Source organism: Rhizobium deserti, from assembly GCF_004358025.1.
GTDB lineage: Bacteria > Pseudomonadota > Alphaproteobacteria > Rhizobiales > Rhizobiaceae > Neorhizobium > Neorhizobium deserti.
Window position 1 is genome coordinate 449,003 of record NZ_SMTL01000003.1, and the last position, 54,546, is coordinate 503,548.

Here is a 54,546-nt window from a genome sequence, read left to right on the forward strand (position 1 = left end):
CGGGCAATGCCATCGCCGGTCCAGGCCATGCCGCAAAAGCCGGATGCCGTTTGAAAGAGCTGATAAACATGCGCCGCCACCGGAAAATCCTCCATCATCTGGTCGCAGCATCGTCCTTGCTCACCGGCAATTCAACCCGTTTCTCGACCGCCTGTCTCTATTCAGAGAATAGACGTGTTCATTATATGTTCTTTACAGCACGGCGGCACGGGAGTATTCTTCAGACGATTCAAGTGGCGGGGTTTCAGGTGGGCAGCAGGCGGCAGATGCAGGCAAATCGTGGCCAGCTTTTGCTATCCGGCAGCGATGATTGGCCGGCGCAGCGCGGCGGTTCCAGCCGCTCGGCAAGTACCTTGATGTTCGTGTTGAGGCCGCCAAAGGACTTGAGGCTGCGCATGCATCAGGAAGCGGAGCGTCATGGGCAAGATCAGGCGGCAGGATCGGCCTGTCCGGCGCATCTCCTCCACCTGTCGCTGCTAAGTCTCGGCCGGTTCGATGCGCCACCCAAGGCGATTATTGCACGGGCAAAGGCGGCGGCCGCCAGTATTGAGGCCAGGCCTATTCCCATCACGCTCGACAGCAGCGGTTTTTTGGGTGGCAAACGGCAGTTGGCGCTTTACCCGGCCAAGGGCAATCAGCGGATCGTTCAGTTCGGAGAAATTCTCGGCCGCAGCCTGCGCCATCACAATCTGCCGGGCCTGGTCGAGAAACAGCCGACGCCGCATGTCACGGTCATCCATGACAGCGGCACGGGCGATCCGATGAGCATCGAGCGGAATTATGCCTGGATCGCCGGAGAATTCACTCTCGTCTTCAGCCATCACGAGGAGGCGCGGCAAGAGGAAATCGGGCGTTGGAGCCTTGATCCCAAGGCGCCGCCTTATGCAGCGCCAGCAGAACAGTTGAGGATGGCGGTTTAGCGCTTGACGACTCTATCGGCCGAGAAGCGGGTAGACGTTTGCAACCATAGGCGCCAGAGGTGACGGAGGTCACCTCTCCTCTGGTTTGAGCCGGTATCAGCCGAGCCGGTCGAAGGACTGCGGGTCGATGCCGAGAGCACGCAGATCGGTGTTCTTCGGGCGGCGACCGCCTTCAACAGCTGCCGAAACCGAGATCGCGGCGCCAAAAACGGCCAGAGCACGGCTGAAGCGGCTACGGCGGGTGTTGTTTTGTACGGACATGTCATCTCTCCTTTTCGTCTTGCTAAAATATGAGGCTGGACAGCCGTTTTCGCAATGCACAAGGAAACAGGGGAGGCATGCAACCATGACATGCCGGCGACCTTCCCCGCGTTGAGCTTTCGCAGGGTGCTTGCGGAGCGCCGGCTGCCCTTGGTATCCATGCCCTCAAAGCACGAGAGACAAGCATGACAATCACCATCTACGGCATCAAGAACTGCGACACGATGAAAAAGGCCCGCGCCTGGCTGGACAATAAGGGCCTCGCCTACAGTTTCCACGACTACAAGGCAGACGGCATCGACCCCAGCCATCTGGAGCGTTGGACGGCGCTTGCCGGATGGGAGACTGTGCTCAACCGCGCCGGCACGACGTTCAAGAAGCTGGACGAGGCGGACAAGCAGGATCTCGACCAGAAAAAGGCGATCGCCCTGATGCTGGCCCAGCCCTCGATGATCAAGCGGCCGGTGCTGGAGATCGACGAAAAGCTGCTTGTCGGCTTCCAGCCGGACGTTTACGCGCAGACCTTTTCCTGAACCGAAGCGCGGGACGAACACAATGTCGAAGACCACACGAGCGACCCAGGCGCTGCAGAAGGCCGCCGTGAGCTTTACCACCGTCACCTATGACTATGATCCCAATGCCGACCGGATCGGATTGCAGGCGGCAGAGGCGATCGGAGAAGAGCCGCGACGCGTGCTGAAAACATTGATGGCGGAAGTTGACGGCAAGCCCGTCTGCGTCGTGGTGCCGTCGGACCGGGAAGTCTCGATGAAAAAACTCGCTGCGGCCTTTGGCGGCAAGACGGCCAGCATGATGAAGCCTGCCGATGCGGAAAGGGCGACCGGCTACCATGTCGGCGGCATCAGCCCCTTCGGCCAGAAAAAGCAGGTGCCGACGGCGATCGAGATCCTGGCGCTCGACGAGCCGCATGTCTTCATCAATGGCGGGCAGCGCGGCCTGCAGATGAAGCTCGACCCCAAGGCCGCCCGCGATGCGCTGGAAGCCGTCGCTGCACCGCTTATTGCCTGAAGGACGCCCATGCCAACGACAACCGAAACGCTCCGCATCCTTGAGCCGCATCCGGCTGTTTTCGCCTATTACGACGGCCGCATTCACGGTAAGCGGCTGCATTCCAGCGCCGACAACTGGCTGGATGACGGCGCTTATGCGCTGGGCGTCGCCTCCTACGCGATCGTGGACGGCACTGAAGCGCTGGTCTACGACACGCATATTTCGCTCGAGCATGCCAAGGCCATCCGCGCGCATCTAGAGAGCCTTGGAGTTCAGCATATCCGCGTTGTTCTCAGCCATTGGCACAAGGACCATGTCGCCGGAAATGGCGCCTTTGCCGATTGCGAGATCCTGTCGCTCAAGCTCACCGCGGAACGGTTGCTGCAGAACCGCCAGAAGATCGAGCAAGCCGATCCGCCGATCTCTCCGCTGGTCATGCCGAACGCGACGTTCGAAGACAGCCTGCACCTCACCATCGGCAGGCGGCGGGTGGAACTGCATCATTTCGCCATCCACAGCGCCGATGGCAATGTCGTCTTCTTGCCGGAGCAAGGCCTGCTTCTGGCCGGCGATACGCTGGAAGACACTGTCACTTTTATTTCGGAGGCCTTGGAGATCGGCACCCATGTCCGTGAACTGGAGCGGATGAAAACCTTTCCTATCGCCAAGATCCTGCCCGCACATGGCGATCACGCCCGCATCGCCGCCGGCGGCTACAGCCCAACGCTCATTCACGCCAACCAGTCTTACCTGCAGCGTCTCCGAAACGCGCTCGCCATGGAGGAAGACGTCGATTCCTCGCTCGAGCGCTTCGTTGCGCCTGAGATTGCTTCAGGCGCCGTCCTTTACTTTGTGCCCTACGAGGCGGTGCATCGGAGCAATATCGCTGCCGTGAAGGACGTCATGCCCATACTGTCCCGCGACAGCTGACAAGAACGCTTCCATTCGCGCCCAAGAGGCCTAGATTCGCAGTCCATTCAGAAAGCAGAGGTTCCCATGACAATCGTGCCGAATTTCCAGACCGCCATCGATCTCGAAAAGCTTGAAAAGCTGGGCGAAGTCGCCGTCAGGGTGGGGCTTGGGCTCGAAAAAGGCCAGGATCTCGTCATCACTGCGCCGCTTGCCGCCGTGCCTCTGGTGCGATTCATCACCAAGCATGCCTATATGGCCGGTGCGGGTATCGTCTCAGCCTTCTACGCCGATGAGGAAACCACTCTGGCCCGCTACCAACACGCACCGGATGCCAGCTTCGACAAGGCGTCCGACTGGCTTTACGAGGGAATGGCCAAGGCCTATGCCAACGGCGCCGCCCGTCTGGCGGTTTCCGGCGACAATCCGATGATGCTGGCGGAACAGGATCCCGCCAAGGTCGCCCGGGCCAACAAGGCGAATTCCATGGCCTACAAGCCGGCGCTGGAAAAGATCGCCAATTTCGACATCAACTGGAACATCGTCTCTTATCCTAACCCTGCCTGGGCACGGCAGGTCTTTCCGGACGTGCCGGAAGAGGTCGCCGTGCGCAAGCTGGCGGACGCGATCTTTGCAGCGTCGCGCGTCGATGTGGCCGATCCGGTCGCCGCCTGGGCGGAGCACAATGGCAATCTCAAGAAGCGCTCCAGCTGGCTGAACGGCGAACGCTTCTCCGCACTGCATTTCACCGGGCCCGGAACCGATCTCACCGTCGGCCTGGCCGACGGCCACGAATGGCATGGCGGCGCCTCGACAGCCAAGAACGGCATTACCTGCAATCCCAATATCCCGACCGAGGAAGTCTTCACGACGCCGCATGCCCTGAAGGTCGAGGGTTATGTGTCGAGCACCAAGCCGCTGTCCCACCAGGGCACGCTGATCGACAATATCCAGGTCAGGTTCGAAGGGGGCCGCATCGTCGAGGCCAAGGCTTCGCGCGGCGAAGAAGTGCTCAACAAGGTGCTGGACACGGACAAAGGCGCACGACGTCTGGGCGAAGTGGCGCTCGTCCCGCATTCCTCGCCGATTTCCGCGAGCGGCATCCTCTTCTACAACACCCTGTTCGACGAGAACGCGTCCTGCCATATCGCGCTCGGCCAGTGCTATTCGAAATGCTTCCTCGGCGGCGCATCCCTCAGCCAGGAGCAGATCAAGGCGCAGGGCGGCAATTCCAGCCTCATCCATATCGACTGGATGATCGGCTCCGATCAGGTCGATATCGACGGCATCGGCGCCGACGGCACCAAGGTTCCGGTCATGCGCAAGGGCGAATGGGCCTGAGTGATCCGGCGGCAGATGCGACCGACATCTGCCGCCGCGACGTTTATTTTAGGAAAATCTAACCTTCTTCGCTGCCGCAGCAAGCGCCGCACAAGCTTACTGGTCAAGCATCGCGTCATCATCACGCTCGAAGCAGACAAGACCAGCCCAACGCATGGCTTCTCTCCGTGATGGATAACCGAACCGGAGAAATTATGCCTGTCATTACATTCGCAAATACCAAGGGCGGCGCTGGTAAGACTACCATGGCGCTTGTCGTTGCAGGAGAACTGGCTCGCCGCGGGCACAAAGTGGCCCTGCTGGATGCCGACCCGCAGCAGTGGGTTTCTCGCTGGATGACACGGACCGCCGAGCTTCCAAGCCTGTCGATCGTTTCCGATATCACGGCCGACAATGTCGAGCAGACGATCAAGGACCTCGGCAAGCAGGCCGACTATATCCTGCTCGATCTGCCGGGCGGCCTGACGCCATTGCTCGCCAAGGGTCTCGGCCTGTCGAGCCACGTCTTCGTGCCGGTCCAGGGCTGTGCGCTGGATGCCGCTGGAGGTGCCCAGGTGCTTGATATCCTCAAGCAGCTGTCCGAGGTATCGGGCATCAAGATCGCCCATTCGGTTGCGCTGACCCGCGTCAACTCGATCATCACTACCCGCGCCCTGCAGGCCGTCAAGGCCATGCTGGCGCGCCAGCATGTGCATGTGCTGGATACGCCCTTGGTTGAACGGGCCGCCTTCCGTGACATGTTCGACGCCGGCACCATGCTGAGCGGCATGAAGCCGGAAGCGGTCAGCAATCTTGACCGGGCACGCGACAATGCGCGGGCGCTGGCGGAGGAAATCCTCTCCCTCGTGCCGCTCAAGCTCGCTCGCCCGAAGGCAGCTGCACCGCGCAAGGCGGTGACGAAGCGCGCCGCCTGATACGGCATGAAAAAGGGCGTGCGCCCGCATGCCCTTTTCCTTTCAAATCTTTGCTTGAGGAACTCCCCTAGAAAAGGCTGCCCTGTTTCGGCGCCGCTTCCATTGCCTCCGGCTTGAGAACGCGCTTCTTTGCCGGCTGCGGCGCAACCCCTGGCCGCTCCGCCGTCTCCACCGCACCGCCCGTCATGGCCGCAATCCGTCCGTCGGCAAATTCCAGCGATACTGCCCGTCCGGGTCCAAGCTCGGCGGCGCGGGTTACGGGATGGTCATCCTCACCCCGCACCACGGCAAATCCGCGTTTCAACACGTTCTTGTAGGACAGCGATTGCAGCACGCGGTCCTGCGCCGTGACGGCAGAGCGGCTGCGCCCAAGCCGATGGGTGATTGCCGTATCCGCGTGCCGGCCGAGCGAGGTCAGATGCTGACGCTCGCGCTGCAGCTGTCCGAGCAGCCGCGCCGGAAGGGCGGCGAGCGAGGCTGCCGCCTTGCCAAGGCGATTATGCTCCTTCAGCATGTGCCGTTCCAGGCAGCGCTCGCCGCGCATGATCCGGTCGGCCAGCATTTGCCGCTGCTGCGCCAGCCGGTTGCTTAGAAGTTCCAGCCTGAGGCCGCCGGCAGCCCGCTCGAAGCTGCGGCGCTTGACGACAGTGGTGCGTTCAAGGCCACGTCCAAGACCTGCTGCCGCCTCATCGAACCTACGACGCGGCAGAGCCAGAAGCTGATCGAGCGATGGCAGAGCTCGCACCAGGGCGCGCACTTCCTGCCGGTGGCGATCCATTTGCCGGCTGGCGCAACCGCGCAATCTCGCCGTCAGATTGGCGAGCTGCGCGTCGAGTTCGGCCTTGACCGGCACCGCCATCTCCGCCGCACCGGTCGGCGTCGGCGCGCGCACATCCGCCGCATGATCGATCAGCGTCCAGTCGGTCTCATGCCCGACAGCGGAGATCAGCGGAATTTGACTGTCGGCGGCGGCGCGCACCACCGCCTCGTCGTTGAAGCCCCAGAGATCTTCAAGGCTGCCGCCGCCGCGCGCGACGATCAGCACGTCGGGCCGCTTGATGGGTCCGCCCGGGCCCATCGCGTTGAAGCCGCGAATGGCAGAAGCGACCTCGTCGCCCGAACCCTCGCCCTGCACCTTGACCGGCCAGACCAGGACATGCACCGGGAAGCGGTCCGAGATGCGATGCAGGATGTCGCGGATAACGGCGCCGGTCGGCGAGGTCACAACGCCGATCACCTGCGGCAGGAAAGGCAAGGTGTGCTTGCGGCTCTGGTCGAACAATCCTTCCGCCGCCAGCCGCCGCCGCCGTTCCTCGAGCAGCGCCATCAGCGCGCCGGCGCCGGCAGGCTCTAGGTTTTCGATGACGATCTGATATTTTGACGATCCGGGGAAAGTGGTGACCTTGCCGGTGGCGATCACCTCCATGCCCTCTTCCGGGCGGAACTTGATGCGCGGAAACGTGCCCTTCCAGATCACCGCATCGATGCGGGCGCGATCATCCTTGAGGCAGAAATAGGCATGACCGGAGGAATGCTGGCCGCGATAACCGGAAATCTCGCCGCGAACCCGTACATGATCGAAGGCAGTCTCAACCGTCCGCTTGATCGAGCCGGACAGTTCCGAGACGGAAAACTCGGTGAGGTTCGTCTGAGAATCATTGGCGAGCAGGCTGTTCATCCTGTCCTTCTAGAACATTCACGGCCGGAATTCATCAGTCTGCTCTCCGGTGAGGCAGACAATCCAGGACATATATAAGTACGGGTGCGCTCGAGGAACAGCAGCCTTGCAAAAGGCCGCCGCGTCTCCAGACGCCGGCGCATAGGCGAAACGGCCGAATTCGAAGGCTGCGCGTTGCCGGATGAACTGCTGGCGATCTCGTCGCTGAGCGATAGCCTGAAGCCTGCTCGTCCGGCGCCTCGTTAGGGGCGGTCCGGCAGCACGCGGAAGATCCGAAAGCCCTCCACCGGCCCACCGACCGGCTGCAGATAATCGGGCACCTCATTGCGCTGAAGCGCTGCATACAAGCCGTCCGGCTTTATCCGGACCAGGGCCGTCGTCTGCGGATCCGTGCTGCAGAAGGTGACAATGGTGACGCCGGCGCCGCGGATGAAGGCTTCGGCCTCCTTCGGATTGGCAAGGCCGATATGCAGTTCGGTCAGCATGCCGGCCTGATTGCGGTGATAGGGTGCGGAAATGGCACGATGCGGCGTGAACCGGATAATGTCGGCGCCGCTGTTCGACGGAGACGAAACGACGCCGGGGGGCAAGCCGTTCAGGACCTGCATGGTTGCCGGACCGCCGCATTCTCCAGATTCCGCAGTGTCCGAGGCAGATAGGCCTTCAAGAGTGACCGCGCCCCAACCTTCCTTCAGGACAATGCCCGACACGCCCCAGACCGCCGGCACCGAGGCGAGGACGCCGAGGATATAGGCAAGCGCCACGCTGGCATTGTTCGGCTCCAGCTGGGACGCCCGCCGCAGATCGGTGATCAGCAGCGACAACGGCAGGATGCTCAGCAGATTGGCCAGAAAGGCGCCGCGAACCTGGATCAGCGTGATCGCCCAGGCAGCGCCGATAAGCGCGAAAAGAAGCAGGTGCAGTTCCAGATCTTTCCTTTGCAGGATGCGGAACAGGCAAACGCCCATGGCAAAGAGGCCGACCGCATAGAAGGCACCAGCGGTTTCCGGCCGGTTCTTCAGTTCGGCCACCACGGACCGTGCTTCCGATACGCCGTTCAGCCAAAGCTCGGTGAGCATGGGATCGAGATTGCCCAGCGGATCGCCGAGGCATTGCGGCGCGATCACCCGCGCGGCCAGCAGAAGCAGTCCTCCGGCCGCAGCCAGCAGCGCCAGCCGGACGGGTCTCGTCGCCTTGCCGGAGAAGCTTGCAAGCAGAAACAGCCCGGCTCCGCCGAGTGCCGAGAGCGAATAGAAGCCGAAGGAAAGATTGTCGCAGGTAACGACCGCATAGGCATGCGGTGGTACGGTCAACACGAAGGCTGCGGTGATCGCCAGCGTCAGCGACAGGCCGAAGCCGCGAGCGGCCTCAGCAAATCTGGCGCCCTGCCAGGCCCATTGCACGGCCACGCAAAGGCAGGCGACCGCAACGAGCGGCACGGTTTCCGCACCCACGGCGATGGCGAGCGCGCAGGCGATACCGGCTGTCAGGTAACTTCCGGCTCTTCGGACCGGATCCACCAGCATGGCAACGATCCACATGGCGAGAGCCAGCTGGACATTGTGATGGTCGATCGCGCCAGGATCGAACTTGCCGCAGGTAAATATGAACAGGGCACCCAGGCCCAGCGCGATATGCATGGTCTGGACGCCGCCGATGCGCCGGCCGGCGATCGCCAGGGGCAGCAGGAGCAGGCCGGAGGTGATCAGCGGCCAGATGATGGCAGCCGCACCTTCCGCCGCTGGCTGGCGCATGAACAAGCCGAAGAAACGGATCAGCAGGGCGATCGGCAGGTCGACCAGGCGCGACCAGTGCATCAATGTGCCGCCGGCAAGGCCAAGGCGGTACTGCATCAGGTCGAACCAGCCTTGCCCGGCCAGCAGGTCGCGCACTTCCACGAGCCGCATGGCGTCGTCATTGTCGGGACCGATCAGATCCTTCGCGCCGGGCACAGACAGCGCCACAGCCAGCAGCGCCGTCACCAGCCAATAGGCGGCAACGGTCGGCAAAAGCCTTGCATACCAGGGCGGATGTTCATGGGCAGCCGTCATCCCGAATTCCGATCCACCATGCCGTCCGCCAATAATTCCAGTTTTCACGCGCATTCCAATGCGCAGAAACCTAGCCTTAACCTTCCCAAGAAATAGTAAAGCGGATGGCTCGGGCACGACCTGCGCCGGATTTTCCGTGTAGCGAGTGAAAATCATGATCGATGCGCCGAGCGGCGATTTCAAGATCGCCGTGCTCTTGCCCTGTTACAACGAGGCATCCACCATCGGCGCTGTCGTCAGCGGCTTTCGCGAGGCGTTGCCCGATGCCCGCATCTATGTCTACGACAACAATTCCACCGACGGTACGGCGCTGACCGCCATGCTGGCCGGTGCCGACGTGATGCGTGAAAGACGTCAGGGAAAGGGCCATGTGGTGCGCCGCATGTTTGCCGACATCGATGCCGACATCTATGTCATGGCGGACGGAGACGGCACCTATTCGCCCAGCGATGCCGAGGAACTGATCCGCACGCTGCTGACCGAACGGGCCGACATGGTCGTCGGCACACGGCGCGGCGTGCATGCGGATGCCGGGCGCCAGGGTCACGCAGCCGGCAACCGGCTGTTCAACATGCTCTACCGGATGATTTTCGGGCGGGATTTCACCGATATTTTTTCCGGCTATCGCGCCTTCTCGCGCCGCTTCGTCAAGAGCTTCCCGGCCGTGTCCGCCGGGTTCGAGATCGAAACGGAAATGTCGGTGCATGCCTCACGGCTGAAATTGCCGGTCAGCGAGATCGAACTGGACTACGGGCGCCGGCCGAAGGGATCGCATTCGAAACTTTCGACCTTCAGGGACGGCGCCAGGATCCTGTGGATGTTCGCCATGCTGATGAAGGAAACCCGGCCCTTCGCCTTTTTCGGTGCGATCAGCGGCGCCTTCATGGCGGCCAGCCTGATCTTCATGGCGCCGGTTCTGGTTTCCTATTTCGCCACCGGCCTTGTCGAGCGCATGCCGACCTGGGTCTTCTCGCTGGTGCTGATGCTGATCTCCTTCCTGATCTTCACCGCCGGCCTGATCCTCGATTCGCTGTCCCGCGCCCGCGCCGAACAGCTTCGCATCCATTACATGAACCTGCCGCAGCGCAGCCAGCAGCCCGTGTTCCGCGATATTGACCTCGAAAGCGCGAGCCGTTCAGGCACTAAGAGCGCGGCATGAGCCGGATCTTCTGGTTCCTTCTGGCCGGTGGTGGAGGCTTCCTCGTTGATGCCGGATTGACGCATGTCCTGATCACGGTGGCGGGCCTCAGCCCGCTTGCTGCGCGCGTACCCGCCATCATGGCTGCCATGGCTTTCACCTGGCTCATCAATCGAAGCCGGACGTTCGGCCCGTCGCGCCGTTCACTGGCCGTCGAAGGTTTCCGCTACTGGGCGGTCGGCATCACGTCGGCGGCCTTGAACTATGCCATCTATTCGTCGCTGATCTTCATCACGCCGCTGCTGCAGCCGATCGTCGCGATCATCCTGTCTTCGCTCGCGGCGACCTTCTACAGCTTCTTCGGCTATTCCCGTTTCGTCTTCCGTCACTAACGGAAGGCGCTAAACGTTCTCCCAGCCACCGTGTTCGCCGGCGCGGTAGATCGCATCGATGAACCTCTGGTTCAGCAGCGAGCTTTCCAGCGTCACCACGTCCGCGGCTTGGCCAAAGGCCGCGCCCGCAAAGGCTTCCGCCTGCCTGCGGTACTGGCGGCTGTCGGGAAAACGGAAGACCTGCGACACATTGTGCTTCTGATTGGTCAGCTCGACCTCTTCGGCGCCCCAGCGGTCGGCATTGAAGGGCGACTTCACCTCGATGAAGCCCTCGGTGCCGTGGAAGACCATCAGCTGGCGGCTCGCCATCTGCGTCGCCACATAGAAGCTCAATTCGAAAGAGCCGAAATCCGCCCTGACGCTCGCATAGATATCGGTCCCGAATTCCGGATCGCGCTCGACAGTCGCCTGCACGCGCTGCGGTTCCTTGCCCGTGGCGAACCGCGTCGCAATGGTCGGGTAAACGCCGATATCGGGAAGCGCACCGCCACCGAGTTCGGGAATGTTGCGCATGTTGGAAGGATCGCGGTTGAAATAGCTGAACGCGCCCTGCACATGCTTCAGCTCACCGATTGCCCCCTCGCCCAGGAGTTCGCGAACCTTCCACCAGACCGGCGCATAGGTGATCATGAAGGCTTCGGCAACCAGGACCTTGTTGCGGTCGCGCGCTTCGATCAGCGCGAGGATTTCGCTCGCCTTCAATGCCAGCGGCTTTTCCACCAGCACATGTTTTCCCGCCTCGACCGCCTTCAGCGACCATTCCACATGCTGGCTTGTCGGCAGCGGGATGTAGACGGCGTCGATCACGTCCGATCGCAGCATTTCCTCATAGGAGCCAAAGGCATGCAGCACGCTGAAGCGATCGGCCAGCGCGCGCGCCTTGGCCAGGTCGCGGCTGGCAACGGCGGTCACCACACAGTTCTCGGCATCCTGAATTGCCGGTATGACAGCATCACGGGCAATCTTGGCGGTCGACAAAATTCCAAAGCGCAGCATCAAACTCTCCCATATGATATCGCGATCGGACCTTATGGAGGAGACCGGGCCGGTGCAACGCATGGCAATGCGTGCCGCTTGAAAAAGTGGGAAACGGCGCAAGATAACAGCATGCCGCCGGCAAATGCCGACGATTCAAGATTCTTTCTGAAGCCATAGGCTCACCTCACAAAATCCGGAGATCATCATGGAGCTGCGCGCACTCGGCCGGACCGGCCTTTCCATCTCGCCTGTCGTTTTCGGCGGCAATGTTTTCGGCTGGACGGCCGACGAGAAGACCTCCTTCGATCTTCTCGACCGCTTCTTCGATGCCGGTTTTAACACGATCGACACCGCCGACGCCTATAGCCGCTGGGTACCCGGCCATGAGGGGGGCGAATCCGAGACGATCATCGGCAAATGGATGAAGAGCCGCGGTTTGGCCCGCGACAAGGCCGTGATCGTTACCAAGGTCGGGTCCGATATGGGACAGGGCAAGAAGGATCTGTCAGCCAAGTGGATCCTGGAAGAAGTGGACAATTCGCTGCGCCGCCTGCAGACCGATCATATCGATCTTTACCTCGCCCATTGGCCGGATCCGACGGTCGGCCATGAGGAAACGCTCGGCGCTTTCGCCAAGCTGAAGGAACAGGGCAAGATCCGGTCGATCGGCTGCTCCAATTATGATGCCAGGATGATGCAGGATTCCTTTGAGGTCTCGGCCAGGAACAGCCTGCCTCGCTATGATGTGCTGCAGCCGCCCTACAATCTTTACGACCGGAGCGAGTTCGAAGGCGACCTCTCGGAGCTCTGCATTCGCGAAGACATCGGCGTCATCAACTATTACGGCCTCGCTTCGGGCTTCCTGACCGGCAAATACCGCGACAAGGCCGATACGGAAGGCAAGGCTCGCGGTGCCAAGGCGCTGTCCTATCTGAACGACAAGGGCCTGCGCATCCTAGCGGCACTGGATGAGATTTCGGTGGAGACCAATGCCGAACCGGCGGCGATTGCCCTGGCATGGCTGCGTCAGCGGCCGGGCGTCAGCGCGCCGATTGCCAGCGCCACCAGCACGAGCCAGCTCGAAGCGATCATCGCCTCGGGCAATCTCACCTTGTCGGCCGACCAGATGGAACTTCTCAACCAGGCAGGCGCCTGATTGCTTCCCCCGCAGGCGCCTTAGCACCTGATCTCTCTTCCGGCAGGTGCTGCAGCGCCTACCGCTCTCATCCCTCAAGGAGGCTCACATGAAAATGCGCAAACTCGGAGACGTCTTGACCGTCTCCTCCGTCGGTCTCGGCTGCATGGGCATGAGCCACGGCTATGGTGGCCAGGACGAACAGGACGCGATCCGCACCCTGCATCGGGCGGTCGACCTCGGCGTCAACTTCTTCGACACGGCAGAAGTCTACGGGCCTTTCAAGAACGAAGAATTGATCGGCAAAGGCCTGAAGCCGTTCCGCGACAAGGTCGTCATCGCCACCAAGTTCGGCTTTAGGATCGACCCCAATGCCGCTGACGCAAAGGCCATGTCGGGGCTCGACAGCCGCCCGGAACATGTCCGCGAAGTCGCGGAAGCTTCGCTGAAGCGCCTTGGCGTCGAAGTCATCGACCTCTTCTACCAGCACCGGGTCGATCCGAATGTGCCGATCGAGGATACGGTCGGCGCCATGGCCGATCTTGTCGCACAGGGCAAGGTGCGGGCTCTCGGCCTGTCGGAAGCCGGTGCGGACGTCATCCGTAGGGCGCATGCCGTGCATCCGATCACCGCGCTTCAGAGCGAATATTCTCTGTGGACCCGCGATCCGGAAGGCGAGATCCTCGATACCTGCCGTGAACTCAATATCGGTTTCGTGCCGTTCAGCCCGCTCGGGCGCGGCTTCCTCACCGGCAAGATCCAGAAGCCGGACGACTTTGGGCCCGACGATTTCCGCAACACGCTGCCGCGCTTCAGCGCCGAAAACATGGCCGCCAATGCGTCGCTGGTGACGTTGCTGGAAGGAATGGCAGCCGACAAGGGCGTTACCGCAGCGCAGCTGGCGCTTGCCTGGGTGCTGGCCCAGGGCGATTTTATCGTTCCCATTCCGGGAGCGCGCAAGATTCCGCATTTGGAGCAGAATGTCGCCGCCAGTGATATCGAGCTTTCCAGCGAGGAACTGAAAACGCTGGGCGACCTGCTGGCACCGGAGAAGTTTTCCGGCACACGCTATGCCGCTCAGGCCATGGCTTGGACCAATCGCTAGAAACTGCACCGGAACTCATCCGCGGACGGAACGTTAGAAGAACAAACCACCGAGTGAGGCCCATGATGAGCGACCAGCACAATCCCAAGATCGACCCGGATCCTTCCTCCAATACGGAAAAGGATCCGGATGACTGGGTTACCGGCGACGAGCCGATGACCGGCGCCCAGAAATCCTACCTGAAGACCTTGTCCGAGCAGGTGCATCAGCCGGACGCTTTCGCGGAAGACCTGTCGAAGGCCGAAGCATCGAAGCGCATCGACGCCCTGAAAAGCGGGCAAAAGCAGTAAGCAGTCGTATCGTGGAAGGCGCCGCTCTTGCAGTGGCGCCTTTTGTTATGCGCGTAGCACACCGCCGGTCGTCTTTTCGACATTGGCGACGATCTTTGCCGTCAGCGCCTCGAAATCCTCGTCCGTCAGCGTCTTGTCGACCGGCTGGATCAGCACTTCGATGGCCACCGACTTCCTGGCCTCGCCCAGCGAGGCGCCTTCGAACACGTCGAAGACATTGACGCCGGAGATCAGCTTGCGATCGGCACTGGTTGCAGCCTTGACGATGGCACCGGCCTCCACCTCGCTTGCAACAACGAAGGCGAAATCGCGCTTCACCACCTGAAAGGCCGAGAGTTCGAGCGGAGGCTTGGTGCGGGTCGCCTTCTTTTTCGGCTCCGGCATGGCATCGAGGAAGACTTCGAAACCGCACAGCGCGCCTGAAACGTCGAGGGCGCCAAGCGTCTTGGGGTGGAATTCGCCGAAACTGCCGAGCACCACCTTGGGGCCCATCTTGATCGTGCCGGAACGGCCCGGATGATACCAGCCGGGAGCCCCCTTTTCGATCTGGACATTGGCCATGGGCAGACCGCAGGCCTCGATCACCGCCAGCGCATCGGCCTTGGCATCGAAGACGTCGACCGACTTGCCGCCGCCTTTGGCCGTGTTGGACCACAGGCGGCCGGAGCCGTTGATGGATGCCGTGCCGCGGCGGATGCCGCCGGCAACGCGCCGCTGGCCTTCCGGCGTGTCGGCTTCATAGATCCCCGACACTTCGAAGATCGCCACATCGCCGAAACCCTTGTCGGCATTGCGCTGCGCCGCCGTCAGCAGACCGGGCAGCAGCGATGGCCGCATGTCCGACATGTCGGCGGCAATCGGGTTTGCGAGCTTGAGAGATGGCGAACCGCCGCCGAACAGCCGCGCCTGATCTTCCGAGATGAAGGACCAGGTCACCGCCTCCAGCATGCCGCGCGAGGCAAGCGCCCGCTTGGCGGTGCGGGTGCGCACCTGCAATGTCGTCAGGATTTTCGCGTTGACGCTCGAAAGCTTGTCGATCGGTTCCGGCTTGATCTGGTCGACGCCGTGGATGCGCATGACCTCTTCCACCAGATCGGCCTTGCCATCGACGTCCGGGCGCCAGGAGGGAACGGTGACGGAAACCCGCTCTCCTTCCCCTTCCACAGCAAAGCCGAGGCGGGTGAGGATATGCCGGCTTTCCTCGGTCGACACCTCGAGGCCGGTCAGCCGCCTGACCTCGGCGAAGGGGAAATCGACGCGTTTCGGCGGATGAGGCTTGTAACCGACCACCTTTGCCTCCGCGGCCGTGCCGCCGCAAAGCTCCAGAACCAGTTCGGTGGTGCGATCAAGGCCGGGGACCATATAATCCGGGTCGATGCCGCGCTCGAAGCGGTAGCGTGCATCGGTGATGATGCCGAGCGCGCGGCCGGATTTGGCAATGTTGATCGGGTCCCAGAGCGCAGATTCGATCAGGACATCCACCGTATTCTCATCGCAGCCGGAATGTTCGCCGCCCATGATGCCGCCGATCGATTCCACGCCGTTGTCGTCGGCGATGACGACATTGCTCGGCCCCAGCTTGTATTGCCGCTGATCGAGCGCCAGCACCGTCTCGCCGTCCTTGGCACGCCGAACGGTGAGATTGCCCTTCACCTTGGCGGCGTCGAAGACATGCATGGGGCGGCCGCGGTCGAAGGTCATGTAATTGGTGATGTCGACCAGGGCGTTGATCGGGCGAAGGCCGATCGCCTTCAGGCGCGCCTGCATCCAGGCGGGGCTCGACCCGTTCTTGACTCCCCGCACGAGGCGAAGGCCGAAACCGGGGCAGAGCCGCGGATCATCGAGATCGATGGTCAGGCCGATCGAAGTTTCGCCTTGTGTCTCGAAAGCGGGCTTCGGCTGCGGCTTCAACGTGCCGAGGCCGGATGCGGCGAGATCGCGGGCAATGCCGTGGATGGAGGTGCAGTCGGGACGATTGGGCGTCAGGTTGATCTCGATGACCGGATCGTCCAGCCCCGCATAGGACGCGAAGGCCGTGCCCACCGGCGCATCCTCCGGAAGGTCGATAATGCCGTCGTGACTGTCGGACATGTCGAGTTCCTTTTCGGAACACATCATGCCGTGGCTTTCCACACCACGGATATTGCCGACCGACAGCGTCACGTCGATCCCCGGCACATAGGTTCCCGGCTGCGCCAAGGCTCCAATCAGGCCGGCGCGGGCATTCGGAGCGCCGCAGACGACCTGCAGCGGCTTGCCGCCGTTCACCTGCGGGCCGGCGTCGACCATCAGCACCTTGAGGCGGTCCGCCTGCGGATGCGGTTCGGCCGACAGCACCTTGGCGATCACGAAGGGCTTGTAGGCCGCCTTGTCGTCGACATCCTCGACTTCGAGGCCGATTGCCGTCAGGCGCTCACAGATTTCGGTCAGCGTCGCGTCGGTCTCGAGGTGGTCCTTGAGCCAGGAGAGGGTGAATTTCATGATCTGTCTCCTTGAGGTCTCGCGACGGTATTGGCCTCCATCCGGGGCAGTCCGTCGTCGAGATGGAAAAACGGCAATTCCTCGCCGACATAGCCATGCATGCGAGGCGGATAGTTCTCCGGCGCATCCATGGCGCCGAGCATGAAAAAAATCTGGTCGCTCAGCCGCTCGTCCAAATAGGCGATCGGCGCGCCACAGGTGCCGCAGAAGCTGCGCTTCACCGGGGCCTTGCCATAGACCGAGCCTGTGTCACCGTCAAAGCGAACATCGGCCGCCTGGAAACCAACAAAGGCTGCAACCGGCGCACCGCTCGCTCGCCGGCAATCGCCGCAATGGCAATAGCTGGCATAGAAAGGTTCGGCGCTCGCTTCGAATCGGATCGCACCGCAACGGCAACCGCCGGTGTGTTGGGTCATGACCTCACGCCGCCTTCTCCGGAGCCTTGGCGCCTGGAGCCTTCCAACCGGCAAGCATGCCTCTTACGGACAGGTCTTCATCGACATCCGGCCAGTGAACGCCGGCCAGCATGAGCTTGACATTGTTTCGTTGCGATGGGGTTGCATTGAGTAGACGTGGATACCACCAGAGCGGCGTCGACACGTGGCGGCCGTCTGCAAGACGAACGTGCAGATCATGCAGATCGCACCACGCTTCCGTAGGGCGCTCGCCCTCAGGGTAGGTATCATGCGAAATAGTCATGCCATGCCTCCATCATCTGCTGCCGATGTTCTGCAACGACCTCCACTATGCGTTTGAGGTCCCTTTGGCTAAAGCCCCCGGCCTCAGCCACGCGAAGGTCTGTCAACCATACTTTGGCTTCGTTTCCGTCGCCGTCAACATGGATATGCGGCGGCTCGTATCTGTCGCCGGAATAGAAGTGAAAACGGTATCCATATTTTATGAGGACCGTCGGCATCTCACTACTGGCTCAAGCCGCCGAACAGCGTCGGCATGTCGAGCGGGCGGAAACCGTAATGGTTCATCCAGCGGACGTCGGCGTTGAAGAAGTCGCGCAGGTCCGGCATGCCGTATTTCAACATGGCGATGCGGTCGAGCCCCATGCCCCAGGCAAAGCCCTGGTACTCGTCCGGATCGAGCCCGCCGGAGCGCAGCACGTTCGGATGGACCATGCCGCAGCCGAGGATCTCCATCCAGTCCGTGCCTTCGCCGAACTTGACGATCGGGCCGGAGCGGTCGCACTGGATGTCCACCTCGAAGCTCGGCTCGGTAAAGGGAAAGAAGGACGGCCGGAAGCGCATGGTGACGCTGTCCACCTCGAAGAAGGTCTTGCAGAATTCTTCCAGGATCCAGCGCATGTTGCCGACATGCGATTTCTTGTCGACAACCAGGCCCTCGACCTGGTGGAACATCGGCGAATGGGTCGCGTCACTGTCCTGCCGGTAGGTCTTGCCCGGAATGATGATGCGGATCGGCGGCTCCTGCGCCTCCATCGTGCGCACTTGCACCGGCGAGGTATGAGTGCGCAGCACCTTGCGCTCGCCCTTGTCGTCGGCGCCGAAGAAGAAGGTGTCGTGCATTTCACGGGCCGGATGGCCTTCCGGGAAGTTCAGGGCCGTGAAGTTATAGTAGTCCGTCTCGATATCCGGGCCTTCCGCAATCGAAAAACCCATATCGCCGAAGATCGCGGTGATCTCGTCGATGATCTGGCTGATCGGATGGATACGGCCGCGCTCGGCCGGCGAGGACCGCACCGGCAGCGAAACGTCCACGGTTTCCGCCTGCAGCCGCGCCTCGATGGCTGCGTCCTTGAGCACCGACTTGCGCATATTGATCGCTTCGGTGATCTCGCTCTTCAGCGCATTGATCGCCGCGCCGCGGGTCTGCCGCTCCTCCGCGGACATGGAGCCCAGCGTCTTCAGGAGCTCGGAAACGGAGCCCTTCTTGCCGAGCGCTGCGACGCGCACGGCTTCGATCGCTGCCTCGTCGCCGGCTGCGGCAATGTCGCCCAGAAGGTTGGTTTTCAGGTTTTCCAGATCGGACATGATGTCTTCCGTTGATGCTCGGCTCGTTCTAGCGTCACGCCGTGACGGGCAAAAGAAAACCCGCGCCAGTTTGAACCAGCGCGGGTTTCCCAAAAATCAATCAGCTCGGCGAGCCTGGGGAAGCGCTGGTCTTAGCGAACCGCGCTTTCAAACTCGTTGGTGGTGCCGGCGTCCTTGAGATATTCAAGCGCCTTCTTGGCAGCAGCAACCAGGGCGCCGAATGCTTCCGGCTCATGGATTGCCATGTCGGACAGAACCTTGCGGTCGACTTCGATGCCAGCCTTGTTGAGGCCGTCGATGAAGCGGCCATAGGTCAGGCCGGAATCGCGCACGGCGGCGTTGATACGCTGGATCCAGAGTGCGCGGAAATTGCGCTTCTTGACGCGGCGGTCGCGGGTTGCGAACTGCCTGGAGCGATCAACCGCTGCCTTTGCGGCGCGGATGGTGTTCTTGCGGCGGCCGTAGAAGCCCTTGGCTGCCTTCAAAGTCTTGGTGTGCTTGGCGCGGGAAGTTACGCCACGTTTTACGCGTGCCATGTCATGATCTCCTTAACTGATCCAAAAGTGACGAGGGGTCTCAGAGACCGTTCGGCAGGTAGTTCTTGATAACCTTCTTGCCATCGGGTTCGGCAAGGATCATCGTTCCGCGTGCATCGCGGATGAACTTGTTGGACCGCTTGATCATGCCGTGGCGCTTGCCGGCGGCAGCTGCAACGACTTTGCCGGTCGCGGTGATCTTGAACCGCTTCTTGGCCGCGGATTTCGTCTTCATCTTGGGCATTTTGCTACTCCAATCTTTTAAGAGAAGCCGACAGACGAGGCTGGCTTCAAGCATTTAGAACGGCCACGGCATGCCCTGCCGGACCGTTCGGACGCGCGCTTATAACCGCAGCCGGTTAAAAGCGCAATGGGCAAGAAAATGATTATGAAAGCCAGTGAATGGCGGCAGGATCGCCTGATGTATCAAGCGGTGCGGCGCTTATTTCGGCGCCAGCACCATCATCATCTGACGGCCTTCCAGCTTCGGCTCGGCTTCCACCTTGGCGATTTCCGTTGTGTCGTCCTTGACCTGAAGCAGCAGCTTCATGCCGAGTTCCTGGTGGGCCATTTCACGGCCACGGAACTTCAGGGTCACCTTGACCTTGTCGCCTTCTTCGAAGAAGCGGTTCATCGCCTTCATCTTCACCTCATAGTCATGGGTGTCGATGTTCGGACGCATCTTGATTTCTTTGATTTCGACGATCTTCTGCTTCTTGCGAGCTTCGGCCGCCTTTTTCTGGTTCGCGTATTTCAGCTTGCCCAGATCGAGGATCTTGCATACCGGCGGATCGTTGTTCGGCGAAATTTCAACGAGATCGAGCCCGGCCTCTTCAGCCATCTTGAGAGCGTCTTCGGTCGCGACGGCACCGAGGTTTGCACCTTCGGCGTCGATCAGCTGGACCTTGGGAACGCGAATTTCCCGGTTGGAGCGTGGCCCGTCCTTAACTGGGGCATCGGTTTTGAATGGTCTGCGGATGGTCGTATTCTCCTAGATTGTTTCCCAGCAGCAACGACTTTCAGAGCGTCTGGCTTGCGGCAGACGGCAATGTCGTCATCACTTCGACGAAGTCAATAGCACAGCTCGGCAGAAAAATCACCTCCCGTCATTGCCCCGAAATATGATTTATAGCCGCCTTTCTTCAAGGAGAACGCCATGACCACCAGCCCCCTTAATCAACCTGCCATGCTGACCGTCGGCAAAGGTGACCAGTCGCGTGACATCGCAATTCTGGCGAGATCCGCAGGCAGGCGTGGTCAGGGCACGACCCTGTTATGGCTCGGCGGCTACCGCTCCGACATGACGGGCACCAAGGCGGCCGAACTAGATGCGCTGGCGGGCGAACTCGGCATTGCGGCGATCCGTTTCGATTATTCCGGTCACGGTATTTCCGGCGGCGCCTTCCGAGACGGAACGATTTCGCGCTGGCTGGAAGAGGCGCTGGCGGTTGTCGATCACGTCAAGCCGAAGCGGGTGCTGCTGGTGGGCTCGTCCATGGGCTGCTGGATTGCGCTTCGGCTCGTCCAGGAACTGAAAAAGCGCAAGAAGGCGCCACAACTGGACGGCCTCGTGCTGATCGCGCCCGCGCCGGATTTTACCGCCGAACTGATCGAGCCAAGCCTAACCAACGTGCAGCGCCAGTCGCTCAGCGAGCGCGGTTATTTCGAGGAGCATTCCGCTTATAGCCCGGAGCCGAACATCTATACCCGCGACCTGATCGAGGACGGTCGAAAAAATCTGGTGATGACGGGCATTATAGAGACAGGCTGCCCGGTTCACATCCTGCAGGGCATGAAGGACCCGGACGTCCCTTACAGCCATGCACTGAAGCTTCTCGAATTCCTGCCCGCCGACGACGTGGTTCTGACCTTGATCCGGGATGGAGATCATCGCCTTTCGCGTCCGCAGGACATTGAAAAGATGCGCGCTACGGTCAGATCATTATTAATTAATGATTAAAAATTGGGCTGGGACCCAAATGCCGCAGTCTTAACCATAAACGTAGACGATGACAGGTTAACGAAACCTGAACGTTGACTTAACGGCCCCTGCGACCTTAACGTTTCATTAGGACTTTAAGGGACGGGTCGAATGAGAATAGCCTTGCAGGCACGGCGCTTAGCCGTGATCCTATTGAGTGTTCTTGTACCCGTGAGTGCCGCCATGCCGGCACCACGGCCGATAGCATCGATGGAAACTGGCGCTTTGACGTCGCAACCCATCGGCCACTACGAATTCTGCGAAAGAAATGCTGCGGAATGTGATATCAAGAGCCGCTCTGCCCCGGCGCCGAAACTGAGCGCCCGCGGCTGGGAAATGGCACGCGACATCAACAAGGCAGTCAACGCGCGCTATATCGCCCGCACGGACAAGGAAAGCTACGGCAGGGAAGAAGTCTGGGCCTATCCCACGACTTTCGCTGACTGCGAGGACTTTGCCTTAGAAAAGCGCAAGGAGCTAGCGGCAGCCGGTTTCGCCCTTTCGGATCTTCTTATGACGGTCGTGCGCAAGCCGGATGGCGAGGGCCATGCGGTCTTGACGCTGCGCACCTCGGATGGCGACTTCATACTAGACAATCTCGATAACGATATCATGCCCTGGTATGCGACGTCCTACACGTTCCTGAAGCGTCAGGCTTCGTTCAACACGGGACGCTGGGTGACAATCGAGAATGGCCGCGACGTTCTCGTCGGCGCATTGCGCTGATTACGCCCAGCCGTTTGAAGCTTCACAACCCGCCCTGCTTGCAGCGGCGGGTTGTTCTTTTTATTGTCGGTGAATCGGAAGCTGTTGCCTTCGAGCCGGAGCGCGGGAGGCTCCGGAACTGAACGGGTGGGTGCAGGACGTGAAGACAGGTTTGCACCGCGCCATGGGAACGGCAACGGCCGCTTTGCCCATATGGCTGACCGCACTGCTGCTGCTTGCGCTGTCGACTGTGGCTGGGTTGATCGTTTCGGAGAACTACAACAATGCGCTGAAGGAAGGCGAGGCACGCGCCGTATCCTCAGCGCATGTAGTTGCCGCGCATATGGAATGGATGATGGAGGCGAGCGATCTCGCTCTCCGGCGCATTGAAGCTTCGCTAGGCACGCGCCCTGTCGAAGCCTCTGCGCAACTCGTGGAGGACCTTTCGCGGGCCGTTGGCGAACTGCCGGCAGGCTTCGAATACGCGCTTCTCGATCAAATGGGCACGATGCGTTTTTCCAGCAATGCCAGCAGCACCTTGCCCGATCATTCCGCCCGCCTTTACTTCAGTCGCCTGAAGGAAGGCGAAGAGCTCACATTCAGCCGTCTTGCCGACGAGGACGGCATTGGTCGGCCATCCTTCATCATTGCCCGGCGCATCGGCCGCGGCGTCGATTTTCGTGGCGTCGCCAGCATTACCATACCCAATGAAAACCTCGATCGCTTCTGGGCTTCCATGGACCTCGGGCCTAATTCGACGATAGCGGTGCTGCGCGACGATGGCTGGCTGGTTGCCCGACGGCCGGTCGCTCGCCAGGCCGTCGATCTTAGCCAGACGGAGTGGTTCCCACTGACCCGCAAGCAGACCTCCGGCTTCTATCATAGCTCGGTGTCACCGATCGACGGCTTGTCGCGTATCGTTGCCTTCTGGAAGGTGCAGGGCTGGCCGCTCATTGCGCTGGCCGCCGTGGAGCGACAGGAAGTACTCGACCAGTTCTGGCGCAACCTGTTTTCCGACGCGCTGCTGATGGTTCCTCTCATGGCGGTGCTGGTGCTGGCGGCCATCTGGATCAACAGGCTTCTTTATCGCACCGCCGTGCGCAACGAGGAACTGGAACAGGCGCTGGAGCGAAATCGGTTCCTGCTGCGGGAGATTCATCATCGGGTGAAAAACAATCTGCAGGCCGTGCTGGCCCTCGTGCGTTTGCAGCAATTGCCCTCCGAAGCCCGCGAAGACATGTCGCGGCGGATTTCGGCAATGATTGCCGTGCATGAGCAGATCTACGAGACGGACCAGTTCGAGCGCGTCGAGGTGGCGCCCTATATCACCAAACTGGTGCATGACATCGCCTCCGGATATGACGCGGCGGTCCAGATCCACCTCGAGCTCCAGCCGCTGACGGTCGACCGCGACCAGGCGCTGCCGATCGGCATGATCGTCAACGAAGTCGTCTCGAACTCCTTCAAATATGCCTTTGCCGGCCGATCGACCGGCACGCTTTCGGTCAGCCTGCGCGAGGAAGACAATGTGCTTCACCTCGTTGTTCGCGACGATGGCCCGGGAATCGGACCGAGCCTGCGGCCGCGCGGTATGGGCACCAAGCTGATCACCAATTTCGTCCGGCAACTCGGCGGCCGATCCAGCCTGCAGAACGACGAGGGCGCGGTGTTTTCCTTGACCGTGCCGCTCGAAGTCGCTTCACAGCCAGCAGACTGAATGGAACGCAGTCCGAATGGATGCCGGGATTTTGCCCGGCCAGGCCTCACGCGTTTCCGATCATGATGCCGGCTGCCAGAACCAGGCAGCCGCCGAGCACGACCTGAAAGACGGCGCGGATGAACGGCGTTTCCATATAGCGGTTCTGGATGAAGGCGATCGCCCAGAGTTCGAAAAAGACGACTATGCCGGCAACGACCGTCGCCGTCCAGAAATGCGGGATAAGATAAGGCAGGGCATGGCCCAGGCCGCCCAGTGCCGTCATGATACCGGATGCCAGGCCCCGCTTGAGCGGCGAGCCGCGGCCGGAAATCTTGCCGTCGTCATGGGCGGCTTCCGTAAACCCCATGGATATGCCGGCACCGACCGAGGCCGAGAGGCCGATCAGGAAGGTCGACCAGGTATTGCCGGTCGCAAAGGCGGCCGCGAAGATCGGCGCCAGCGTGGACACCGATCCATCCATCAGCCCGGCCAGGCCCGGCTGCACATAGGTGAGGATGAACTGGCGCCTGGCCGTCTGATCCTCCTCGTTCCTCATCTCACCCGAAACATGTTTTTCGTCGAGCATGCGGGCAATATCCTCATGCCCCTCTTCCGCCAGGGCCAGGTCCCCGAGAAGCGCCCGCGTCCGCGCATCGGAAACCTGCTTGGCCGCCTCGCGATAAAAGCGGGCCGCCTGCTCCTCCATGGCCTCCGCTTCCGCTCGCACAGTCTCGAGCGACAGGTTCTTTCGCAGCCAGTCCGGCTTGCGCTGGTAGAAACCGCGCACATGCTCGCGGCGGATCAACGGAATGCGCTCGCCGAAACGCGACCGGAACATTTCGATCAACATGTTCTTATGGGTCTGCTCCACTTCGGCCATGTCTTCAAAGACCTTGGCCGAGGCCGGAAACTGCTGGCGCAGGCTGTCGGCATAAGCCAGGTAGATGCGCGCATCTTCCTCTTCCGAGGCTATGGCAAGGGCCAGGACCTCGTCTTCGCCGAGCGACTGGAGCGACCGTTTGGAACCGGGCAGAAAGCGACCGAACATGAGTATGCCTTTCTTAGAATCATTCTAAACTATCTGATGCTAAGGAAAATTCAAGGGGCGATCAAGACGGGGCAAGTTCGGCAGTTTGAACTGCAGTAAGCTTTTCCTGCACGCAAGATTACGCATTCGATGCTGCAATGCAGCGCAACTTTCCGAATTTTTTACTTGCCGGTCGCGAAATGTTCGGCTTAAGAGCGACGCCAGAGATCACCGCAATCCCTTCGCAAAGAGGCAAGCTCGCATGAACCGCAGAAAATTCTTCCGGCAGGCCGGAACGGCCGGCATCGGCGCTGTCGCCGCCACCGCGCTTGCCGCACCGGCCCTTGCCCAGCAGAGCCCCAAGATCACCTGGCGGATGACCTCATCCTTCACCAAGAACACCGACACGCTGTTTGCTGCCTGCACCGACATCGCCGAAAGCGTGAAGGAAGCCTCGGATGGCAATTTCACCATCCATACCTTTGCTGCCGGCGAAGTGGTTCCCGGCCTTCAGGCGGCCGACGCGGTTGCCAATGGCACGGTCGAAATGGCGCATACCTGCAGCTATTATTATATCGGCAAGGACCCAACCTTCGCGCTTGGAACGGCCATCCCCTTCGGCCTCAATGCGCGCATGACCAATTCCTGGTTCTCGGTCGGCGGCGGCAATGAGCTGCTCAACGAATTCCTGTCGGGCTACAACCTTTATGCCCTGCCGGCCGGCAATACCGGCGCCCAGATGGGCGGCTGGTTTCGCAAGGAGATCAACACGATCGAGGACCTCAAAGGCCTCAAGATGCGGATTGCCGGCCTGGCCGGTCAGATCATGCAGAAGGTCGGCGTCACACCGCAGCAGATCGCCGGCGGCGACGTGTATGCGGCGCTCGAAAAGGGTACGATCGACGCGACCGAATTCGTCGGTCCCTATGACGACCAGAAGCTCGGCTTCGTCAAGGTTGCCAAATACTACTACTACCCCGCCTGGTGGGAAGGCGGCCCGGCCGTGCACGCCTTCTTCAACCTGGAAAAGTTCAAGGCCCTGCCGCTCAGCTATCAGCGGATGCTGAAGGACGCCTGCGCCAATGCCAATGCCAATATGCTGGCCCGTTATGACGCACGTAACGCCAAGGCGCTGCGGCAGCTCGTATCGGAAGGCGCGGTGCTGAAATCCTTCAACCAGCAGATCCTCGACGTCAGCTACAAGGCGGCGCAGGAGACCTATGCCGAGATCAGCGCCAAGAACCCTGCCTTCAAGAAGATCTACGACAGCCAGCAGGCCTTCAAGAAGGAAGCCTATCTGTGGAACCAGATCGCCGAATACACCTATGACACGTTCATGATGATCCAGCAGCGCAACGGCACGCTCTGATCCCTGGTTGACGACCGAGAAGCCCGGGCGTAATCCCGGACTTCTCCGTCCAAGGCGCCTGGCAAGAGGACCACGCCTGGCGGCAGCATCCGACGGCTCGCCAATTAAATCTGCCGGTCGCCATTGCTTATCCGCTGAAGACGCCTATATTGACGCTATCGAATTGGTTGCGACCTTTGTCTACGAGCCTCAGGCTCCGCTCAGATTTCCTCTCAAATATCGATCTTTTTGGACAGGACATCGTCCATTTCTCGCGATTGAAAGGAAATCGTCATGAATACTGGCACAGTAAAGTGGTTCAACAGCACCAAGGGCTTCGGCTTCATTCAGCCTGACGATGGCTCGACCGACGTGTTCGTTCACGTTTCGGCTGTAGAGCGGGCCGGCATGGGTTCCTTGCAGGAAGGTCAGAAGATCTCTTACGAGATCGTTCGCGACCGCAAGTCCGGCAAGAACTCGGCTGACAACCTTCGGGCCGAGTAAGAATGTCATTCGCCTCTGCTGACCACGGATGTACTGGCAGCGAGCGCTTGAATGGTGGAAGAGGTCGGGGTTGCACCCGGCCTTTTTGTTTTACTCCGACGGTCCTTAGGGATTAGGAGAGAAGAATGAGCCTGAACGTTTATGGTGTTGGCGATGTCCTCGTCCTCAAGGCAGGGCTGACCCGCACGGCGATCGGCAACCGCACATGCCGCGTCCTCGGACTACTCCCGGCGGCCGAGCGTGGCGAGCAACAATATCGCGTTCGGTTCGGCAGCGAGAATTTCGAGCGCCGCATCGTCGCAAGCGATATAGACACGAACGAAACCTCGTCCTTTGTCAAACAGGACGAGACCTCTTTGGAGATTGCCGGCGAACCATGGCTGAAGCCGGCCAGCATGCGCATCGGCAAATTGCCCTTGCACCGATAGAACGCGGTTCGCCCGCAATAGAAGGATGATATTTTTGCAGGTTTTGGTAAGAGACAACAACGTCGATCAGGCACTTCGCGTGCTGAAGAAGAAGATGCAGCGCGAAGGACTTTTCCGTGAAATGAAGGCGCGCAGCGCCTATGAAAAGCCGTCTGAAAAGCGTGTCCGCGAAAAGGCCGAAGCGGTTCGTCGATTCCGCAAGCTCGCGCGCAAGAAGATGCAGCGCGAAGGCCTGCTTCCCATGCCGAAGAAGGCAGCAATCCCAGGTCGTCCCCCGCGTCCCTGAGGCTCTTCGTCCCGATTATTGCTAGGAAGGAGGATATTATGACTGCCACCAAGGAAGAATTCTTCAATCCCGTCAAGCTTTCCGCGCGCGACAAGGCAGCGGCAACGGATCACACCGCCCGCTCGATCATCGCGGCCGAGGCGAACGAACGGGAAAAGAAAACGGAAAAGCTCCGGCTTCTTCGCCAGGAGCGCGAAGCCGCCGAACCCGCGCCGGTCAAGGCGAAGGGGCGCAAGGCGCCGACAGATCATTGACCTTCGAAAAAAGCTCGGCTCCGCCGGGCTTTTTGTTTGCCGAGACCTGGAATCGGGATCACGCTGTTTGAACTGTTTCCGTTTGCCGCGGCAAAGGCGGAAAGGCCAGCGCGATGAGGACGGCTGCGAGCCCGACCAGCGATGAGCCGATGAACAGCCCGTTGTAACTGTTGTACTGGTCGAAGGCCCAGCCGCCGGCCAGCGGGCCGAAGGCCATGCCGATGCTGGACAGCAGGCTGGCGGCGCCGAGCACCGTTCCCATGCTCCTTGCCGGGAAATATCCCGCCGCCAGCACGGCATAAAGCGGCATGACGCCGCCATAGGTGCCGCCGAATATGATCGCCAATGCGTAAAACTGCGTGAGATCCGCCGCCATCGTGTAGGCGGCGATGACGGCCGCCTGGATCAGCAGCCCGGCGATCAGCACCGGCTTTGGCCCGAACCGGTCGCCCAGCAGGCCGTAGACGATCCGCCCGCCAAGCCCGGCGGCTCCCTCCAGACTGTATATGCTGACCGCCGCCATGGGCGCGATGCCGCAGGACATGGCATAGCTCACCATGTGGAAGATCGGTCCCGAATGGGCGGCGCAACAGGCAAAGAAGGTGAATGCCAGAACGAGGAATTGCGGCGAGCCGAGGATGTCGGCCAGCGGCACGCTTCCGGCCTGCCGTGCGCTCCCGGCTTGCGTCACGCTTTCGGCGTGCGGCGATGTCTCCGCTGCCGGGATCGGCGTGGGCGCCGGGTTGCGGACGAGCCATGTGGTGGGCAGGAGAATAAGCCAGGCGCCTAAGCCGATCAGCAGCATTGCGGTGCGCCAGTCCCCATAGGCGGCAATCAGCCAGCCGGCCAAGGGTGAGACGGTCATCGGCGCCATGCCCAGGCCTGCCGACACCAGGGAGACTGCAAGGCTGCGGCGGTCGCTGAACCAGGCCATGGTAAGGGCGATCATCGGCGCCAGGAAAGCGCTCGCGGACAAGCCGACGAGGCAGCCGTAGACGATCTGGAAGGCGAGCAGGCTCTGGACGCGGCTGGCCAGCACGAGGGCGAGACCGAGCAGAAGAGACCCTGCCAGAACGACGATGCGGGCGCCGAACCGATCGCTGGCCGCCCCCCACATGAAGCCGCCAAGCCCCATGACGATGAAGTTGATGGCCATGGCGCTGGATATGCCGGCTCTGGACCAGCCCGTCGCAACCGCGATCGGCTCCAGGAAAATGGCAAGCGAGAACATGGTTCCGGCGGCGATGCATCCCATCAGCGCGCCCGCGCCGACAATCACCCATCGATAATTGCTGGTCATCAAGCTTCCTCCCCCACGGTGGTACGCTCGTCGGTGCCTTGACAAGCATCGATGCACCCAAGGACGAACGAGACCTGCCTTGCCCGACATTAAGCGTCAGGTTTTTTCAGCCGGCAACCGCACAAACGAAAAGCCCCGCCGAAGCGGGGCCGTCATGGCGGGAAGAAGGGTGGCGGATCAGTTGCGGCCGTCGTTGGGGCGAGCCTTGTCGCCACCTTCTTCGCGGGTGGTCGCGGTCTTTGCATCCGGCTGCTGGCCGAAATTCGTGCCGCCGAGATGCCCGCCGGCATTGGTCTGAGCCACCTGATCCTCGGCCCGCTTCTGGGTTTCCTGTGCGTCGCTCTTGCTCATGGTCATCTCTCTTTCGTTATCGTTCGGATGTCTAACCGCTTTACGAGGCGAATGTTCCTCTGTCCTTTGATGTGCGAGAACGCCACTTGACGGACTGCGGCCGAACGCCTATTCGGAAACGATCGTTTCCTATTAGGCTATAGCCATGGACATCCGCATTGCAGCCGACACCGCAGCCCGCACTCCGGGACGGCCTCGGGAGTTCGAAATCGAGCAGGCGCTCGACAAGGCTATCATCGTCTTTTCGGCAAAAGGCTATCACGGCACCTCGATCTCGGATCTGAAGGAAGCCATGGGCCTGACGGCCGGCAGTCTCTACAAGGCGTTCAAGGACAAGAAAGCGATCTTTCTCGCCAGCTTCGACCGCTACAAGCAGGTGCGCAATGCGGTGCTGGATGCAGAACTGCAAAAGGCCGTCGACGGGCGCGACAAGGTATTGCGCATGCTGCGCGTTTATTCCGATGCATCGCTGGGCGAAGCCGGGCGTCGTGGATGCTTGGTGGTCGGCACCGCCGTCGAACTGGCCGCCTATGACACGGAAGCCGCCGAGCGGGTGCAGGCCTCCATGAGCCGTACGGAAGACCTTCTGCAGGCGCTTGTCCGCCAGGGCCAGGCGGACGGCTCCATCCGTTCGTCCATGGATGCTGCCGATATGGCCCGGCTGCTGCTCTCGGTGGTCTACGGATTGAGGGTGATCGGCAAGACCGGGCCCACGCCGGAACACGCCTCTTCCATCGTGGATGCGGCGATGAAGCTTCTCGATTGAGATCAAGACAATTCTATTTTCCTCCCAGGAGATTTTTATGACAAGCAATACTGCAACGGCCGGCCCGGTCGCCTCCGCCATGTCGGCGGGCATGACATTCATGATGGCGGCGGCCTGCGGCCTCATCGTCGCCAACCTTTATTACGCCCAGCCCCTCGCTGGCCCGATTGCCGCAGCCATCGGCCTGCCTGCCAGTGCCACCGGCCTGATCGTCACGCTCACGCAGATCGGCTATGGGCTCGGCCTGCTGCTGATCGTGCCGCTTGGCGACCTGGTCGAAAACCGCCGGCTGATCATCACCATGGTCGCCGCCGCCACCGTAGCGCTGATCGCAGCCGGGTTGTCGGAAACGCCGGGACCTTTCCTTGCCGCTTCGCTGGCCATCGGGCTTGCCTCGACGGCCGTGCAGATGATCGTACCCTTTGCGGCAAGCCTTGCACCGGACGCCATGCGCGGCCGCGTCGTCGGCAATGTCATGAGCGGCCTGATGGTCGGCATCATGATGGCGCGGCCAGTGGCCAGCGTCATCGCCCGCTTCTCCTCCTGGCACCTGGTCTTCTTTCTGTCGGCGGGCGTGATGATCCTCGTCGGTCTCGCATTGGCCTTCGTGCTGCCTGCGCGGATGCCGCAGACAAAGCTCTCCTACGGCGCGCTTTTGGCCTCCATGAGCCGCCTCTACGCGACGCAACCGGTCCTGCGCCGGCGGGCCTTCTATCAGGCCTGTCAGTTCTCGAGCTTCAGCCTGTTCTGGACGGTGACGCCGCTGGTGCTGGCCGGTCCCGGCTTCGGGCTGAGCCAGGCCGGAATTGCCCTATTCGCCCTGGCAGGCGTCGCCGGCGCCATCGCCTCGCCGATTGCCGGACGGCTGGCCGACCGGGATCTGAGCCGGCCCGCGACGGTCTTCGGCATCCTTTCGGTGGCCGCCGCCTATCTGATCAGCCACATGGCGCCGGAAGGCTCCACCGCGGCTCTGGTCATCCTGACGGCTGCGGCCATCCTGCTCGATTTCGGCGTCACCATGACGCTGGTGATCGGCCAGCGGGCCATTTTCGGCCTCGGCGCAGACCTGCGCTCCCGCCTCAACGGGCTGTTCATGGCGACCTTCTTCGTCGGCGGAGCCCTCGGCTCGGCCATCGGCGCTTGGGCCTTTACCCAGGGCGGCTGGATGCTCGCTTCGTCGATCGGCCTCGCCCTGCCGGTCGTTGCACTTCTCTACTTCCTGACCGAGAAGCGCGCCTGACAAAAAAGCGGCCGCAGTCTGGCGGCCGCCGCGAACCTCGATCATGTTCGAGACGGTCCTCGAACATGATCGAGGTCGCATGACGGCTAAGCCGCTCCCATGCTGGCCTCGTCTCCAACCGGACGAGGTCCCTCATGAACGCTGTAACGCTCCTTCTTGCTGTCTCCCTTTGCGCCAGTGCCACAACCCTTTTCGCCGCAGATCCTGTCGGCGTGGCCAAGATCAGCGTCGTCACCCAGGATTATCCGAGGCCGCTGGCCGCAACCATCTGGTACCCGGCAGATGCCACAGGTGCCTCCGTTGCGGCAGCGCAGGACCGCATCTTCGAAATCCCCTCCGCATCGCAGGAGGCCGAGATCCGCAAGGGCCGCTTCCCCCTCATCCTCCTGTCGCATGGATCCGGCTCGCGTGCCGAAGGCATGGGCTGGATCGCTTTCAAGCTCGCGCAGGCCGGCTTCATCGTCGCCGGCACCAATCATCCCGGCACGACGAGCGGCGATTCCACGCCGGCTGCAACGCCGAAGATCTGGGAAAGAACACAGGACATTTCCGCGCTCATCAGCGCGCTTGAGGTCGATCCGAAATGGAGGGCCGCAATCGATCTCGACCGCATCGGTGCTCTCGGCTTCTCGCTCGGCGGCACGACCGTGCTGGAACTGGCTGGCGCCCGCGGCGATCTTGGCGCCTATATCCGCTATTGCGAGGAGAACCTCGCCATGATGGATTGCCGCTGGTTCAAGGGCGGCCGCGGTTATGCGGCAGGCGAGCAAGTCGCCGTCGCGCCCTTTGATCTCCGTAGCGTCGACCGGCAGCGCTTCGAACAGTCAAACCGCGATTCGAGGATCACCGCCGTCGTGGCCGTCGATCCGGGGCTTGCCACGGTTTTTGAGCCGGACAGTCTCAGGAACGTCGATATTGCAGTCACTCTCGTCAATCTCGGCAGTGTTGGCGAAATTCCGCTGGCGGTGCTTTCAGACCAGTTGGCACGGCAGATTTCCGGTGCAACCTATGCGCAGATCGACAAGGCCGACCATTTCAGCTTTTTGCCGATCTGCCGGCTGGGAGCCGCGGAATTTTTGAAATCGGTCGGCGAAACCGACCCGATCTGTGTCGAAACGGAGCGCCCGCGCGCCGAAATCCACGACGAGCTCGTGGCGCTGATCGCCGCTGCCTTCGAGCGCAGCCTGAAAGCCGCCAATTGAGGCATCCGGCGGGAGGCCTGTCAGGCCTCCCGCCCCTTCAGGCGATCCGCTTGTAGAACAGCGTCGTGCCGCAAAAGCCTCCCTGTGGCCACATGGCATAATCGGGGATGACGCCAACCCGCTGCCAGCCGAAGCGCGGATAGATGCTTTCCGCTTCCGAGCCGGTCGCCGTGTCGAGCACCAGAAGCGTGCGGCCGCGCCTCGCCGCTTCGGCTTCCACCGCTTCCATCAGCTTGCGCGACAAGCCGAGACCCCGGGCCGAGCGATGCACCAGGAGCTTCATCAGGTCGCCACGATGCGGCTGGTTGGGCTTTGATGCCAGTCCCACCTGCACGGTCCCGACCACCTTTCCCTCGTGTTCGGCCACGGCAAGGATGATGCTTCCTGCTTGGACGCTGTCGGCGATCTCCTGCCAGTAGGACACCGCATCGGCCGGCCCGTAAGGTTGCATGAAGCCGAGCGAGGCGCCGCCATTGACGCAGTCGGAGAGCGTTTCGCTCAAATCGGGAATGGCGTCCCGGGCTTGGTCGGCGGTGAGGATGCGGATCGTCGTCATGTCGTTTCTTTCCCTTGAAACTCTGGTCTTCGCTTGAAAAAGTCCGGGTTGAAATTCTAGCGGCCGCGGTCGAGGATCACCGCATAGCGGGCAGGCCTGTCCGACGGGTTGTGGAAATCGAAGGCGTCGCCGATGTCCATGAACAGGCAGTCGCCGGGCTGCATCCTGTGGACCGTTTCGCCAAGGACCATGTCGAGCACGCCTTCGAACAGCCAGACATGCTGGGTCATCACCCGGCTTTCCTCACGCGGCGGAAAGCTGACCCGCGCGCCGGCGGGAAACTGCACCTCGACGATATCCACCCGGCTCGGCATGCCCGGCGGCGAAACGGAACGGCGCAGATAACCCGTATGCGGATCGCGCCACAGCTTCTGTTCACCTTTGCGGCTGAGCGGAGAGCTTGCCGGCTGCTCGTCGGCAAAGAAGGCCGACAGCGAAAGCCCCAGCGCTTCCGAAAGCCGTGCCAACAGGGCCGCCGTCGGGCTCGCCTCGGCTCGCTCGATGCGCGAGATCATTGCGCGGCTGACGCCGGAGCGGCTTGCCAGTTCCTCGAGTGTCAGATCATATCGTGCCCGCAGCCCTTTCAGGCGTGCGCCAATCGCCGCATCTACCGTATCAATGCTGTTTTCCATCATGTGAGATTATCTATCTCTTATGATGGATTCAAGCGTCATTCCGTCCGGCAGCTTTTTTGTTGGCCCATGGCGTTTCCGCGATAGCCTCCCGGCATCCGCTTGCGCTAAGGGAAACGCATTCTTCTGCCGGACAGCTTCCGGTGGTCCATGCCTGCCGGAGCGCCGAAATGAACGGGCACGTACAAGACAAGGCTTCGCCCTTTTCGATTGCCAGCATCGTCATCTCCATGACGATCGCGGCCATCGGCAGCGGCATCATGGCCACCTACGTTCCTTTCGTGCTGACCCAGCAAGGCGCCACCTGGGCGGCGCGGCTTGCCGTGCCGGCACTCGCCTTCGGCGGCCTGCTCGGCTGCGTGCTGGCCGGGCCGCTGATCCGCCGGGTCGGCCATGCGCGCTTGTTCGCCTGCTCCATGGCCATGGTCATCATCGGCGCCGTGCTGGTGGCCGCCGATCTGCCGCCGATCTGGTGGATCATTGCCCGCGGCCTTTACGGTGCCGCCTCGAACGTCAACTTCATCATCGCCCAGAGCTGGCTCAACCATGCCGCCTCCAATGAATGGCGCGGTCGGGCCATGTCCTTCTTCTACATGACCTTCGTGCTCGGCCTCGGCGGCGGCGCCTGGCTGTTCGGGCAGATTTCCACCGACGGCAATCTGGCGCCGCTGGTCGTCGTCTTCGTCACCGCCCTGTCGATCCTGCCGATCGGCCTGACGCGGCTGCCCAATCCGCCGGCGCCGGCCAGCGTCAGCGTCAATGTCCACATGGTCTGGCGCATTTCGCCGGTCGGCCTGGTCGGCGTTCTCGCTTCCGGCGGGCTGTCCATGGTGGTGCAGGGCTTCACGCCCATCTATGCGACGCTGAACGGCGTCAGCCAGGGGGAAGTGGCGCTTCTGATGCTGGTCATGCAGACCGGCCTCCTGTTCATCCAGTATCCGCTCGGCATCATCTCCGACCGCCTCGACCGTCGCGTCGTGCTGCTGATCACCTGCGGCCTGATCGTGCTGGCCGGCACGGCCGCCGTATTCGTCACCTTCTCGACTTTCATTCTTTTGATGATCGTCTTCCTCGTCTTCGGCGGCGCGGTGGAAACCGTCTACTCGGTCGCCAATGCCCATGCCAATGACCGCGCCGATCCGGGCGATTTCGTGCCGCTCTCGTCGACGCTGCTGGTTGCCTGGTCAACGGCCGCCACGATCGTGCCGCTCGGCGTCACCTTTCTGGCCCCAGCCTTCGGCCAGCAGACCTTCATCTACGCCATCATCCTGGTCGCCATCGCCTATGGCGGCTACATCGTCTGGCGGCTGAAGGAGCGCGGCCCGGCGCCGGAAGCGGAGCGCGAAAACTATGAGGTGCGCAGCGCCCAGCTTCCCAACGCCGCCGCGCTCACCGAGCCCGGCGCCACCAACCCCCAGAGCCGCACGCACTGATCCTCAACAAATGGTTATCTTTCCGCTTTGCGGCAAAGATTCGCACTGCTATATGCGCCAGCCATGAGCACCTCTTCGCGCACGCCCCTTGACCATATCCGCAACTTCTCGATCGTCGCCCATATCGACCACGGCAAGTCGACGCTGGCCGACCGGCTGATCCAGACGACCGGCGGCCTCGCCGAGCGCGACATGTCGGAACAGGTGCTGGATTCGATGGATATCGAGCGCGAGCGCGGCATTACCATCAAGGCCCAGACGGTGCGCCTGCACTACAAAGCCAATAACGGCGAAACCTATATCCTCAACCTGATCGACACGCCCGGCCATGTGGACTTCGCCTACGAAGTCTCGCGTTCGCTATCGGCCTGCGAGGGCTCGCTACTGGTTGTGGACGCATCCCAGGGGGTGGAGGCGCAGACGCTCGCCAATGTCTATCAGGCGATCGACAACAATCACGAGATCGTCACCGTTCTCAACAAGATCGACCTGCCGGCCGCCGAGCCAGACCGGATCCGCGAGCAGATCGAGGAAGTGATCGGCATTGACGCTTCCCAGGCCGTGCTGATTTCGGCCAAGACCGGTCTCGGTATTCCCGACGTGCTGGAAGCCATCGTCCACCAACTGCCGCCGCCCAAGAGCGAGCTCGGCGAAAAGGGTCCGCTGAAGGCGCTGCTGGTTGACAGCTGGTACGACACCTATCTCGGCGTCATGGTTCTGGTGCGCATTCTCGACGGCGTGCTGGCCAAGGGCCAGACCATCCGCATGATGGGCACGGATGCAAAATACCAGGTCGAGCGCGTCGGCGTGCTCACACCGAAAATGCTGGCCGTCGACAGCCTTGGCCCAGGCGAGATCGGCTTCTTCACCGGCTCCATCAAGGAAGTTGCCGATACCCGCGTCGGCGATACGATTACCGAGGACAAGAAGCCGACCGCCCACGCGCTGCCGGGCTTCAAGCCGGCCCAGCCCGTCGTGTTCTGCGGCCTCTTCCCGGTCGATGCGGCCGATTTCGAGGACCTGCGCGCCGCCATGGGCAAGCTTCGCCTCAACGACGCCTCCTTCTCCTTCGAAATGGAATCCTCTGCAGCTCTCGGCTTCGGTTTCCGCTGCGGCTTCCTCGGCCTCCTGCATCTGGAAATCATCCAGGAACGGCTGGAGCGCGAGTTCGATCTCGACCTCATCGCCACCGCCCCTTCCGTTGTCTACAGGCTGACCATGACCGATGGCTCGGAGCGCGAGCTGCACAATCCGGCCGACATGCCCGACGTGGTCAAGATCTCGGAAATCCAGGAGCCCTGGATCAAGGCGACGATCCTCACCCCCGACGACTATCTCGGCGGCATCCTGAAACTCTGCCAGGACCGGCGTGGCATCCAGACCGAACTGACCTATGTCGGCAAGCGCGCCATGCTCACCTATGAGCTGCCGCTCAACGAAGTCGTGTTCGACTTCTACGACCGCCTGAAGTCGATCTCCAAGGGCTATGCCTCGTTCGACTATCATCTGCACGGTTATCGCGAGGGCAATCTCGTGAAGATGTCGATCATGGTCAATGGCGAGCCGGTCGATGCGCTGTCCATGCTGGTCCACCGGTCTGCGGCCGAAAAGCGCGGCCGCGACATGTGCGAAAAGCTGAAGGACCTGATCCCGCGCCACATGTTCAAGATCCCGATCCAGGCGGCGATCGGCGGCAATGTGATTGCCCGCGAAACGATTTCGGCCATGCGCAAGGACGTCACGGCAAAATGCTATGGCGGCGACGCAACGCGCAAGCGCAAGCTTCTCGACAAGCAGAAGGAAGGCAAGAAGCGCATGCGGCAGTTCGGCAAGGTGGACATTCCGCAGGAAGCGTTCATCGCGGCCTTGAAGATGAAGGACGATTGAGCGGGGAAAACCTTTCAATCCCTCGCCTGCAAGACAGGCTCAGTTGATCCCCTTATGCTGTCACCCGAAGCCGCCACGGAAGTCGCAGCTTGCCAGGAATTGCAAATCCGGTAGCTTGCAGTCTCGGAGCATTGAAGCTTTCGGAAGAGGGAGTGCCATGCAAAGCTCTCGCAAGGGTCTGTTTGTCGCGCTGGCCATGATCATTGCCGGCGTGGCCGGCTTTTTCCTGTTTCTTTATGTTACCGGACATGATCCGGACGAAAGCCCGCTCACCCTTATGGAATGGGTCATTGGCGGCATGCTCATCGGACCCGGTTTTGGCTATCTGACCAAGTGGAGAAAGATGAGAGACGGCTGAAGCTCGCAGCTTCCGGTTCAAGTCTAGGCTCCATATCGCACAGAAGTAGCATCCCGTAGTTTTTTATCCATCTGTTTAATGCGGTTGAAAGCCCATTGGCTGTAATGAGGCATGACCGTCATTGAGCCGAAGCGACACCATGAATTACGAAGAAAACCGCCTTCACGCGCTTACGAGCCTCAATCTCCTCGACACTGCGCCCAGTGAAAGCTTCGACCGTATCACGAGAATGGCGAGCCAGATCTTCCAGCTTCCTATTGCCGCTGTCTCACTAACGGATCATGATCGGCAGTGGTTCAAGTCGAAGGTCGGCATCGATCACGACACCATCCCCCGGAAGAAGGCACCTTGCGCACAGGTCGCGGACTCCTCCGAACTTCTGGTTATCGAAGATTTCGAGGATGACGAACGATATTGTGATAGTCTCCTCGGCGTCAGCGGCATACGTTTCTATGCGGGAGCTCCTCTCAAGACACGGGAAGGCTACTGTCTCGGCGCTTTGTGCGTTCTCGGCACGGAGCCGAGGACAGTCACCGAGGCCGAGAGTTCGGCGCTTCAGGATCTGGCTTCCATGGTCATGGCGCAGATCGAACTGCAGCATGCATTTGGACGCATTGACCCGATCAGCGGCCTACCGAACCGCATGCAGTTCAGTGATGATCTGGCGGATCTGAGCCGGGATGCACCCGATGAGGACAGGATTGCAGTTGCGCTGGATCTTGCCCAGCCGCATCAGATGGAACGGCTGTCGGCTGTTATGGGGCCTGAAGCTTGCGAACAGGTCGTCCGGGATGCCGCCCGCTCGCTGACGACCTTCCTGGGACGCGGAATCCAGGTTTACCATGTCTCTGCGATGCAGTTCGTGTTCTTGGCGCCGACCGGCGTTGATGCGGTGAGCTACAAGTCGTCTCTCCTGACGCTGCTGGCATCTCAGCTCGTTGGGGCGGAAATCAAATACTCAATCACTCCCGTATGTGCCATGTCGGCGATCAAGCCTCGCTCGACGTCATCTGCCGATTGTCTCAGGGCGCTTTCCAGTGCGGTTCAGGAAACACGGGCGGCAGAAGAAACTGTCGGCCTGTTCTCCAACAGCCTTGATGCGAACTACCGCAGGAAGTTTCGTCTCCTGAACGATTTTGCGGCTGCCCTGCAGGATCCGAGTCAGCTCCGCATTGTTTTGCAGCCTCGGATCGATCTCGCCTCCGGCGAGATAGTCTCGGCTGAAGTCCTGCTCCGCTGGAGCCATCCGGAACTGGGCGAGGTCTCGCCGGCAGAGTTCGTGCCGGTCATCGAGAACAGTGCGCTCGCATGGCCTATGACAAAATGGGTGCTGAAGGCAGCCTGTGCGCAGCTTGGGAAGTGGCAGAAGCAGGGGATAGCCATGAAGCTATCCGTCAATTTCGCGGCCAGCAACCTCCGGGAAGACGTCGTGGGAGAGGTGTTGGCGCGGCTTGCAGCCCATAATCTTCCCCGCAAAGCACTCGAGATTGAATTGACGGAAACGTCGTTGATGCACAACAGCACCCAGATTCTCTCCAAGCTCGACCAACTGGTGGAGCAGGGAATCGGTCTTGCGATCGACGACTTCGGCACCGGCTATAGCAGTCTTTCCTATCTTCAGCGGCTTCCGGTCAGCGTCGTCAAGATCGACCGGTCCTTTATCGGGGCGCTTGGCGACGGCTCGCGCGAGCAGAAGCTCGTGCAGTCGATGATCCGGCTTTCCCATGAAATGGGATATCGTGTGGTCGCAGAGGGGATAGAAATCCCCGAGGCGGCCGACCTTCTCAGCTCAATGGGCTGTGATGAGGGCCAGGGCTACTGGTTCGCACGCCCGCTCGAACTCTCGCTGTTCGACGACTTTTACGCCCGTCAAACCATGGCCGGCATTGTATCTGCTGCCTGATCCCGCTTCTTTATGTCACCGGACATAATTCTGACGAGACCCCCCTCACCCTTATGGAATGGGTCATTAGCGGGATGCTCATCGGACCCAGCTAGGCTATCTAATCAAGCGGATAACGACGAGACGACTGGAGCCCGCGGCTTTAGTTCTGCTGTCTGCCCTGATTAAACAGGGTGTCCTCGTCCGCCGGACATCAGTCAAGTCTCTCGCAAAACAACAACGACGGGCTTCCCTTCCGGAAAGCTGATCACCCGAGTTGGCAATGGCCAATCCGCAAGTGCCTCTGGCGCGCCACAGCCAGAACCGTCGACGCTCTTGAGCCGGAGGGCGACTTGATCCAAGGTAGACCTAACTCCTGGAGGCCATTCGTCCGACATCCAGGAGATGTTCGCTGATGGCCCCCAATAATCCCAAGGCTTTAGTTCCAGCTTCCGCAAAGCTGCGACATCTCGAAACAGGCTACCGGCCACAAACCAGGCCCCCCGAAGATCAAGGCTAGACACCCCGAACAGAGACGCGCTACTCGGCTCTCCTTTGATCCGAAGCCAGGCCTCGCCTGCTGTCAGGAAGCGCTCAGGCGGCACGTCTGATGCGTCAAAGGGCATACCTCCGTCTGCCGCGAACTCCACATCTAGCCGCTTCCAATGACAACCATCGTGCCATTCGCAAAGCCAGTGATCTTCCCAAAAACCAGAAACGATATAGTCAGCAAAACCGGCACGGAGACGGGCCGGAATGCCCCTCGACCGAAACCAGCTTGCGGCCACTATCGCAAAGTCCCGGCAGAGTCCGCCTACTTTCGTACCGGGAGTTCTGCCACCCACATCGCGCTCTGCGGCGACACCGAGAATCTCCCAGACAGTTCGCAACGTCAGATCGCCAACCTGTTCAGGCCTGAACCCTTCGCTTTTGGATTGCAGCCCGCGAGGATGCTGCATGAAGGAGCTGATCTGCCGGGCAAGGTGCCTCGGTTCACCGCTGCACTGGATCACAGTGTCAAGGTACGGACCAGGTTCCGAATAGGCGCTTTGGCTGGCGTAGAAGATTGAACGCACCATTGTCTCTCTCCGCTAGAGGATCAAGACACGACTAGGAGCGCAAATTTTCAGAAATTGTCAATGTGAGACTAGTCGCGGCAAGCTCAGGCCTCATACTCTCCTCACGCCCGCCCTCGGTCCTGCTGTCTGAGAACGCCTTGCCTCACCTCCGTCATTCCTGTCCTCGGACTTGATCCGTGGATCGTTCACAGAATCCAGCAGAGCCGCGGCGGCGGCGCAGGGGCTCTCTCGTCACCGTCACGCATAGGCCATGACGTCTCTCGCCGCGCCGACGGGCGGCGGCTGGATCCCGCTTCCAAGGCCGGGATGACGAGGTGGTAGAGGTAACGCGGTCGCAAGCCCTCTCGGCAGCCATTCCGCGGGGATGTTTTCGTGCAACAGCGTCAAGCCCGTCAATCACTTAGCATAAACTTCATCCCCTTTCATCCCCGTCCTCCAAACCTGTGCCTAGAATAGCGGCGTCCCGTTTTCGGATACACCGGCAGGCGTGCCGGCGAGGCGGGGCCGGCGCGGGTCGTGAGGGTTGAGACGCAAAACCTTGCAATCCGGGTCCGCGGAAACTGGCTTCCCTCTGGCGAAGCGGGGGAAGCGGCGGCCTGGACCGGCCGCCCGCTTCCAACTCCCGAAAAGCCGGGCGTGCTTGTGCGGCACACAGGGTGGCGGGACCGCGTCGCAGGCGGTTCGCGGGGCTGTTCGCAGCCTTGCAGTCGGCGGCGCAGGTGGAAGATCCTGGCTATAGGCAGTTATGGCCTGGCCAGGATGGGCCTGAGGGCGTGCATGACGCTTTCCTTCAACGAGGGAAAGGCGCGCCACTGTTCCCGCAAATCCCGTCATCGCAGAGAGGCCGAAGTCGCGGATAAAAACAGCCGAACGGGGCGCTGAAAGGTGCCACCCCAACTAAACATTAAGAGGCAGCTTCCAGCGCCCCGTCCGAACTTGTTTGAAGCACGGGTCGAAGCCGATCGCGTGGAGGAGAACCTATGCACGGCATTCGGCGGCACGAGCCGAGCGAGATTTCATCGCTGCCAGGGCGGCACGAAGCGGCGGTCCTGGTAGTCGGAAAGGCAATCCGAATGCAGCGGCTCCAGCCAGGTCTCGTCCTTCATGAAACCGACCGCTTTGAGGGCAACGCCGCCACCGATCGGCTCGACCATCAGGTCGGTGCGGAAGCTGCCGGGCTCGCCGACATCCTCCAGGCGGTCCAGGACCTGCAGGCGTGCCTCATCCGCCTCGTAAAGCTCGCCCTGCACGACCAGTCCCTCCCCCGGCCGGTCGAGCATGACCGGGCCGAAAAAGGATTTGGCGATATAAAGCGGATAAGGTTTGGCCGTCTGGTAGAGGCCGAGGAAGCGGGCACCCGTCAGCCCCTTTTCGTGAAACGCGAAGCCGCGTTTCAACGTGCCATAGATGAAAACAGGCGTCACTTGGTCATGCGGGCTCAGATCGCCGTTGCCGGCGGCACTGTTCCGTCGGGAGTGAGGCCGTCTACCGCATTCGGCAGGTCCTTGGAAAGCCTGCGCAGCACTTCCTCTTCGGAAAGGCCGGTCTTTGCGGCCACGTCGCGCAGCACGTCGGGACCGAGCGCCTCGTGCAGTTCCGTGTCATTGATCGGCTCGTTGGCGCCGGTCTTCACCCAGCTGTCGGCCTTCTTCTCGTGGCCGGCCTGCTTGAACTGGTCGAGCAGGTCGCTCAGCCCGCCATTGAGGATCGAGCCTATGCCGCCACTGCCGACCGCGCCGCCCAAAATGCTGCCGAGACCGCCGCTGCGCAGCTTGTTGAGGACATCGTCGAGGCCAGCACCGGCCGAAGGCCGGGCATTCGTGCCGAATTGTCCGTCCTGGTTGCCCGCTTGGCTTCCACTCTGGCTTCCAGGCTGGCCAGCCGGCTGGCCGCCCATCTGGCCGCCGGGCTGGGTAACGCCTTTCAGGATCTCGGCGATCTTGTCCCTGTTCTGGTATCCGGCGACCGCCAGAACCGCGAGCAGCGCCTTCAATGGTCCGCGTTGCATGATCTTTCTCCTCGTTATCGGCTATCTAACGGGAGCACCGGGAATGTGTTCCCGAACGAGACGCTTCCGCGAGCCAGGCTCAGAGCCCCTGGGCTGCATTGATGGAGGAAACGAACTGCCGGGTGCGCTCGTGCGTGGACGCCTTGAAGATTGCCTCGGCGCTGCCGGCCTCCACCACCTGCCCCGCTTCGAGAAAGACGACGTGGTTGGCAATGCGCAAGGCAAGCCGCAGGTCATGGGTCGCCATGACCATGGTCGTGCCTTCGGCCGCCAGCCGCCCCAGCACGTCCACGACTTCGGCGGAAAGCTCCGGATCGAGCGCCGAGGTCGGCTCGTCGCAGAGCAGAACCTGGGGCGAAGGCGCCAGCGCCCGCGCGATCGCCACCCGTTGCTGCTGGCCGCCCGACAGGGTCGAGGGCCAGGCATCCGCCTTTTCCCGCATGCCGACCTTGTCGAGCAGTTCCATGGCGCGCGCCCGGGCCTTGTCACGCGGCCATTTCAGCACCGTCACCAGGCCCTCCATGACATTCTCGATCGCCGTCTGATGCGGAAACAGCTGAAAATTCTGAAAGACCATGCCGGTCTGGCGGCGGATCTTCTGGATGGCCGGCCAGCCGATCTTCTTCCCCGGCGCGAAGTCGAGCCTTTCCTGCCCCAGCCGAACCGTGCCGGAGGTGGGAATTTCCAGAAGGTTGATGCAGCGCAGAAGCGTGCTTTTGCCGCCGCCCGAAGGACCCACCAGCGCCGTGACGCTGCCGGGCGCAAGCCGCATGCTGATATCCCTGAGAATGACCGCATCGCCGAAGCGTTTTTCGATCCCGGAAAGCTCGATCATCGGCTGGCCTCCATCATGCCGCCATAGCGGGCGAAACGCCGCTCCAGCCGGACCTGCAGGGCCGAAAGGACGGAACTGAGGACCAGGTAGATCAGCGCCGCCTCGATATAAAGGATCAGTGGTTCATAGGTGGTGGCGACAATCCGCTGGGCGGCCTGGAACAGTTCCGGCACGGTGATCGCCGCTGCCAGCGACGTGTCCTTGATCAACGAAATAAACGTATTCGACAAAGGCGGCACGGCGACCCGCGCGGCCTGCGGCAGGATGGTGCGCCGCATGGCCTGGCTCCAGGACATGCCGATCGAATAGGCGGCTTCCCACTGGCCTTTCGGAACGGAGGAAATGACCGCGCGGATGATTTCGGAACTATAGGCGCCGATATTCAGCGTGAAGCCGATCAAGGCGGCGGGGAAGGCATCGAGCAGGATGCCGATGCTGGGAAGGCCATAGAAAATCACGAAGAGCTGCACCAGAAGCGGCGTGCCGCGAATGACCCAGACATAGAAGCGCGCGATCAGCGCCAGTGGGCGCGGACCGAACAGGCGCGTGACGGCCGTCACCAGGCCCAGCATCAGGCCGAGCGCGAAGGACAGAAGCGTCAGCGGGATCGTGAATTTGACCCCTGCCCAAAGAAGCGTCGGAAGCGAATCCGACATGAGTTGCAGCCAGTGCGGCAAAATCTGCCCTTTCAACAAACAAGACGTCCGGCGCGATGCGCCGGACACGTCGAACTCAGCTCTTCATAACACGGCCAGCTATCAGTATGGGGCCGGCACGGTTCGCTTCAAGACGTTTACTTGGAAACGTCCTGGCCGAAATACTTGTCGGAAATCTTCTGATAGGTGCCGTCGGCCTTGATGTCGGCGAGCGCCTTATCGATTGCTTCCAGCAATTCCGGCTCGCCCTTGCGGATGATGATGCCGGAATATTCGGGCTTGTCCTGCTGCGCCGCGACCTTGACCGGTGCATCCGGCTTCTGCTTCTTAAAATCGAGGAAGGAAAGGCTGTCATTGATCGTCGCATCGGCGCGGCGGGTCAGCACCAACTGGATCGACTGGTCGAAGCCGTCGGTGCCGACAAGCTCAGCGCCGGACTGTTCGGCCAGCTTGCCGTAATTGCTGGTCAGCGACTGGGCCGACTTCTTGCCCTTCAGATCGGCGAAGGTCTTGATGTCCTCATTGTCCTGGCGCACGACCAGCACAGCCTTGGAGGCGATATAAGGCTGCGAGAAATCATATTTCTGCTTGCGCGCCTCGGTAATGCCGACCTGGTTGATCACTGCGTCATAGCGCTTGGCATCAAGACCCGCGATGAGCCCGTCCCACTTGCCTTCGATGAACTGCGCCTTGACGCCGAGCTTGGCCGCAACGGCCTCGCCGATCTCCACGTCGAAGCCGACCAGCTTGCCGCTCGCATCGTGAAAGGTGAAGGGCGCATAGGTGCCTTCGGTGCCGATCTTCAAACTGCCGGCAGACTTGATCCCCGCCAGATTTTCCCCGGCATGCGAGGGTGCGAAAGCGGCCACCTGGATAAGGGTGGCAACGGCGATCGTTTTGAACCAGTTCATATCATCTTTCCTTTCAACACAAATGGCGTTGACGCCTCATTGCCAGAAAATAGGCAGCATTGAGTGGAAGGAAACTGCGAATAAAATCGGCGAATGCAAATATTTTGCCCGAGCGGCTTCCTGATCCGGCTTCGAGCGGCTCCGATGTGCCGTTGAAAGGAGCGGCAGCCGTTGCACTTTGACATTTGCCGCCCAAGCCAGTAGGAACGACGCAATGTTCGGCTGCGAGCGTTGCAGCCAGAGCGCCTCGCGCGCATGAAATTCCGAAAGACAACTTTAGATGACCGATCATAACGGCGCCGTTCCGGCGATCGCCAAGGCGTTGGCGAAACGCGGCTACACCACGCTCACCCCTGTCCAGAAATCCATGCTCGATCCGGCGCTGATCCAGTCCGACGCGCTGGTTTCGGCCCAGACCGGTTCCGGCAAGACTGTCGCCTTCGGCCTCGCCATGGCACCGACCCTGCTCGGCGAGGCGGAAACCTTCGGCCCCGCCCGTGAGCCGCTGGCGCTGGTCATCGCGCCGACGCGAGAGCTGGCGCTGCAGGTCAAGCGCGAGCTGGACTGGCTTTACGAAGCGGCTGGCGCGGTGATCACCAGCTGTGTCGGCGGCATGGATATCCGCAGCGAGCGACGGTCATTGGAACGCGGCGCCCATATCGTCGTCGGCACGCCGGGTCGCTTGTGCGATCACATCCGCCGCAACGCGCTTGATATGTCGGCGCTGAAGGTTGCCGTCCTCGACGAGGCCGACGAAATGCTCGATCTCGGTTTCCGTGAAGATCTCGAATTCATCCTGGAATCGGCGCCGGACGACCGTCGCACGTTGATGTTTTCGGCAACCGTGCCGGCTGCCATTGCCAAGCTTGCCAAGCGCTATCAGCGCAATGCAGTGCGCATTGCAACGACAGCCGAAGAAAAGCAGCATGTCGATATCGAATACCGCGCCCTGGCAGTTGCGCCGGCGGATCGCGAAAATGCGATCGTTAACGTGCTGCGCTATTACGAGGCGCCCAATGCCATCGTCTTCTGCTCGACCCGTGCCGCGGTCAATCATCTGACGGCCCGGTTCACCAACCGCAATTTCTCCGTCGTCGCCCTTTCCGGCGAGCTGACGCAGAACGAGCGAACCCATGCGCTTCAGGCCATGCGTGACGGACGTGCCCGCGTCTGCATTGCAACGGACGTGGCTGCCCGCGGCATCGACCTTCCCGGCCTCGACCTGGTGATCCATGCGGATCTGCCGACCAATCCGGAAACCCTGCTTCACCGCAGCGGCCGTACCGGTCGCGCCGGACGCAAGGGCATCAGCGCCCTGATCGTGCCGTTGAATGCCCGCCGCAAGGCTGAACGGTTGCTTTCCGGTGCCGGTATTGAGGCAAGCTGGGCCCGTCCGCCATCGGCCGAAGAGGTTACGAGCCGAGACGATGAACGCCTGCTGGCCGACCCGATCTTTGAGGAAAAGCCGCGCGAGGAAGAGCAGGAACTGGTGGCAAGGCTCGTTTCCAGCCACGGCGCCGAAAAGCTTGCCGCCGCTTTCGTCGCCCTTTACCGCGCCAATCATTCGGCTCCCGAAGATATCATCGAAGTCGCCCTCCAGAACGACGGTGCCCGCAAGTCGCGTGACAGATCCGTGGACGGGTCCGGCAGCCAGACTGCCGACTTCCCGATGACGCCAAGGCCGTCGCGCGACGAGTTCGGCCCAAGCGTGTGGTTTTCGCTCTCCGTCGGGCGCAAGCAGAATGCCGAGCCCCGCTGGCTCATTCCGATGATTTGCCGTAACGGCAATCTTTCCAAGCGGGAGATCGGCGCGATCAAGATGCAGCAGGAGGAGACTTACGTCGAGATTGCCGCCGATCACGCCGACAAGTTTGCCGAGGCGATCGGCAAGGACAAGACGCTCGAGCGCGGCATTCGGGTGACCCGCCTCAACGGAACACCTGATTTCAGCCGGCCTTCGAGCGCCAAGCCGTTTAAGAAAACCTACGAGGATCGGCCAAAGGACGGCCAACGCGACGAAAGGCCAAAAGAAAAGCATCGTAAAGGTGGTGCCCCGGGCCAGGGTCAGGCTGCCGCCGGCGCCGCTTCCAAAGCTGGCGCATGGGCTGCTGGCGAGCCTCGCGGCGAAAAACCATTCAAGAAGAAGACCAAGCCGAAATCCGCCAGTGGCGGAAGCTTCGACCGTCGCAAGTAGGGGTCTATGAGGATGACAGGACGCTCGCGAGGGCGCCGTTCTGCCTGGCTGCGCTAGGCTAGCGCACGATCAGAGCCTACCTCGCAAGGTCACTGGTAGCTAATCAGGATGCGTAGCGGTCAGCAGTCTTGCTCCGCTGGTCGGCAAAGAGCTGGCTGGCCGGCATGGGACGTCCGATTAGATAGCCTTGGATCTGCTCGCAGCCGAGCCGCTTCAAGCACTCGAACTGTTCCTCGGTCTCGATCCCTTCGGCCGTAATGGCCATGCCAAGGCCTTTCGCGACGCCGATTACCAGGTTGATGATGGACATGGCGTCCGCCCGCGTCGTGATGTCCTGCACGAAGGATCTATCGATCTTGATCTTGTCGAAAGCGAAGCGCCTGAGATTGCCGAGCGAAGAATAGCCGGTGCCGAAATCGTCCATGGCGACGGTGATGCCGAGCTGTCGCAAGCCATCCAGCGTGTCGGCCGTTTTGTGGTTCGCGTCGAGCAGAACGGATTCGGTGATTTCGACTTCGAGCCGTTTCGGATCGAGGCCGCTATAGGCCAGCGCACTGACAATGGTCTGGAGAAGGGACTTCTTGCGAAACTGGATCGGCGACAGGTTGACGGCGACCTTCAGATGGCTCGGCCAGCCGGCTGCCTCGATGCAGGCGGTTTTCAACACCCATTCGCCCAGCAGATTGATCATCCCGATTTCTTCCGCCACGGGAATGAAGTCACACGGAGGAACGGAGCCGCGCATCGGATGCTTCCAGCGCAAGAGGGCTTCATATCCTTCGATGACGCGGGTCGCGGCACTGGCCTGCGGCTGGTAGTAGACCTCCATCTCTCCATTCACCAGCGCCTTGCGCAGATCTTCCTCGAAAGCCCGCTTCTGCTCGAGCCTGTCGTGCATTTCAGGCCGGAAGACGCAGACCCTTCCCCGTCCCGATCCCTTCGCTTCATAGAGAGCCAGATCCGCATTCTTCAGCAGAACGTCCGGCGTCGCGCGATCATCCATGAGCGCAATGCCGATGCTGGTAGCGATGATGATTTCCCTGTCCTTGATGAAGTAGGGGCTGCCGATCTGCGCCAGCAAGTGACGGCCAAGATCCAGTGCCTGTTGCTCGTTCAGGTCGTCTGCCAGAACGGAAAATTCATCACCCCCGAGACGGCAAACCAGATCCTGCGCCTTTGTGGCAAGTTTCAACCGATCCGCAACTGCTTTTAAGAGAGCATCGCCAGTGTCATGACCAAGCGTGTCATTGACATCCTTGAAGCCGTCGAGGTCAAGAAAAAGAACGGCGCAGCCGGCATTTACCTCACCGATATCGAATTTCGCTTCCAGCCTTTGGCGAAAGAGGACCCGGTTCGGCAAGCCCGTCAGGGCATCGTGATGGGCAACATGGGCTAGCCGGTGGTTCTGGACCTGAAGCTCTTCAGATGCGCCCTGCAGATCCTGCGTCAGTTGCTTCATGCCGCCATGGGCGCGGTCCAGCAGACGATTGTGATGAAATAGGATAGCGATAAGGCACACGCCGCAGATGATCAGACCCGCAGCCAAGCCACTGAAGACAAGGTGAAGCTGCTCCAGCTCCGCCTGATCGGCAGCGATCCGATTGCTTCCATATTCGCTCGCCTGCGAGGCAAGCATGGTCATCGGCCCGTCCAGAGCAGCCAGCGTCCGCAGGCCCAGCCGAACGTTTCCCGGGCCGAAGCCGTTCACCTCGCCGTCGATTGCGTTCAGGGCCGTTTTCAGATCGGCCACTGTCTTGCGGCGCACCGGATCGCTCTGGATGAAATCATGCAGCGTCCCCTGCTCCAGGATGTTGACGCGGCCAAACATAATGTCCAGGCGCAATCGAACCTCATCCAGATCTACCCCCATACCCCCCAGACCATAGGCACCCAGCCGGTGCTCGAGACGCATGAATTCTGCCAGCGTCTGGCTAACCGTCCAGGCTTCGTTGTATCGGGACACCCTTTGTAGCGCACCTTGGCGCTCCGCGATCACATAGGAAATATAGCCCGCTGCCACGACGAAGCAGCAGACCACCGCGACGAGCAAACGTTTCAAGGTGAAGAATGGCGCCTTGTTCATTGGACAATGAGCTTGGCCAATTGCCAGGCAGACCTGCCGTAATAGGTCTGAGTTGCGAGTTGTGGGTCACTGTCGTAAGGATAAACAATGAAAAGTGGTCCCTTGTCCCGCACAGGCATATACGCTCCGTCACGCTTCAAGGCGAGCAGAACGCGGAACTTCTTGAAGTCCTCCATTGGAATAGTGGTTACGTAATCGTTGAGGGCAACTGCCGTCACCGTCGTTCCCGTTGCGCCAACCAATTGCATCAGCTTATCAAGGGAGACGCCTTCGAACCGTGTCCGCCCCTCATACCAGGGCGTTGCCGTGTCGATCACTTGCATCCCGAGCGCCTCAAGCATTTCGCGGTCGAACTGCGCGGCACCTGATGTATTGAAGTTACGGATATTGCCAGACACTGAGAGGATTGGCTTGCCCTGGGGCTGGGCGAGGTTCTCTGCATAGGCGACGGTGCAAAACGGAAGCAACCACGTCACTAGAAAAAAAAGCGGTCTGCTCAGCTTCATCCATTCCTCCATCCTTTATTAGGAGTATGGACAGGAATCCCTAAGCTTCAGTGAAAACTTGCTTCGGCATTGTCTCTACTGGGAGATGCTTCTTCCACTTCCAATTTCAACAGAACTACTGACTCATTCCCATGAAAAAGCCGCCCGCTTTTTACAGCGAACGGCTCTGGAGGTCAAAATAGTGCAGGGATTACGGCTGAGTTGCGTTGCCGCCCGTGGATGGGCTTGCAGGCGCGCCGCTCGTGGCTGGTGGAGCAGCCGGGGTGGCAGGAGCCGGAGCCGTTGACTGGTCAGACGCGGCCGGCGGTGTGGTGGACGAAGTGGTTGTCGGATCCGTCGACGAGCTGCCCATCTGAGACCAGACGAAGGCGCCAACGATGACGACTGCAAGAATTGCTACCCAAGCCATCCAGCCGGAACCGCGACGCGATGTCGGCGTGGTGCGAAGGTCGGGACGAGTGTTGTTCGAGTTTGGATCATAAGCCATGTTTACTTCCTCCTTTGGCTAGATAATGCCGTTGGGCAAATATTGTTCCGCGATTATTGATCCGCAGATGCTCCCGTCCGCGCTGATCGATATTTCTCCAGGACTAAAGGGGGAGACGGAGCTGGTTGCTTCTGATTAAGTCGCGGACATGGAAAAGGTGCGGAGAGTGGAAAGCATGGCAGACAAGCGCATCGGCATTATCGGGCTTGGGCGAATGGGAAGCGCCATGGCGAGGCGCCTGGGTGACCACGGCTTGCATGTGACCGGCTGGACCCGTAGCGGTCTCCCGCCGGACCAGGCCGCTGCAATGGGTATCGAATCTGCGCCAGATCTTGCCTCGCTTTGCCAATCATCCGACATCATCATTCTGGCACTTCTCGATGATGTTGCCGTGCACGCGGTTCTCGATGGGCTTGCCGGCACCGCAGTTCATGGAAAGCTGATCGTCGATACCAGCACCGTCAGCCCGCAAACCCTGCGCAGCCGGGCCGCGGAGTTCGAACGATCGGGTGCCGCCCTTCTCGATGCGCCTATTTCCGGAGGACCGGATATGCTGCTGGCCGGCAAAGTGGGTCTCTATATCGGCGGGCGCGAGGAAGATTACCGGCGCTTCCTGCCCGTGGCGGAAGCTTTGTCGGACCGTATCCACCATGTCGGCGGCCTCGGCGACGGGGCATCTGCCAAGCTCGTCAACAATATGATGCTGATGGGCCTGTGGCAGAGCATGAAGGAAGCACTGCAGCTCGGCGGCAAGGCGGGCCTTTCGCGCGACAAGATGATCGCGATCCTATCAGGCAGCCCAGCTGCAAGTCCTGCCATGAAAGCGCGCCTGCCGGTCGTACTCGGTGAAACGTCCGCCGTTGGCTTTCCCGTATCAGGAGTCGTGAAGGATGCACGGGTGGTGCGCGACCTCGCCGGCGCACTCGGGGTCGCCATTCCCGCCATCGCCGCCTCGCTGGCGAGTTTCGAAGCCACAATGGAGGCAGGCTTCGGCGAAGCGGACCTCGCGACCATGGTGCGGCTGGCAGCCGAGACCAACTGAAGCATGCTGGAGAAGACAATGACGAACAAACCGCATATCACCATCCTTTACTGCACCCAGTGCAACTGGTTGCTCCGGGCCGGCTGGATGGCACAGGAGCTGCTGCAGACCTTCGGCGACGCCTTGGGCGAAGTCGGGCTGATCCCCGGCACCGGCGGCGTCTTCGAGATCCGGCTCGATGGCGAGCTTCTCTGGGAGCGCAAGCGCGACGGCGGGTTCCCCGGTTCCAAGGAGTTGAAACAGCGGGTCCGCGACATCATCGACCCGGAGCGCGACCTCGGCCATCTGGACCGCAAATCGGCAGAGGATAGCGACGCTGGACCGGGCTAAGCAACGCTGTATGAAGGTTTTTCGCCCCCTGACATGAAAACTTCAAAAAGCCGGTTGACAGGCGAGAGCCACCCCCTTACATCGCACTCCGTCGCCCAGATGGCGGAATTGGTAGACGCGCCAGCTTCAGGTGCTGGTACCCGAAAGGGTGTGGAGGTTCGAGTCCTCTTCTGGGCACCATTCCCATTGTTCAGCATGGTTTTATGCTGATTTTCCCACGAAATCATTGTCATGATTTTCCGGTCTTCGGGCCGCGGGAAACCGTGCTTTTTCGGCGGTGAAGCCCCCACCGATACAGCGGCCAAAGCCATGAATGACATCTATTCCGCTGAGCGTAAGATCGCGACCGCTCTCGGCAAGATGGCCCGCGGCGCGCAGGATCAGAAGCTGAAGGACGCCTTCCACCCAAAACGAGCTCAGGCTCGGATCGAGCGGCTGCAGACTATCTTCGAGCTAGTCATCCAAGACGAACACTGGCTGGATAAATGGCGCAGAAGGTCAGGAACGCCTGGCCTTCTGCGGAAGACGGGCAGCCTCATTGAAGGGCTTGCAATCCGCCCCACGTCATTCGGCGGCTATGCCGCCCGTTGGCACAGGCCGTATACGGAAGCGGCCGAAGCCTTTGTCCTACTTGTTCTTCAAAAGCCAGATCTTGCCGGCCATGGTGATGCCATGCGCCGCTTCTTCGGGCGCAGCATCGGCGTCCAGAACCTTGATGAGGCCATATTCGCGCAATTCCTCGACCGTGGTCGTCGTCAGGAATTTCACCTTCTGCGGGCGCTCCTTGAACCGGTCCGTCTTCTTATAGGTAACGACGGCGTCCTTATGAGTCCAACGCTTGGCTTCCTGAGGATACAGATCGCCGTCCTTTGCGAGTTTCAAACCGCGGATTTGGGTCGGTGTCAGCGTGATCGCTGTCGATACGGGGGCCGGCGCGGTGGCGGTGGCGGTCTGGTTCAATGTACAGTCCTTCGAAAGGCAAAATCTGGAAGCAATTCGCTTGATAAGCGGAAGCGATTGCCGGTGGCGCGCCAGGCCATTGTCTGGCCGGGGCGCGGCCCCGCCGAAGCGGAGCGACTTATCAATGTCTCTGCACGGCGTTCAGCCGTTAGCGCTGACGGGCCTTGCGTGCAGCATAGCGACGATCGCGCTCGGCCTTGCGAGCAGCCTCATCGGCGACAACGCGGGAAACGCGGTCGTTGATTTCAGCTTCGCGGGCTTCGGCTTCCATACGCTCGTGAGCTTCAGCGGCAGCGGTCAAGGCCGCAGCCTCTGCGAGAGCTCGTTCATTCTCCGCCGCCTTCGCTGCTTCACGCTCGGCTCGGCGCGCTTCTCTTGCGGCGGCAACTGCTTCGCGCGCAGCCAAGCGTTCCTGCATGGCCGGATCGGTTGCTTTCGGCGCGGAAGCAAATTTCGCCAAAAGCTCTCGTTTGGCAGCATCCGCGGTCTTGCGGCGCTCGGCAAAGCTATTGTCGTTGGGGTGTCTCAATTCATCTACCTTAGAAATACAAGAGGTTGCGGCTTCTTGCGGCATCAAACCCTAAGGTTCGTGCAAACGGCCTGCCTCCAGCTAGAACGAAAAAAGGCCAGACATCCGCCTGGCCTTCGAATACCTACGCCACCATGCCAGTACATCCGTGGTCATGGCAAGCTAAAGCTTAAGCGGCCCGGAGCTGGCCTGCGGACATCTTGCCCGACTTGCGGTCCTGCTCGAGTTCGAAGCCGAGCTTCTGGCCTTCAACGATGGAGCCCATGCCTGCACGTTCAACTGCAGAGATATGAACGAAAACATCGGCGCTGCCGTCATCAGGCTGAATAAAACCGAAACCCTTGGTGGCGTTGAACCATTTAACTGTGCCAGTGGTCATAACGAACCCTTTCTTAGCAACGTTGATCTGCCCGCCGTGCGACGCGCGGCGGTAATTTCGACTTTTGAAAGGGAAAGTTCGTCAAGACGCGCGTGGCGCAACAAAAACAAAGATCGGCAAACAAAGTATCGATAGGCGGTTGATAGCCCAGAATTCATTGCAGGTCAACTTCTTGTTCGGACGCCATGCCCATTTTACAACGAGGGGCACACGTTCCAACCGCCTTACATTGTCGCGCAGCGATAGCAAGCAACCGCCGCTCTCTTGAAGGCGGGGGCGAGATTTGCGAGAAACCGGAGCCTGTCCGTCTTCATCCTCCTTTAGAACGCGGACGCCACAGAGGATCATTCCATGGTACAGCCCATTCTCTTCACGCCCCTGCGGGTGCGCAATCTCGAGCTTCAAAACCGCATCGTCATAGCGCCGATGTGTCAGTATTCCGCCGAGAACGGCTGCATGACCGATTGGCACCTAATCCATCTGGGCCAGCTGGCGCTTTCCGGTGCAGGTTTGCTCACGATCGAGGCGACCGGTGTGACGCCCGACGGGCGGATCACCTATGCGGATGTTGGGCTTTACGACGATGCGACGGAGGCGGCGATGGGGCGGACGCTGGAAAGTGTGCGCCGCTGGTCAGACATGCCTATTTCTGTTCAGCTTGCCCATGCCGGACGCAAGGCTTCCACCGACCGTCCCTGGTTCGGCGGCAGCCAGATTGCCCCTGACCACGAAAATGGCTGGGAGACCGTCGCGCCGTCGGCCATTCCTTTCAATCCGAATTACGTTCCGCCGGTGGCGCTCGACAAGGACGGCCTGAAACGCATCCGCGACGCCTTTGCCGCCTCGGCTGCCCGTGCAGCCCGGATCGGCATCGACGCGATCCAGATCCATGCAGCGCATGGTTACCTGCTGCACCAGTTCCTGTCGCCTCTCTCGAACCAGCGCAGCGACGAATATGGCGGCTCGCTGCAGAACCGTGCGCGTTTCCCTCTGGAGGTCTTCGATGCGGTGCGACAGGCTTTCCCGGCCGATAAGGCCGTGACGGTGCGAGTTTCCGCGACCGATTGGGTCGAGGGCGGCGTCGATATCGACGAAACGGTCGCTTTTTCGCAAATGCTGGAGGAGAAGGGTTGCGATGCGATCCACGTCTCCAGCGGCGGCCTTCACATGGATCAGAAGATCCCCTTGAGCCCCAGCTACCAGGTGCCTTTGGCGCGCGCCGTCAAGGCGGCGGTGAAGATGCCGGTGGTTGCCGTGGGTCTGATCACCGAGCCGAAGCAGGCGGAGGCGATCGTTGCGACGGGGGACGCGGATCTGGTGGCGATTGCCCGGACGGTACTTTACGATCCCCGCTGGCCCTGGCATGCGGCGGCTGAACTCGGCGCTCAGGTGGCCGTCGCACCACAATATCTCCGCTGCCAGCCATCGCAGTTCAAGACCCTGTTCAAGGCCTGACGGCGCAATCCATGCCCAGGACGCGAACGGTCCTGGGCGCAGCGCCTGCCGGCATGTGCAAGGTCATAACCGGCTGTGACAAGGGCACAGCTGGTTGTTCTGCCGGCCTT

60 protein-coding genes, 1 tRNA gene and 1 pseudogene (1 of these 62 running past the window's edge) are annotated in these 54,546 nt (G+C 61.1%); 32 read left to right on the top strand and 30 right to left on the bottom strand.

Going from position 1 to position 54,546, the window contains the following annotated elements; all coding sequences use genetic code 11:
- Positions 1-95 carry the 5' portion of a methylated-DNA--[protein]-cysteine S-methyltransferase gene (locus tag E2F50_RS14270; RefSeq protein ID WP_133317116.1) on the bottom strand. It extends 478 nt beyond the left edge of the window, so the window shows 95 of its 573 coding nt (coding positions 1-95); its start codon is at positions 93-95; its stop codon lies off the left edge, out of view.
- A 171-nt stretch (positions 96-266) separates the two neighbouring features.
- Here E2F50_RS14270 and E2F50_RS14275 point away from each other — a divergent pair, with 171 nt between their 5' ends.
- The gene (locus E2F50_RS14275; RefSeq protein WP_133316830.1) at positions 267-920 is read left to right on the top strand and encodes a 2'-5' RNA ligase family protein; all 654 of its coding nucleotides are present in this window, start codon (positions 267-269) and stop codon (positions 918-920) included.
- 96 nt (positions 921-1,016) lie between these two features.
- Here E2F50_RS14275 and E2F50_RS23230 read toward each other — a convergent pair whose 3' ends face one another.
- Entirely contained in the window at positions 1,017-1,181 is a 165-nt protein-coding gene (locus tag E2F50_RS23230; protein WP_202615459.1) for a hypothetical protein, read from the bottom strand.
- A 185-nt stretch (positions 1,182-1,366) separates the two neighbouring features.
- On the opposite strand from E2F50_RS23230, the gene E2F50_RS14280 reads away from it, so the two are divergent.
- The 5 genes from E2F50_RS14280 (at position 1,367) to E2F50_RS14300 (ending at position 5,356) form a co-directional block, all read left to right on the top strand.
- Entirely contained in the window at positions 1,367-1,714 is a 348-nt protein-coding gene (locus tag E2F50_RS14280) for an ArsC family reductase (protein ID WP_133316831.1), read from the top strand.
- Positions 1,715-1,736: 22 nt separating this feature from the next.
- The gene (gene ybaK / locus E2F50_RS14285) at positions 1,737-2,210 is read left to right on the top strand and encodes a Cys-tRNA(Pro) deacylase (protein ID WP_133316832.1); all 474 of its coding nucleotides are present in this window, start codon (positions 1,737-1,739) and stop codon (positions 2,208-2,210) included.
- Positions 2,211-2,219: 9 nt separating this feature from the next.
- Complete coding sequence (locus E2F50_RS14290; RefSeq protein ID WP_133316833.1) at positions 2,220-3,122, top strand: MBL fold metallo-hydrolase; 903 nt, start codon at positions 2,220-2,222, stop codon at positions 3,120-3,122.
- A gap of 66 nt (positions 3,123-3,188) precedes the next feature.
- Positions 3,189-4,442: an aminopeptidase gene (locus E2F50_RS14295; protein ID WP_133316834.1), complete on the top strand. Its 1,254-nt coding sequence runs from the start codon at positions 3,189-3,191 to the stop codon at positions 4,440-4,442.
- Between the two features lie 194 nt (positions 4,443-4,636).
- Positions 4,637-5,356, top strand: a complete 720-nt coding sequence (locus E2F50_RS14300; protein WP_133316835.1) for a ParA family protein — start codon at positions 4,637-4,639, stop codon at positions 5,354-5,356.
- A 67-nt stretch (positions 5,357-5,423) separates the two neighbouring features.
- Here the strand turns inward: E2F50_RS14300 and xseA are convergent, their stop codons facing one another.
- Together xseA and E2F50_RS14310 are read right to left on the bottom strand one after the other, a co-directional pair.
- The gene (gene xseA, locus E2F50_RS14305; RefSeq protein WP_133316836.1) at positions 5,424-7,034 is read right to left on the bottom strand and encodes an exodeoxyribonuclease VII large subunit; all 1,611 of its coding nucleotides are present in this window, start codon (positions 7,032-7,034) and stop codon (positions 5,424-5,426) included.
- Positions 7,035-7,276: 242 nt separating this feature from the next.
- Entirely contained in the window at positions 7,277-9,085 is a 1,809-nt protein-coding gene (locus tag E2F50_RS14310; protein ID WP_133316837.1) for a hypothetical protein, read from the bottom strand.
- Between the two features lie 154 nt (positions 9,086-9,239).
- Here E2F50_RS14310 and E2F50_RS14315 point away from each other — a divergent pair, with 154 nt between their 5' ends.
- Complete coding sequence (locus E2F50_RS14315; RefSeq protein ID WP_133316838.1) at positions 9,240-10,244, top strand: glycosyltransferase; 1,005 nt, start codon at positions 9,240-9,242, stop codon at positions 10,242-10,244.
- Positions 10,241-10,615 carry a GtrA family protein gene (locus tag E2F50_RS14320; RefSeq protein ID WP_133316839.1) on the top strand — a complete coding sequence of 125 codons (375 nt, stop codon included), beginning with the start codon at positions 10,241-10,243 and terminating at the stop codon, positions 10,613-10,615. Before E2F50_RS14315 ends, E2F50_RS14320 begins: the two co-directional genes overlap by 4 nt.
- Before the next feature lie 9 nt (positions 10,616-10,624).
- Here E2F50_RS14320 and E2F50_RS14325 read toward each other — a convergent pair whose 3' ends face one another.
- Positions 10,625-11,611, bottom strand: coding sequence for a Gfo/Idh/MocA family protein (locus E2F50_RS14325; protein ID WP_133316840.1), 987 nt, complete (start codon positions 11,609-11,611; stop codon positions 10,625-10,627).
- A 187-nt stretch (positions 11,612-11,798) separates the two neighbouring features.
- On the opposite strand from E2F50_RS14325, the gene E2F50_RS14330 reads away from it, so the two are divergent.
- From E2F50_RS14330 to E2F50_RS14340, 3 genes are all read left to right on the top strand, one after another.
- Positions 11,799-12,749: an aldo/keto reductase gene (locus E2F50_RS14330; RefSeq protein ID WP_133316841.1), complete on the top strand. Its 951-nt coding sequence runs from the start codon at positions 11,799-11,801 to the stop codon at positions 12,747-12,749.
- An 88-nt stretch (positions 12,750-12,837) separates the two neighbouring features.
- Entirely contained in the window at positions 12,838-13,833 is a 996-nt protein-coding gene (locus E2F50_RS14335; protein ID WP_133316842.1) for an aldo/keto reductase, read from the top strand.
- 65 nt (positions 13,834-13,898) lie between these two features.
- Positions 13,899-14,123: a DUF3072 domain-containing protein gene (locus E2F50_RS14340; RefSeq protein ID WP_425375389.1), complete on the top strand. Its 225-nt coding sequence runs from the start codon at positions 13,899-13,901 to the stop codon at positions 14,121-14,123.
- Positions 14,124-14,168: 45 nt separating this feature from the next.
- Here the strand turns inward: E2F50_RS14340 and pheT are convergent, their stop codons facing one another.
- The 8 genes from pheT to infC form a co-directional block, all read right to left on the bottom strand.
- On the bottom strand, positions 14,169-16,604 hold the full coding sequence (gene pheT / locus E2F50_RS14345) for a phenylalanine--tRNA ligase subunit beta (protein WP_133316844.1): 2,436 nt from the start codon (positions 16,602-16,604) through the stop codon (positions 14,169-14,171).
- On the bottom strand, positions 16,601-17,020 hold the full coding sequence (locus tag E2F50_RS14350; protein WP_133316845.1) for a GFA family protein: 420 nt from the start codon (positions 17,018-17,020) through the stop codon (positions 16,601-16,603). The genes pheT and E2F50_RS14350 overlap by 4 nt, the downstream gene beginning before the upstream one ends.
- Before the next feature lie 4 nt (positions 17,021-17,024).
- Positions 17,025-17,303: a DUF2442 domain-containing protein gene (locus E2F50_RS14355; RefSeq protein WP_133316846.1), complete on the bottom strand. Its 279-nt coding sequence runs from the start codon at positions 17,301-17,303 to the stop codon at positions 17,025-17,027.
- Positions 17,287-17,520 carry a DUF4160 domain-containing protein gene (locus E2F50_RS14360; RefSeq protein WP_133316847.1) on the bottom strand — a complete coding sequence of 78 codons (234 nt, stop codon included), beginning with the start codon at positions 17,518-17,520 and terminating at the stop codon, positions 17,287-17,289. Before E2F50_RS14360 ends, E2F50_RS14355 begins: the two co-directional genes overlap by 17 nt.
- Before the next feature lie 4 nt (positions 17,521-17,524).
- Positions 17,525-18,607, bottom strand: coding sequence for a phenylalanine--tRNA ligase subunit alpha (gene pheS, locus E2F50_RS14365; RefSeq protein ID WP_133316848.1), 1,083 nt, complete (start codon positions 18,605-18,607; stop codon positions 17,525-17,527).
- A 131-nt stretch (positions 18,608-18,738) separates the two neighbouring features.
- Entirely contained in the window at positions 18,739-19,143 is a 405-nt protein-coding gene (gene rplT, locus E2F50_RS14370; RefSeq protein ID WP_133316849.1) for a 50S ribosomal protein L20, read from the bottom strand.
- Positions 19,144-19,183: 40 nt separating this feature from the next.
- The gene (gene rpmI / locus E2F50_RS14375; RefSeq protein WP_007751830.1) at positions 19,184-19,387 is read right to left on the bottom strand and encodes a 50S ribosomal protein L35; all 204 of its coding nucleotides are present in this window, start codon (positions 19,385-19,387) and stop codon (positions 19,184-19,186) included.
- A 198-nt stretch (positions 19,388-19,585) separates the two neighbouring features.
- A complete protein-coding gene (gene infC, locus E2F50_RS14380) occupies positions 19,586-20,122 on the bottom strand; it encodes a translation initiation factor IF-3 (protein WP_133316850.1) in 537 nt (178 codons plus the stop codon).
- Between the two features lie 177 nt (positions 20,123-20,299).
- Between infC and E2F50_RS14385 the strand changes: the two genes are divergently transcribed.
- The 3 genes from E2F50_RS14385 to E2F50_RS14395 all read left to right on the top strand — a co-directional run bounded on the left by E2F50_RS14385 (position 20,300) and on the right by E2F50_RS14395 (position 23,546).
- On the top strand, positions 20,300-21,103 hold the full coding sequence (locus tag E2F50_RS14385; protein WP_133316851.1) for an alpha/beta hydrolase: 804 nt from the start codon (positions 20,300-20,302) through the stop codon (positions 21,101-21,103).
- Positions 21,104-21,307: 204 nt separating this feature from the next.
- A complete protein-coding gene (locus E2F50_RS14390) occupies positions 21,308-21,850 on the top strand; it encodes a transglutaminase-like cysteine peptidase (RefSeq protein ID WP_342635736.1) in 543 nt (180 codons plus the stop codon).
- Positions 21,851-21,989: 139 nt separating this feature from the next.
- Complete coding sequence (locus E2F50_RS14395) at positions 21,990-23,546, top strand: sensor histidine kinase (protein ID WP_133316853.1); 1,557 nt, start codon at positions 21,990-21,992, stop codon at positions 23,544-23,546.
- 46 nt (positions 23,547-23,592) lie between these two features.
- On the opposite strand, the gene mbfA is transcribed toward E2F50_RS14395, so the two are convergent.
- Positions 23,593-24,576, bottom strand: coding sequence for an iron exporter MbfA (gene mbfA / locus E2F50_RS14400; RefSeq protein ID WP_133316854.1), 984 nt, complete (start codon positions 24,574-24,576; stop codon positions 23,593-23,595).
- A gap of 241 nt (positions 24,577-24,817) precedes the next feature.
- Between mbfA and E2F50_RS14405 the strand changes: the two genes are divergently transcribed.
- The 5 genes from E2F50_RS14405 (at position 24,818) to E2F50_RS14425 (ending at position 27,375) form a co-directional block, all read left to right on the top strand.
- Complete coding sequence (locus E2F50_RS14405) at positions 24,818-25,924, top strand: TRAP transporter substrate-binding protein (protein WP_133316855.1); 1,107 nt, start codon at positions 24,818-24,820, stop codon at positions 25,922-25,924.
- 273 nt (positions 25,925-26,197) lie between these two features.
- Positions 26,198-26,407, top strand: a complete 210-nt coding sequence (locus E2F50_RS14410; RefSeq protein WP_133316856.1) for a cold-shock protein — start codon at positions 26,198-26,200, stop codon at positions 26,405-26,407.
- A 125-nt stretch (positions 26,408-26,532) separates the two neighbouring features.
- Positions 26,533-26,835, top strand: coding sequence for a cold-shock protein (locus tag E2F50_RS14415; protein ID WP_133316857.1), 303 nt, complete (start codon positions 26,533-26,535; stop codon positions 26,833-26,835).
- A 34-nt stretch (positions 26,836-26,869) separates the two neighbouring features.
- The gene (gene rpsU / locus E2F50_RS14420) at positions 26,870-27,121 is read left to right on the top strand and encodes a 30S ribosomal protein S21 (RefSeq protein WP_133316858.1); all 252 of its coding nucleotides are present in this window, start codon (positions 26,870-26,872) and stop codon (positions 27,119-27,121) included.
- Positions 27,122-27,159: 38 nt separating this feature from the next.
- The gene (locus E2F50_RS14425; protein ID WP_133316859.1) at positions 27,160-27,375 is read left to right on the top strand and encodes a hypothetical protein; all 216 of its coding nucleotides are present in this window, start codon (positions 27,160-27,162) and stop codon (positions 27,373-27,375) included.
- Between the two features lie 58 nt (positions 27,376-27,433).
- Here E2F50_RS14425 and E2F50_RS14430 read toward each other — a convergent pair whose 3' ends face one another.
- Together E2F50_RS14430 and E2F50_RS23235 are read right to left on the bottom strand one after the other, a co-directional pair.
- Entirely contained in the window at positions 27,434-28,675 is a 1,242-nt protein-coding gene (locus E2F50_RS14430; RefSeq protein WP_133316860.1) for an MFS transporter, read from the bottom strand.
- A 177-nt stretch (positions 28,676-28,852) separates the two neighbouring features.
- Entirely contained in the window at positions 28,853-29,026 is a 174-nt protein-coding gene (locus tag E2F50_RS23235; protein ID WP_202615460.1) for a hypothetical protein, read from the bottom strand.
- Between the two features lie 145 nt (positions 29,027-29,171).
- Here E2F50_RS23235 and E2F50_RS14435 point away from each other — a divergent pair, with 145 nt between their 5' ends.
- The 3 genes from E2F50_RS14435 to E2F50_RS14445 all read left to right on the top strand — a co-directional run bounded on the left by E2F50_RS14435 (position 29,172) and on the right by E2F50_RS14445 (position 32,234).
- Positions 29,172-29,792: a TetR/AcrR family transcriptional regulator gene (locus tag E2F50_RS14435; protein ID WP_133316861.1), complete on the top strand. Its 621-nt coding sequence runs from the start codon at positions 29,172-29,174 to the stop codon at positions 29,790-29,792.
- A 37-nt stretch (positions 29,793-29,829) separates the two neighbouring features.
- Positions 29,830-31,032, top strand: a complete 1,203-nt coding sequence (locus E2F50_RS14440) for an MFS transporter (RefSeq protein ID WP_133316862.1) — start codon at positions 29,830-29,832, stop codon at positions 31,030-31,032.
- 134 nt (positions 31,033-31,166) lie between these two features.
- Positions 31,167-32,234, top strand: a complete 1,068-nt coding sequence (locus E2F50_RS14445) for an alpha/beta hydrolase family protein (RefSeq protein ID WP_133316863.1) — start codon at positions 31,167-31,169, stop codon at positions 32,232-32,234.
- Positions 32,235-32,271: 37 nt separating this feature from the next.
- Here E2F50_RS14445 and E2F50_RS14450 read toward each other — a convergent pair whose 3' ends face one another.
- Positions 32,272-32,790 (bottom strand): GNAT family N-acetyltransferase, encoded by a 519-nt coding sequence (locus E2F50_RS14450; RefSeq protein WP_133316864.1) that lies wholly within the window; start codon positions 32,788-32,790, stop codon positions 32,272-32,274.
- Positions 32,791-32,846: 56 nt separating this feature from the next.
- A complete protein-coding gene (locus tag E2F50_RS14455; protein WP_133316865.1) occupies positions 32,847-33,425 on the bottom strand; it encodes a helix-turn-helix domain-containing protein in 579 nt (192 codons plus the stop codon).
- A gap of 167 nt (positions 33,426-33,592) precedes the next feature.
- Here E2F50_RS14455 and E2F50_RS14460 point away from each other — a divergent pair, with 167 nt between their 5' ends.
- The 4 genes from E2F50_RS14460 to E2F50_RS14475 all read left to right on the top strand — a co-directional run bounded on the left by E2F50_RS14460 (position 33,593) and on the right by E2F50_RS14475 (position 39,003).
- A complete protein-coding gene (locus E2F50_RS14460; protein ID WP_133316866.1) occupies positions 33,593-34,855 on the top strand; it encodes an MFS transporter in 1,263 nt (420 codons plus the stop codon).
- Positions 34,856-34,918: 63 nt separating this feature from the next.
- Positions 34,919-36,742, top strand: a complete 1,824-nt coding sequence (gene lepA, locus E2F50_RS14465) for a translation elongation factor 4 (RefSeq protein ID WP_133316867.1) — start codon at positions 34,919-34,921, stop codon at positions 36,740-36,742.
- Positions 36,743-36,899: 157 nt separating this feature from the next.
- Positions 36,900-37,100 carry a hypothetical protein gene (locus tag E2F50_RS14470; protein ID WP_133316868.1) on the top strand — a complete coding sequence of 67 codons (201 nt, stop codon included), beginning with the start codon at positions 36,900-36,902 and terminating at the stop codon, positions 37,098-37,100.
- Positions 37,101-37,239: 139 nt separating this feature from the next.
- Positions 37,240-39,003 (top strand): sensor domain-containing phosphodiesterase, encoded by a 1,764-nt coding sequence (locus E2F50_RS14475; RefSeq protein ID WP_133316869.1) that lies wholly within the window; start codon positions 37,240-37,242, stop codon positions 39,001-39,003.
- A 197-nt stretch (positions 39,004-39,200) separates the two neighbouring features.
- On the opposite strand, the gene E2F50_RS14480 is transcribed toward E2F50_RS14475, so the two are convergent.
- The 6 genes from E2F50_RS14480 to E2F50_RS14505 all read right to left on the bottom strand — a co-directional run bounded on the left by E2F50_RS14480 (position 39,201) and on the right by E2F50_RS14505 (position 44,471).
- Positions 39,201-40,061: a transglutaminase-like domain-containing protein gene (locus E2F50_RS14480; protein ID WP_245515414.1), complete on the bottom strand. Its 861-nt coding sequence runs from the start codon at positions 40,059-40,061 to the stop codon at positions 39,201-39,203.
- A gap of 1,016 nt (positions 40,062-41,077) precedes the next feature.
- Positions 41,078-41,485 carry a gamma-glutamylcyclotransferase family protein gene (locus E2F50_RS14485; protein WP_133316870.1) on the bottom strand — a complete coding sequence of 136 codons (408 nt, stop codon included), beginning with the start codon at positions 41,483-41,485 and terminating at the stop codon, positions 41,078-41,080.
- A gap of 14 nt (positions 41,486-41,499) precedes the next feature.
- Positions 41,500-42,069, bottom strand: coding sequence for a YidB family protein (locus E2F50_RS14490; RefSeq protein WP_133316871.1), 570 nt, complete (start codon positions 42,067-42,069; stop codon positions 41,500-41,502).
- Positions 42,070-42,148: 79 nt separating this feature from the next.
- Positions 42,149-42,904, bottom strand: coding sequence for an amino acid ABC transporter ATP-binding protein (locus tag E2F50_RS14495; protein WP_133316872.1), 756 nt, complete (start codon positions 42,902-42,904; stop codon positions 42,149-42,151).
- The gene (locus E2F50_RS14500; protein ID WP_133317118.1) at positions 42,901-43,581 is read right to left on the bottom strand and encodes an amino acid ABC transporter permease; all 681 of its coding nucleotides are present in this window, start codon (positions 43,579-43,581) and stop codon (positions 42,901-42,903) included. The genes E2F50_RS14495 and E2F50_RS14500 overlap by 4 nt, the downstream gene beginning before the upstream one ends.
- Positions 43,582-43,697: 116 nt before the next feature.
- On the bottom strand, positions 43,698-44,471 hold the full coding sequence (locus E2F50_RS14505; RefSeq protein WP_133316873.1) for an amino acid ABC transporter substrate-binding protein: 774 nt from the start codon (positions 44,469-44,471) through the stop codon (positions 43,698-43,700).
- A 280-nt stretch (positions 44,472-44,751) separates the two neighbouring features.
- Between E2F50_RS14505 and E2F50_RS14510 the strand changes: the two genes are divergently transcribed.
- Positions 44,752-46,665, top strand: a complete 1,914-nt coding sequence (locus tag E2F50_RS14510; RefSeq protein ID WP_133316874.1) for a DEAD/DEAH box helicase — start codon at positions 44,752-44,754, stop codon at positions 46,663-46,665.
- 103 nt (positions 46,666-46,768) lie between these two features.
- On the opposite strand, the gene E2F50_RS14515 is transcribed toward E2F50_RS14510, so the two are convergent.
- The 3 genes from E2F50_RS14515 to E2F50_RS14525 form a co-directional block, all read right to left on the bottom strand.
- A complete protein-coding gene (locus E2F50_RS14515) occupies positions 46,769-48,748 on the bottom strand; it encodes a putative bifunctional diguanylate cyclase/phosphodiesterase (protein WP_245515415.1) in 1,980 nt (659 codons plus the stop codon).
- Entirely contained in the window at positions 48,745-49,254 is a 510-nt protein-coding gene (locus E2F50_RS14520; protein ID WP_133316875.1) for a putative pterin-binding protein, read from the bottom strand. Before E2F50_RS14520 ends, E2F50_RS14515 begins: the two co-directional genes overlap by 4 nt.
- Before the next feature lie 190 nt (positions 49,255-49,444).
- On the bottom strand, positions 49,445-49,741 hold the full coding sequence (locus tag E2F50_RS14525; protein ID WP_133316876.1) for a hypothetical protein: 297 nt from the start codon (positions 49,739-49,741) through the stop codon (positions 49,445-49,447).
- Positions 49,742-49,889: 148 nt separating this feature from the next.
- Here E2F50_RS14525 and E2F50_RS14530 point away from each other — a divergent pair, with 148 nt between their 5' ends.
- The 4 genes and pseudogenes from E2F50_RS14530 to E2F50_RS23685 all read left to right on the top strand — a co-directional run.
- Positions 49,890-50,783: an NAD(P)-dependent oxidoreductase gene (locus tag E2F50_RS14530; protein ID WP_342635732.1), complete on the top strand. Its 894-nt coding sequence runs from the start codon at positions 49,890-49,892 to the stop codon at positions 50,781-50,783.
- A gap of 18 nt (positions 50,784-50,801) precedes the next feature.
- Entirely contained in the window at positions 50,802-51,113 is a 312-nt protein-coding gene (locus E2F50_RS14535; protein ID WP_133316878.1) for an Rdx family protein, read from the top strand.
- A 93-nt stretch (positions 51,114-51,206) separates the two neighbouring features.
- Positions 51,207-51,293 (top strand) — tRNA-Leu (locus tag E2F50_RS14540).
- 129 nt (positions 51,294-51,422) lie between these two features.
- A pseudogene (locus E2F50_RS23685) lies at positions 51,423-51,560 on the top strand (DUF892 family protein); the annotation flags it as partial.
- Between the two features lie 180 nt (positions 51,561-51,740).
- On the opposite strand, the gene E2F50_RS14550 reads toward E2F50_RS23685, so the two are convergent.
- From E2F50_RS14550 to E2F50_RS14560, 3 genes are all read right to left on the bottom strand, one after another.
- A complete protein-coding gene (locus E2F50_RS14550) occupies positions 51,741-52,073 on the bottom strand; it encodes a hypothetical protein (RefSeq protein ID WP_245515416.1) in 333 nt (110 codons plus the stop codon).
- A 148-nt stretch (positions 52,074-52,221) separates the two neighbouring features.
- On the bottom strand, positions 52,222-52,602 hold the full coding sequence (locus tag E2F50_RS14555) for a DUF6481 family protein (protein WP_161974151.1): 381 nt from the start codon (positions 52,600-52,602) through the stop codon (positions 52,222-52,224).
- A gap of 169 nt (positions 52,603-52,771) precedes the next feature.
- Positions 52,772-52,981 carry a cold-shock protein gene (locus tag E2F50_RS14560; RefSeq protein ID WP_133316880.1) on the bottom strand — a complete coding sequence of 70 codons (210 nt, stop codon included), beginning with the start codon at positions 52,979-52,981 and terminating at the stop codon, positions 52,772-52,774.
- A gap of 351 nt (positions 52,982-53,332) precedes the next feature.
- Between E2F50_RS14560 and E2F50_RS14565 the strand changes: the two genes are divergently transcribed.
- Complete coding sequence (locus E2F50_RS14565; protein ID WP_133316881.1) at positions 53,333-54,436, top strand: NADH:flavin oxidoreductase/NADH oxidase; 1,104 nt, start codon at positions 53,333-53,335, stop codon at positions 54,434-54,436.
- Positions 54,437-54,546: the final 110 nt, after the last annotated feature.

Bases quoted from the DNA above. Each gene is read 5' to 3' on its own strand.
- E2F50_RS14275 (WP_133316830.1), top strand. From the start codon at position 267: ATGCAGGCAAATCGTGGCCAGCTTTTGCTATCCGGCAGCGATGATTGG.
- E2F50_RS23230 (WP_202615459.1), bottom strand. From the start codon at position 1,181: ATGTCCGTACAAAACAACACCCGCCGTAGCCGCTTCAGCCGTGCTCTG.
- E2F50_RS14280 (WP_133316831.1), top strand. From the start codon at position 1,367: ATGACAATCACCATCTACGGCATCAAGAACTGCGACACGATGAAAAAG.
- ybaK (WP_133316832.1), top strand. From the start codon at position 1,737: ATGTCGAAGACCACACGAGCGACCCAGGCGCTGCAGAAGGCCGCCGTG.
- E2F50_RS14290 (WP_133316833.1), top strand. From the start codon at position 2,220: ATGCCAACGACAACCGAAACGCTCCGCATCCTTGAGCCGCATCCGGCT.
- E2F50_RS14295 (WP_133316834.1), top strand. From the start codon at position 3,189: ATGACAATCGTGCCGAATTTCCAGACCGCCATCGATCTCGAAAAGCTT.
- E2F50_RS14300 (WP_133316835.1), top strand. From the start codon at position 4,637: ATGCCTGTCATTACATTCGCAAATACCAAGGGCGGCGCTGGTAAGACT.
- xseA (WP_133316836.1), bottom strand. From the start codon at position 7,034: ATGAACAGCCTGCTCGCCAATGATTCTCAGACGAACCTCACCGAGTTT.
- E2F50_RS14310 (WP_133316837.1), bottom strand. From the start codon at position 9,085: ATGACGGCTGCCCATGAACATCCGCCCTGGTATGCAAGGCTTTTGCCG.
- E2F50_RS14315 (WP_133316838.1), top strand. From the start codon at position 9,240: ATGATCGATGCGCCGAGCGGCGATTTCAAGATCGCCGTGCTCTTGCCC.
- E2F50_RS14320 (WP_133316839.1), top strand. From the start codon at position 10,241: ATGAGCCGGATCTTCTGGTTCCTTCTGGCCGGTGGTGGAGGCTTCCTC.
- E2F50_RS14325 (WP_133316840.1), bottom strand. From the start codon at position 11,611: ATGCTGCGCTTTGGAATTTTGTCGACCGCCAAGATTGCCCGTGATGCT.
- E2F50_RS14330 (WP_133316841.1), top strand. From the start codon at position 11,799: ATGGAGCTGCGCGCACTCGGCCGGACCGGCCTTTCCATCTCGCCTGTC.
- E2F50_RS14335 (WP_133316842.1), top strand. From the start codon at position 12,838: ATGAAAATGCGCAAACTCGGAGACGTCTTGACCGTCTCCTCCGTCGGT.
- E2F50_RS14340 (WP_425375389.1), top strand. From the start codon at position 13,899: ATGAGCGACCAGCACAATCCCAAGATCGACCCGGATCCTTCCTCCAAT.
- pheT (WP_133316844.1), bottom strand. From the start codon at position 16,604: ATGAAATTCACCCTCTCCTGGCTCAAGGACCACCTCGAGACCGACGCG.
- E2F50_RS14350 (WP_133316845.1), bottom strand. From the start codon at position 17,020: ATGACCCAACACACCGGCGGTTGCCGTTGCGGTGCGATCCGATTCGAA.
- E2F50_RS14355 (WP_133316846.1), bottom strand. From the start codon at position 17,303: ATGACTATTTCGCATGATACCTACCCTGAGGGCGAGCGCCCTACGGAA.
- E2F50_RS14360 (WP_133316847.1), bottom strand. From the start codon at position 17,520: ATGCCGACGGTCCTCATAAAATATGGATACCGTTTTCACTTCTATTCC.
- pheS (WP_133316848.1), bottom strand. From the start codon at position 18,607: ATGTCCGATCTGGAAAACCTGAAAACCAACCTTCTGGGCGACATTGCC.
- rplT (WP_133316849.1), bottom strand. From the start codon at position 19,143: ATGGCACGCGTAAAACGTGGCGTAACTTCCCGCGCCAAGCACACCAAG.
- rpmI (WP_007751830.1), bottom strand. From the start codon at position 19,387: ATGCCCAAGATGAAGACGAAATCCGCGGCCAAGAAGCGGTTCAAGATC.
- E2F50_RS14385 (WP_133316851.1), top strand. From the start codon at position 20,300: ATGACCACCAGCCCCCTTAATCAACCTGCCATGCTGACCGTCGGCAAA.
- E2F50_RS14390 (WP_342635736.1), top strand. From the start codon at position 21,308: ATGCCGGCACCACGGCCGATAGCATCGATGGAAACTGGCGCTTTGACG.
- mbfA (WP_133316854.1), bottom strand. From the start codon at position 24,576: ATGTTCGGTCGCTTTCTGCCCGGTTCCAAACGGTCGCTCCAGTCGCTC.
- E2F50_RS14405 (WP_133316855.1), top strand. From the start codon at position 24,818: ATGAACCGCAGAAAATTCTTCCGGCAGGCCGGAACGGCCGGCATCGGC.
- E2F50_RS14410 (WP_133316856.1), top strand. From the start codon at position 26,198: ATGAATACTGGCACAGTAAAGTGGTTCAACAGCACCAAGGGCTTCGGC.
- E2F50_RS14415 (WP_133316857.1), top strand. From the start codon at position 26,533: ATGAGCCTGAACGTTTATGGTGTTGGCGATGTCCTCGTCCTCAAGGCA.
- E2F50_RS14425 (WP_133316859.1), top strand. From the start codon at position 27,160: ATGACTGCCACCAAGGAAGAATTCTTCAATCCCGTCAAGCTTTCCGCG.
- E2F50_RS14430 (WP_133316860.1), bottom strand. From the start codon at position 28,675: ATGACCAGCAATTATCGATGGGTGATTGTCGGCGCGGGCGCGCTGATG.
- E2F50_RS23235 (WP_202615460.1), bottom strand. From the start codon at position 29,026: ATGAGCAAGAGCGACGCACAGGAAACCCAGAAGCGGGCCGAGGATCAG.
- E2F50_RS14435 (WP_133316861.1), top strand. From the start codon at position 29,172: ATGGACATCCGCATTGCAGCCGACACCGCAGCCCGCACTCCGGGACGG.
- E2F50_RS14440 (WP_133316862.1), top strand. From the start codon at position 29,830: ATGACAAGCAATACTGCAACGGCCGGCCCGGTCGCCTCCGCCATGTCG.
- E2F50_RS14445 (WP_133316863.1), top strand. From the start codon at position 31,167: ATGAACGCTGTAACGCTCCTTCTTGCTGTCTCCCTTTGCGCCAGTGCC.
- E2F50_RS14450 (WP_133316864.1), bottom strand. From the start codon at position 32,790: ATGACGACGATCCGCATCCTCACCGCCGACCAAGCCCGGGACGCCATT.
- E2F50_RS14455 (WP_133316865.1), bottom strand. From the start codon at position 33,425: ATGATGGAAAACAGCATTGATACGGTAGATGCGGCGATTGGCGCACGC.
- E2F50_RS14460 (WP_133316866.1), top strand. From the start codon at position 33,593: ATGAACGGGCACGTACAAGACAAGGCTTCGCCCTTTTCGATTGCCAGC.
- lepA (WP_133316867.1), top strand. From the start codon at position 34,919: ATGAGCACCTCTTCGCGCACGCCCCTTGACCATATCCGCAACTTCTCG.
- E2F50_RS14470 (WP_133316868.1), top strand. From the start codon at position 36,900: ATGCAAAGCTCTCGCAAGGGTCTGTTTGTCGCGCTGGCCATGATCATT.
- E2F50_RS14475 (WP_133316869.1), top strand. From the start codon at position 37,240: ATGAATTACGAAGAAAACCGCCTTCACGCGCTTACGAGCCTCAATCTC.
- E2F50_RS14480 (WP_245515414.1), bottom strand. From the start codon at position 40,061: ATGGTGCGTTCAATCTTCTACGCCAGCCAAAGCGCCTATTCGGAACCT.
- E2F50_RS14490 (WP_133316871.1), bottom strand. From the start codon at position 42,069: ATGCAACGCGGACCATTGAAGGCGCTGCTCGCGGTTCTGGCGGTCGCC.
- E2F50_RS14495 (WP_133316872.1), bottom strand. From the start codon at position 42,904: ATGATCGAGCTTTCCGGGATCGAAAAACGCTTCGGCGATGCGGTCATT.
- E2F50_RS14505 (WP_133316873.1), bottom strand. From the start codon at position 44,471: ATGAACTGGTTCAAAACGATCGCCGTTGCCACCCTTATCCAGGTGGCC.
- E2F50_RS14510 (WP_133316874.1), top strand. From the start codon at position 44,752: ATGACCGATCATAACGGCGCCGTTCCGGCGATCGCCAAGGCGTTGGCG.
- E2F50_RS14515 (WP_245515415.1), bottom strand. From the start codon at position 48,748: ATGAACAAGGCGCCATTCTTCACCTTGAAACGTTTGCTCGTCGCGGTG.
- E2F50_RS14520 (WP_133316875.1), bottom strand. From the start codon at position 49,254: ATGAAGCTGAGCAGACCGCTTTTTTTTCTAGTGACGTGGTTGCTTCCG.
- E2F50_RS14525 (WP_133316876.1), bottom strand. From the start codon at position 49,741: ATGGCTTATGATCCAAACTCGAACAACACTCGTCCCGACCTTCGCACC.
- E2F50_RS14530 (WP_342635732.1), top strand. From the start codon at position 49,890: ATGGAAAAGGTGCGGAGAGTGGAAAGCATGGCAGACAAGCGCATCGGC.
- E2F50_RS14535 (WP_133316878.1), top strand. From the start codon at position 50,802: ATGACGAACAAACCGCATATCACCATCCTTTACTGCACCCAGTGCAAC.
- E2F50_RS14560 (WP_133316880.1), bottom strand. From the start codon at position 52,981: ATGACCACTGGCACAGTTAAATGGTTCAACGCCACCAAGGGTTTCGGT.
- E2F50_RS14565 (WP_133316881.1), top strand. From the start codon at position 53,333: ATGGTACAGCCCATTCTCTTCACGCCCCTGCGGGTGCGCAATCTCGAG.